This window comes from Enterococcus faecalis (assembly GCF_029024925.1).
In the GTDB taxonomy this organism is placed as follows: domain Bacteria; phylum Bacillota; class Bacilli; order Lactobacillales; family Enterococcaceae; genus Enterococcus; species Enterococcus faecalis.
Genome location: NZ_CP118962.1, coordinates 57,672 through 115,342 on the forward strand (window position 1 = coordinate 57,672; position 57,671 = coordinate 115,342).

General features: G+C 38.1%; 49 protein-coding genes and 1 pseudogene (2 of these 50 cut by a window edge). 41 read left to right on the plus strand and 9 right to left on the minus strand.

The genetic code is table 11. The features are described 5' to 3' along the window. The 12 genes from rlmB to PYW42_RS00290 all read left to right on the plus strand — a co-directional run. Positions 1 to 286: the final stretch of a 23S rRNA (guanosine(2251)-2'-O)-methyltransferase RlmB gene (rlmB, locus tag PYW42_RS00235; RefSeq protein WP_002356057.1), read on the plus strand. The gene continues 572 nt to the left of window position 1, outside the view; the window shows 286 of its 858 coding nt (coding positions 573–858); its start codon lies off the left edge, out of view; the stop codon is at positions 284 to 286. Between the two features lie 14 nt (positions 287 to 300). Further along, complete coding sequence (locus tag PYW42_RS00240) at positions 301 to 831, plus strand: NYN domain-containing protein (protein ID WP_002356058.1); 531 nt, start codon at positions 301 to 303, stop codon at positions 829 to 831. 85 nt (positions 832 to 916) lie between these two features. Then, a complete protein-coding gene (locus tag PYW42_RS00245) occupies positions 917 to 1,483 on the plus strand; it encodes a sigma-70 family RNA polymerase sigma factor (RefSeq protein ID WP_002356059.1) in 567 nt (188 codons plus the stop codon). Between the two features lie 57 nt (positions 1,484 to 1,540). Further along, positions 1,541 to 1,843 carry a Veg family protein gene (locus PYW42_RS00250; protein WP_002383497.1) on the plus strand — a complete coding sequence of 101 codons (303 nt, stop codon included), beginning with the start codon at positions 1,541 to 1,543 and terminating at the stop codon, positions 1,841 to 1,843. Positions 1,844 to 2,023: 180 nt separating this feature from the next. Further along, complete coding sequence (gene ispE / locus PYW42_RS00255; RefSeq protein WP_002356061.1) at positions 2,024 to 2,875, plus strand: 4-(cytidine 5'-diphospho)-2-C-methyl-D-erythritol kinase; 852 nt, start codon at positions 2,024 to 2,026, stop codon at positions 2,873 to 2,875. Between the two features lie 165 nt (positions 2,876 to 3,040). Further along, positions 3,041 to 3,994, plus strand: coding sequence for a metal ABC transporter substrate-binding protein (locus PYW42_RS00260; RefSeq protein ID WP_002367576.1), 954 nt, complete (start codon positions 3,041 to 3,043; stop codon positions 3,992 to 3,994). A gap of 25 nt (positions 3,995 to 4,019) precedes the next feature. Then, positions 4,020 to 4,712 carry a metal ABC transporter ATP-binding protein gene (locus PYW42_RS00265; protein ID WP_002356064.1) on the plus strand — a complete coding sequence of 231 codons (693 nt, stop codon included), beginning with the start codon at positions 4,020 to 4,022 and terminating at the stop codon, positions 4,710 to 4,712. Between the two features lie 161 nt (positions 4,713 to 4,873). Beyond that, positions 4,874 to 5,713 (plus strand): metal ABC transporter permease, encoded by an 840-nt coding sequence (locus tag PYW42_RS00270; protein ID WP_002383493.1) that lies wholly within the window; start codon positions 4,874 to 4,876, stop codon positions 5,711 to 5,713. A gap of 143 nt (positions 5,714 to 5,856) precedes the next feature. After that, positions 5,857 to 6,678, plus strand: a complete 822-nt coding sequence (gene purR, locus PYW42_RS00275) for a pur operon repressor (protein ID WP_002381336.1) — start codon at positions 5,857 to 5,859, stop codon at positions 6,676 to 6,678. A 210-nt stretch (positions 6,679 to 6,888) separates the two neighbouring features. After that, a complete protein-coding gene (glmU, locus tag PYW42_RS00280; protein ID WP_002381338.1) occupies positions 6,889 to 8,265 on the plus strand; it encodes a bifunctional UDP-N-acetylglucosamine diphosphorylase/glucosamine-1-phosphate N-acetyltransferase GlmU in 1,377 nt (458 codons plus the stop codon). Positions 8,266 to 8,707: 442 nt separating this feature from the next. After that, positions 8,708 to 12,658, plus strand: a complete 3,951-nt coding sequence (locus tag PYW42_RS00285; protein WP_010816076.1) for a 5'-nucleotidase C-terminal domain-containing protein — start codon at positions 8,708 to 8,710, stop codon at positions 12,656 to 12,658. A 135-nt stretch (positions 12,659 to 12,793) separates the two neighbouring features. Next, positions 12,794 to 14,473 (plus strand): peptide ABC transporter substrate-binding protein, encoded by a 1,680-nt coding sequence (locus tag PYW42_RS00290; RefSeq protein WP_002361487.1) that lies wholly within the window; start codon positions 12,794 to 12,796, stop codon positions 14,471 to 14,473. A gap of 46 nt (positions 14,474 to 14,519) precedes the next feature. Here PYW42_RS00290 and PYW42_RS00295 read toward each other — a convergent pair whose 3' ends face one another. Both PYW42_RS00295 and PYW42_RS00300 read right to left on the minus strand, forming a co-directional pair. After that, complete coding sequence (locus PYW42_RS00295; protein ID WP_002356070.1) at positions 14,520 to 14,744, minus strand: DUF896 domain-containing protein; 225 nt, start codon at positions 14,742 to 14,744, stop codon at positions 14,520 to 14,522. A 14-nt stretch (positions 14,745 to 14,758) separates the two neighbouring features. Beyond that, a complete protein-coding gene (locus PYW42_RS00300) occupies positions 14,759 to 15,745 on the minus strand; it encodes an LLM class flavin-dependent oxidoreductase (RefSeq protein ID WP_002389571.1) in 987 nt (328 codons plus the stop codon). Positions 15,746 to 16,144: 399 nt separating this feature from the next. Between PYW42_RS00300 and PYW42_RS00305 the strand changes: the two genes are divergently transcribed. From PYW42_RS00305 to ruvB, 3 genes are all read left to right on the plus strand, one after another. Continuing rightward, entirely contained in the window at positions 16,145 to 17,119 is a 975-nt protein-coding gene (locus PYW42_RS00305) for an Abi family protein (RefSeq protein ID WP_002363514.1), read from the plus strand. A gap of 244 nt (positions 17,120 to 17,363) precedes the next feature. Further along, the gene (ruvA, locus tag PYW42_RS00310) at positions 17,364 to 17,978 is read left to right on the plus strand and encodes a Holliday junction branch migration protein RuvA (RefSeq protein WP_002359241.1); all 615 of its coding nucleotides are present in this window, start codon (positions 17,364 to 17,366) and stop codon (positions 17,976 to 17,978) included. A 12-nt stretch (positions 17,979 to 17,990) separates the two neighbouring features. Further along, positions 17,991 to 19,007, plus strand: a complete 1,017-nt coding sequence (gene ruvB / locus PYW42_RS00315; protein WP_002381340.1) for a Holliday junction branch migration DNA helicase RuvB — start codon at positions 17,991 to 17,993, stop codon at positions 19,005 to 19,007. A 123-nt stretch (positions 19,008 to 19,130) separates the two neighbouring features. Here the strand turns inward: ruvB and PYW42_RS00320 are convergent, their stop codons facing one another. Continuing rightward, complete coding sequence (locus PYW42_RS00320) at positions 19,131 to 19,568, minus strand: hypothetical protein (RefSeq protein WP_002388691.1); 438 nt, start codon at positions 19,566 to 19,568, stop codon at positions 19,131 to 19,133. A 212-nt stretch (positions 19,569 to 19,780) separates the two neighbouring features. Between PYW42_RS00320 and PYW42_RS00325 the strand changes: the two genes are divergently transcribed. The 4 genes from PYW42_RS00325 to PYW42_RS00335 all read left to right on the plus strand — a co-directional run bounded on the left by PYW42_RS00325 (position 19,781) and on the right by PYW42_RS00335 (position 24,462). Next, on the plus strand, positions 19,781 to 20,479 hold the full coding sequence (locus PYW42_RS00325) for an N-acetylmannosamine-6-phosphate 2-epimerase (protein ID WP_002389655.1): 699 nt from the start codon (positions 19,781 to 19,783) through the stop codon (positions 20,477 to 20,479). A gap of 177 nt (positions 20,480 to 20,656) precedes the next feature. After that, a complete protein-coding gene (gene ygjK / locus PYW42_RS00330; RefSeq protein WP_002389667.1) occupies positions 20,657 to 22,996 on the plus strand; it encodes an alpha-glucosidase in 2,340 nt (779 codons plus the stop codon). A gap of 547 nt (positions 22,997 to 23,543) precedes the next feature. Next, on the plus strand, positions 23,544 to 23,738 hold the full coding sequence (locus PYW42_RS14160; protein ID WP_002389725.1) for a helix-turn-helix domain-containing protein: 195 nt from the start codon (positions 23,544 to 23,546) through the stop codon (positions 23,736 to 23,738). Further along, the gene (locus PYW42_RS00335; protein ID WP_002411450.1) at positions 23,713 to 24,462 is read left to right on the plus strand and encodes a hypothetical protein; all 750 of its coding nucleotides are present in this window, start codon (positions 23,713 to 23,715) and stop codon (positions 24,460 to 24,462) included. The genes PYW42_RS14160 and PYW42_RS00335 overlap by 26 nt, the downstream gene beginning before the upstream one ends. 42 nt (positions 24,463 to 24,504) lie before the next feature. On the opposite strand, the gene PYW42_RS00340 is transcribed toward PYW42_RS00335, so the two are convergent. Then, the gene (locus tag PYW42_RS00340) at positions 24,505 to 25,158 is read right to left on the minus strand and encodes a Crp/Fnr family transcriptional regulator (protein ID WP_002356081.1); all 654 of its coding nucleotides are present in this window, start codon (positions 25,156 to 25,158) and stop codon (positions 24,505 to 24,507) included. Between the two features lie 274 nt (positions 25,159 to 25,432). Here PYW42_RS00340 and PYW42_RS00345 point away from each other — a divergent pair, with 274 nt between their 5' ends. The 8 genes from PYW42_RS00345 to PYW42_RS00380 all read left to right on the plus strand — a co-directional run bounded on the left by PYW42_RS00345 (position 25,433) and on the right by PYW42_RS00380 (position 30,327). After that, positions 25,433 to 26,326: an SDR family oxidoreductase gene (locus tag PYW42_RS00345; protein WP_002359245.1), complete on the plus strand. Its 894-nt coding sequence runs from the start codon at positions 25,433 to 25,435 to the stop codon at positions 26,324 to 26,326. 12 nt (positions 26,327 to 26,338) lie between these two features. After that, positions 26,339 to 26,911: an alkaline shock response membrane anchor protein AmaP gene (gene amaP, locus PYW42_RS00350; RefSeq protein ID WP_002381343.1), complete on the plus strand. Its 573-nt coding sequence runs from the start codon at positions 26,339 to 26,341 to the stop codon at positions 26,909 to 26,911. Positions 26,912 to 26,923: 12 nt separating this feature from the next. After that, positions 26,924 to 27,115 (plus strand): DUF2273 domain-containing protein, encoded by a 192-nt coding sequence (locus PYW42_RS00355; protein ID WP_002356087.1) that lies wholly within the window; start codon positions 26,924 to 26,926, stop codon positions 27,113 to 27,115. Between the two features lie 12 nt (positions 27,116 to 27,127). Continuing rightward, positions 27,128 to 27,640 (plus strand): Asp23/Gls24 family envelope stress response protein, encoded by a 513-nt coding sequence (locus PYW42_RS00360; protein WP_002383483.1) that lies wholly within the window; start codon positions 27,128 to 27,130, stop codon positions 27,638 to 27,640. Positions 27,641 to 27,698: 58 nt separating this feature from the next. Next, positions 27,699 to 28,259: an Asp23/Gls24 family envelope stress response protein gene (locus PYW42_RS00365; protein ID WP_002356090.1), complete on the plus strand. Its 561-nt coding sequence runs from the start codon at positions 27,699 to 27,701 to the stop codon at positions 28,257 to 28,259. A 23-nt stretch (positions 28,260 to 28,282) separates the two neighbouring features. After that, complete coding sequence (locus PYW42_RS00370) at positions 28,283 to 28,525, plus strand: GlsB/YeaQ/YmgE family stress response membrane protein (RefSeq protein ID WP_002356092.1); 243 nt, start codon at positions 28,283 to 28,285, stop codon at positions 28,523 to 28,525. A gap of 366 nt (positions 28,526 to 28,891) precedes the next feature. Next, positions 28,892 to 30,127, plus strand: coding sequence for an MFS transporter (locus PYW42_RS00375; RefSeq protein WP_002356101.1), 1,236 nt, complete (start codon positions 28,892 to 28,894; stop codon positions 30,125 to 30,127). A 20-nt stretch (positions 30,128 to 30,147) separates the two neighbouring features. Then, positions 30,148 to 30,327, plus strand: a complete 180-nt coding sequence (locus tag PYW42_RS00380; protein ID WP_002381345.1) for a hypothetical protein — start codon at positions 30,148 to 30,150, stop codon at positions 30,325 to 30,327. Positions 30,328 to 30,482: 155 nt separating this feature from the next. On the opposite strand, the gene PYW42_RS00385 is transcribed toward PYW42_RS00380, so the two are convergent. Together PYW42_RS00385 and PYW42_RS00390 are read right to left on the minus strand one after the other, a co-directional pair. After that, a complete protein-coding gene (locus PYW42_RS00385; protein ID WP_002411449.1) occupies positions 30,483 to 31,967 on the minus strand; it encodes a helix-turn-helix domain-containing protein in 1,485 nt (494 codons plus the stop codon). Continuing rightward, positions 31,961 to 33,448: a helix-turn-helix domain-containing protein gene (locus PYW42_RS00390; protein WP_002381348.1), complete on the minus strand. Its 1,488-nt coding sequence runs from the start codon at positions 33,446 to 33,448 to the stop codon at positions 31,961 to 31,963. Before PYW42_RS00390 ends, PYW42_RS00385 begins: the two co-directional genes overlap by 7 nt. Before the next feature lie 710 nt (positions 33,449 to 34,158). Here PYW42_RS00390 and fss1 point away from each other — a divergent pair. The 7 genes and pseudogenes from fss1 (at position 34,159) to PYW42_RS00425 (ending at position 48,588) form a co-directional block, all read left to right on the plus strand. Continuing rightward, positions 34,159 to 40,256: pseudogene (gene fss1 / locus PYW42_RS00395) on the plus strand (fibrinogen-binding MSCRAMM adhesin Fss1). A 275-nt stretch (positions 40,257 to 40,531) separates the two neighbouring features. Continuing rightward, entirely contained in the window at positions 40,532 to 41,446 is a 915-nt protein-coding gene (locus PYW42_RS00400) for a diacylglycerol/lipid kinase family protein (protein WP_002389614.1), read from the plus strand. Positions 41,447 to 41,527: 81 nt separating this feature from the next. Next, positions 41,528 to 43,033 carry a helix-turn-helix domain-containing protein gene (locus PYW42_RS00405; protein WP_002379861.1) on the plus strand — a complete coding sequence of 502 codons (1,506 nt, stop codon included), beginning with the start codon at positions 41,528 to 41,530 and terminating at the stop codon, positions 43,031 to 43,033. 344 nt (positions 43,034 to 43,377) lie between these two features. After that, positions 43,378 to 43,617: a hypothetical protein gene (locus PYW42_RS00410; RefSeq protein WP_002356115.1), complete on the plus strand. Its 240-nt coding sequence runs from the start codon at positions 43,378 to 43,380 to the stop codon at positions 43,615 to 43,617. After that, entirely contained in the window at positions 43,614 to 46,709 is a 3,096-nt protein-coding gene (locus tag PYW42_RS00415; protein WP_060798778.1) for a glycosyl hydrolase family 28-related protein, read from the plus strand. Before PYW42_RS00410 ends, PYW42_RS00415 begins: the two co-directional genes overlap by 4 nt. A 176-nt stretch (positions 46,710 to 46,885) precedes the next feature. Next, positions 46,886 to 47,647: a formate/nitrite transporter family protein gene (locus PYW42_RS00420; protein ID WP_002389593.1), complete on the plus strand. Its 762-nt coding sequence runs from the start codon at positions 46,886 to 46,888 to the stop codon at positions 47,645 to 47,647. 155 nt (positions 47,648 to 47,802) lie between these two features. Beyond that, positions 47,803 to 48,588 (plus strand): hypothetical protein, encoded by a 786-nt coding sequence (locus PYW42_RS00425; protein ID WP_002389711.1) that lies wholly within the window; start codon positions 47,803 to 47,805, stop codon positions 48,586 to 48,588. Between the two features lie 58 nt (positions 48,589 to 48,646). Here PYW42_RS00425 and PYW42_RS00430 read toward each other — a convergent pair whose 3' ends face one another. After that, entirely contained in the window at positions 48,647 to 49,267 is a 621-nt protein-coding gene (locus PYW42_RS00430) for a helix-turn-helix transcriptional regulator (protein ID WP_002383467.1), read from the minus strand. Between the two features lie 316 nt (positions 49,268 to 49,583). Between PYW42_RS00430 and PYW42_RS00435 the strand changes: the two genes are divergently transcribed. From PYW42_RS00435 to serS, 4 genes are read left to right on the plus strand one after another with little or no spacing between them, the layout of a single operon-like run. Beyond that, entirely contained in the window at positions 49,584 to 50,690 is a 1,107-nt protein-coding gene (locus tag PYW42_RS00435) for a PTS sugar transporter subunit IIC (protein ID WP_002383466.1), read from the plus strand. After that, positions 50,677 to 51,372 carry an L-serine ammonia-lyase, iron-sulfur-dependent subunit beta gene (sdaAB, locus tag PYW42_RS00440; RefSeq protein ID WP_002387470.1) on the plus strand — a complete coding sequence of 232 codons (696 nt, stop codon included), beginning with the start codon at positions 50,677 to 50,679 and terminating at the stop codon, positions 51,370 to 51,372. Before PYW42_RS00435 ends, sdaAB begins: the two co-directional genes overlap by 14 nt. 14 nt (positions 51,373 to 51,386) lie before the next feature. Continuing rightward, positions 51,387 to 52,280 carry an L-serine ammonia-lyase, iron-sulfur-dependent, subunit alpha gene (gene sdaAA, locus PYW42_RS00445; RefSeq protein ID WP_002356122.1) on the plus strand — a complete coding sequence of 298 codons (894 nt, stop codon included), beginning with the start codon at positions 51,387 to 51,389 and terminating at the stop codon, positions 52,278 to 52,280. A 26-nt stretch (positions 52,281 to 52,306) separates the two neighbouring features. Further along, positions 52,307 to 53,578 carry a serine--tRNA ligase gene (gene serS / locus PYW42_RS00450; protein WP_002361511.1) on the plus strand — a complete coding sequence of 424 codons (1,272 nt, stop codon included), beginning with the start codon at positions 52,307 to 52,309 and terminating at the stop codon, positions 53,576 to 53,578. A gap of 36 nt (positions 53,579 to 53,614) precedes the next feature. Here the strand turns inward: serS and PYW42_RS00455 are convergent, their stop codons facing one another. Together PYW42_RS00455 and PYW42_RS00460 are read right to left on the minus strand one after the other, a co-directional pair. Further along, the gene (locus PYW42_RS00455) at positions 53,615 to 54,565 is read right to left on the minus strand and encodes an alpha/beta hydrolase (protein ID WP_002411444.1); all 951 of its coding nucleotides are present in this window, start codon (positions 54,563 to 54,565) and stop codon (positions 53,615 to 53,617) included. Between the two features lie 130 nt (positions 54,566 to 54,695). After that, positions 54,696 to 55,175 (minus strand): arginine repressor, encoded by a 480-nt coding sequence (locus tag PYW42_RS00460; RefSeq protein WP_002356125.1) that lies wholly within the window; start codon positions 55,173 to 55,175, stop codon positions 54,696 to 54,698. 218 nt (positions 55,176 to 55,393) lie between these two features. Between PYW42_RS00460 and PYW42_RS00465 the strand changes: the two genes are divergently transcribed. The 3 genes from PYW42_RS00465 to argF form a co-directional block, all read left to right on the plus strand. Further along, positions 55,394 to 55,906, plus strand: a complete 513-nt coding sequence (locus PYW42_RS00465; protein ID WP_002387472.1) for an arginine repressor — start codon at positions 55,394 to 55,396, stop codon at positions 55,904 to 55,906. Between the two features lie 296 nt (positions 55,907 to 56,202). Then, a complete protein-coding gene (gene arcA, locus PYW42_RS00470; protein WP_002356129.1) occupies positions 56,203 to 57,429 on the plus strand; it encodes an arginine deiminase in 1,227 nt (408 codons plus the stop codon). A gap of 25 nt (positions 57,430 to 57,454) precedes the next feature. Then, positions 57,455 to 57,671 carry the 5' portion of an ornithine carbamoyltransferase gene (argF, locus tag PYW42_RS00475; protein WP_160816531.1) on the plus strand. The gene runs 806 nt beyond the window's last position, so only the first 217 of its 1,023 coding nucleotides appear in the window; the start codon lies at positions 57,455 to 57,457; the stop codon falls past the right edge of the window.

Consider the following 57,671-nt stretch of genomic DNA (forward strand, 5'->3'; position numbering starts at 1 on the left):
AGTGGCTCGTGTAACGAATCTAGCGCAAAGTATTGCAACGCTAAAAGAGAATCAATTTTGGATTTTTGGTACAGATATGTCTGGGACGGATTATCGTCGCTGGAATACACAAGGCGCAATTGCCTTAATCATCGGAAATGAAGGTCGTGGCATGAGTCAAGGTCTTCATAAAGAAGTGGATGAATTATTAACGATTCCAATGACTGGACACGTTCAAAGCTTAAACGCTGGTGTGGCTGCAGGCTTGCTAATGTATGAAGTCTATCGTGGCCGCAACCCATTATAGAAGAAGGCGATTGTATGAAAAAACAATTGTTAATCGTTGATGGCTATAATATGATTGGTGCTTGGCCAGAATTGGTCCAGTTGAAAAAGCAAGAGCGTTTAGAGGATGCGCGTGAACTGCTTCTTAGTCGTCTGTCCAATTATGCCAAATATGAAGGGTTGGAAATCATTGTGGTCTTTGATGCCCAATTAGTCCCAGGTATTCAGCAAACGTACAAAAAGTACCTTTTGACCGTGGTTTTCACCAAAGAAGATGAAACAGCAGATAGTTATATTGAACGTCTAGCTGGTGAAAAAAATGATCGTTTAACGCAAGTAACAGTCGCAACGAGTGATTTGGCTGAACAATGGGTGGTCTTTTCACAAGGTGCATTGCGGACTTCGGCCAATGAACTTTACAAAGCTGTCCAGAAAACAGAAAAGACGATTGCCATTCATGCAACAGATATCCATTTCCAGCAATTTCGTCGAAATTCTCCATGGAACGTGGAGCAGTTATCAAAACTTTCTGAGAAGCTAGAAGAATTGTCTCAAAAAAAAGATTAAACAAATGTTCGCTTAAGTCATAAATTTCTAACATGCTATGCTCTCCTAAATCATTCGATACGTTTATCGAAAAGGAGGGCTTTTTATGTTAGAACAGATTCAACAAGCATTAGCAGGAGACCAAGAACAATTTCAAGCCTTATATGGGCAATATCAGCCAGTGATTTATAAGTGCATGAAAAAATACTATTTAAAAGATTATGATACTGAAGACTGGCTTCAAGAAGGACGAATTGTCTTCTTTCGGACGTTAGAACGATTTGATTCAGAAAAACAAGCATCATTAGGAAAGTTTTTTAAACGAAATTTTGAAAATCACGTACATAGCTTAATTCGCCATCAATGCGCCTATAAGCGGCGAACAGATACCTTGTCTATTTCTCTGGAACAACGATTAGAAAGCGCTGGTGAAGAGTTAGTGGACTATTTAGGGACAGCGGCTACCGACCCATTAGGTCAATTAATGATTCAAGAAAAATTGGCAGCTTTTCCGACACGTCTTTCCTCGTTGGAACAACAAATTTTAAACGCATACTTAAAAGGCTACACGTTAGAAGAAATCGCTAAAGTGCGTGGGGGAACTTTTTCAGCTGTCCGAAGTGCCTATGATCGTGCCAAAGCAAAAATGAAATATACATTAGAAAATGAATAAAAATTCGACAAAACAGCCGGTTTGTCGAGCAAAAGTAGTTGCAAACAGACTTCTAGTATGATAAACTTGAAATTTTTTAAAAAAAGTGATATAATGTTTCTCGAGGTGAATGCAATGCCAACAACGTTATCGTCAATTAAGAAAGATTTGGAAGGCCGTATCGGCAGTGAAATTATGTTAGTTGCTCAGACTGGAAGAAAGCGCCAAACAGAACGTAAAGGAATCTTAACGGAGACTTATCCATCTGTTTTTGTTGTTGACTTGGATCCAGACGAGAACTCATTTGAACGTGTATCTTATAGCTATTCAGATGTTTTAACACGCACCGTTGAAATCGAATTCATCGGTCAAGCCGTATAATTTAGAAAGTCCGCTTAGGAGTGAAGGAAGAGCCCTTCGTTCCTAAGCTCTTTTTAATTTCAGCCATCTGTCGTCAGAGAAAGAGCAATCTTCGGTGTACTTCTTCATGGACATATGATAGAATCTAAAAGATTAAAATGTTGGTAGACAAAAGATTAAGGAAGGTGAATCAGGGAACCGATGGAAATAATCGAACGAGCTCCTGCGAAAATTAATCTTGGGTTAGATGTTCTGCATAAACGTGTGGATGGCTATCATGAAGTTGAATCTATTTTTGCAAGTGTAGATTTAGCCGATCATTTAACTTTTGAAAATCTAGAAGAAGACATCATTCGTATTGAAACGGACAGCTCTTTTTTACCCGTGGATCGACGGAATCATGTCTATCAAGCAGTTGACTTATTAAAGCGTACCTATAATATTCATAAAGGAATTAAAATATATATTGAAAAACGTATCCCCGTGGCAGCTGGTTTAGCAGGGGGTAGCAGTGACTGTGCCGCAGCATTACGAGGCTTGAACAAGCTGTGGAATCTGGGGTTGACGATGGACGAACTCTGTGAAATTGGCAGCCAAATTGGTATGGATGTTCCTTATTGTTTAAGGGGCGGAACAGCCTTTGCAAACGGACGTGGGGAGAAAATTGAAGCATTACCGACCATGCCTCAATGTTGGATTGTGTTAGTTAAACCAAGAATTAGTGTATCCACTAGTACCGTTTTTAATGATTTAGCGGTAGATGAATTGCACCATCCAGATATTGCTGGACTAAGAATAGCTATTGAAAATGGTGATTATACTGGGATGACCCAAACGGTCGGCAATGCGTTGGAAAGTGTCACGATTGCCAGACATCCGATCGTGCAACAAATCAAGGATCGCATGCTGAAGTACGGCGCTGATGCAGCGTTGATGAGCGGCAGTGGACCGACAGTCTTTGCTTTATGTGAAAAGAAAACACGAGCACAACGGATTTATAATGGACTTAAAGGCTTTTGCGAAGAAGTTTATTTGGTTCGGACATTGAAATAAATAAAAACAACAGAGCGTGGAGCAAAAACCCAAAGTGATTTTTGTCCCACGCTCTGTTGTTTTTTAAATTTATTCCTTGACGTCCCGTGATCCATTTGGTACATTATTCCTGGCAAATCGTAAATATTACGGTTTATAATAGGTAAATCGAAAAGAGGACAGAACATGACGAAAATCTACCGCCGTTTGATAATCGGCGTTACTTTAGCAATCAGTGCTTTTCTTTTAGCTAGCTGTGGGCAAACCACACAATCGCCAAAAGAGAAGAAAGAGCTCACGGTAATGACTACTTTTTATCCGATGTACGACTTCGCAAAACAAGTCGTTGGTGATGAGGGAGAGGTTGAGCTGTTGATTCCAGCTGGAACGGAACCACACGATTATGAACCAAGCGCAAAAGACTTAGCGAAAATTACTGATGCGGATGTCTTTGTTTATAATAGTAAAGAGCTAGAAACTTGGGTTCCGAATGTTATTGAAAACTTGGACACGAAAAAAGTTTCAATCGTGGAAGCCAGTCAATCCATTCAATTGATGCAAGGAACAGAAGAGGAAGAATCTGGCGAAGAAGGTCATGAAGGCCATAACCATTCCCACGAACTGGATCCGCATGTCTGGTTAGATCCCGTGTTAGCGCAAAAAGAAGTAACAGCGATTCGGGATGCGCTTATCAAAAAATATCCTGAGAAAAAAGCCGTATTTGAAAAAAATACCGCTGCTTATTTGGAAAAATTGACTGCGCTAGATAAGGAATACCAAGCTGCATTTGCAGGCGCTAAAAATCGGACCTTTGTGACGCAACATGCTGCATTTGGCTATTTGGCGAAACAATATGGTTTGACCCAAGAACCGATTGCTGGGATTTCTCCAGACCAAGAACCTTCGCCAAGTCGTTTAGCCGAATTAAAAAAATATATTAAAACAAACAATGTTTCTGTGATCTATTTTGAAGCATCGGCTTCTACAAAAGTAGCCAAAACATTGGCAGATGAGACAGGCGTCGAATTAGCCGTATTGAATCCTTTAGAGAGTTTAACTCAAAAAGAACAAGAAGCAGGCGAGAACTATGTGTCTGTCATGAAAGAAAACCTCGCCGCTTTACAAAAAAGCATTCATTAATCTGGCAACAGAAAGGAGCCAACTTATGCATTATATTGAAGTCGAAAATTTAACCTTCTATTATGATGATGAACCTGTTTTAGAAGATGTTTCTTATTATGTTGATCCAGGGGAATTCGTTATTTTAACAGGAGAAAATGGCGCTGCCAAGTCAACGCTGATCAAAAGTACCTTAGGGTTATTAAAACCAACAAGTGGCAAAATTACGGTCGCTAAAAAAAATAGTGCTGGTGAAAAAATCAGCATTGGCTACATTCCACAACAAGTCGCTTCTTTCAATGCGGGCTTTCCTAGCACCGTCATTGAATTAGTACGTTCAGGTCGTTTTCCCAGAAATCGTTGGTTCAAACCGTTGACGAAAAAAGATCATCTTCATGTGGAAAAAGCTTTGAAATCAGTGGACATGTGGGAAATGCGCCACAAACGAATTGGCGAGCTTTCTGGCGGGCAAAAGCAACGAATTAGTTTAGCACGAGTGTTTGCGACTGATCCAGATTTGTTTATTTTAGATGAGCCAACAACAGGTATGGATGAACAATCGCGAAACGAATTTTATCAATTGTTGCAACACAGTGCGCATGAACATGGAAAAGCTATTTTGATGATTACGCATGATCATGAAGATATCAAAACCTATGTGGATCGTCAAATTCGTCTTGTCCGCAAAGAAGATTCGAAATGGCGTTGCTTCCATATGAGTGAAGAATCGTATACGTAAATTTTCCAATAAAACGTTATCTGGCTCGATAATAACGAAAGCCAAGGAACGGCTTAAAGAAATGTTGGAAAAATTTAAAAAATAAGCAGGAATTAAAAAATTAATTCGCTTAAACGTCGCTACAATGGTAGTGTTCATTTTAGCGGTAAGGAGTGAATCGTATGGCAGAAATGCTTTCTTATGCATTTATGCAAAAGGCCTTTTTAGCAGCACTGTTTATCTCAGTGATTGCCCCAATGCTCGGCGTCTTTCTAGTTATTCGCCGACAATCTTTAATGGCAGATACCCTTTCACATGTGTCATTAGCCGGTGTGGCTCTAGGCTTCTTTTTTAATTGGAATCCTAATTTAATGACCTTAATTGTCGTGATTGTGGCTGCAATCATTCTAGAATATTTACGAATGATTTATAGCACCTATTCAGAAATTTCGATTGCTATTTTAATGTCAGGCGGTTTGGCTTTGGCGTTAGTTTTGATGAATTTAACAGGAGGCAATTCAGCTGCTAGTATTCAATCGTATTTATTTGGTTCCATCGTCACGATTACGTGGGATCAAGTGGTTATGTTGGCAATTTTATTCGTAGTTTTAGTTCTATTGTTTATGTTATTTAAACGTCCAATGTATGTTTTAACATTTGATGAAGATACTGCTCATGTTGATGGGCTACCTATTCATTGGATGTCGATGCTTTTTAATGTAATTACTGGTGTGGCGATTGCTGTGATGATTCCGATCGCGGGAGCCTTGTTAATTTCAGCAATTATGGTGTTACCAGCTGCGATAGGTATGCGAATTGGTAAAGGCTTCAACACGGTGATCATCATCAGTGTGTTTATGGGCTTGATTGGCATGCTAACAGGGTTGACTAGCTCGTATTATTTGGAAACACCACCGAGTGCAAGCATTACCCTAATTTTTATTGGTTTATTCTTATTAGTCAATATTTATCGCCGAGTGGTTGTTATGGTCCAACGAAAACAAAAAATGCAAAGAAACTAAGGAGAAAAACGAAAGTTTTTCTCCTTTATTTCTTTTTTTTAAAAGAAATGGCGAACTATTTTCAGTTATTTGAAAAAAATCCTCGAATTTTTCGGTTAAACCCCTTATAATAAGGAACGATAGAATGAAAAGGAGTGACGAATTTGAAAATTCGGAGAAGTGAACGATTAATCGATATGACCCAATATCTTTTAGATCATCCCCATACATTGGTTTCTTTGACATATTTTGCTGACCGATACCAATCTGCCAAGTCTTCCATTAGTGAAGATTTAGCAATTGTTAAAAAAACATTTAAAGAACGTGGAACAGGTATTTTAGAAACGATTCCAGGCGCTGCAGGCGGTGTCCGCTTTATCCCTGAAATTCCTTATGAGGAAGCGGAGCAGTTGATTATGGATTTGTGTGATCGTTTGTCAGAACAAGATCGCTTATTACCTGGGGGTTATGTTTATCTTTCAGATTTACTTGGGGAACCGAATTTATTAAGACAAGTGGGCCGGATTATTGCTTCTAAATATTTAGGCAAACAAATTGATGCGGTAATGACCGTTGCGACTAAAGGAGTGCCAATTGCGCAAGCTGTGTCTTATTACTTAAATGTTCCGTTTGTGATTGTTCGTCGCGATTCTAAGATTACTGAAGGTTCAACGGTGAGCGTGAACTATGTATCAGGGTCTTCAGAACGTATCGAAAAAATGGAACTTTCAAAACGCAGCTTAAAACGCGGATCAAAAGTTTTAGTCGTGGATGACTTCATGAAAGGCGGCGGCACCGTCAATGGTATGAAGAGTATGATTGAAGAATTTGAAGCAGAACTTGTGGGCATTACCGTTTTTGCTGAGTCAAAATTCAATGGCCGTCGTGCAATCGATGACTACACTTCGCTATTATATGTGGAAGATGTGGATACACAAACAAAAACGATTAGCGTAGTCCCAGGAAACTATTTCACAGAGAAATAATTTGAAAAAGAACCTGAAAATGGTCCATTCCATTTTCAGGTTCTTTTTTTCTGTTTTATTCCTTTAAAAAAAGATGAGAAAATAAATTGGTCTACCTTTTAAATGCCTTATTTTGTTGAAAAAGACAAAAGAGTAAGATAAACTAGAAAAGGTATAATGAGGACGATTTAGAAGAAAATCAAACAATTTAGTTAATTTGAGGTGGCAAACGTGGAAAATAGATACGCAATTATTTTAGCAGCTGGTAAAGGAACACGCATGAAATCTAAACTTTATAAAGTATTGCATCCAGTTGCTGGTAAACCAATGGTCGAACATATTTTAGATCAAGTAGAACAAACAGAACCAACAGAAATCGTGACGATCGTTGGACACGGGGCGGAAATGATTAAAAGCCATTTAGGCGAACGTAGTCAATATGCCTTACAAGCTGAACAATTGGGAACTGGGCATGCAGTCATGCAAGCACAAGAGTTATTAGGTGGTAAACAAGGAACAACATTAGTTATTACAGGGGATACGCCGTTATTAACTGCGGAAACCTTGAAAAACTTATTCGATTACCATCAAGGTAAGAATGCAAGTGCGACTATTTTAACAGCGCATGCGGAAGACCCAACAGGCTATGGTCGAATTATTCGTGACCATGTGGGCATTGTTGAACGAATCGTGGAACAAAAAGATGCCAGTGAAGAAGAAGCACGTGTTCAAGAAATTAATACAGGAACCTTCTGTTTTGATAATGAATCATTGTTTGAAGCGTTAGCGAAAACAGATACAAACAACACACAAGGGGAATACTATTTAACAGATATCATTGAAATTTTGAAAAAAGAAGGCAAAGCTGTCGCTGCTTACCAAATGGCAGACTTTGACGAAGCAATGGGTGTAAATGATCGTGTTGCTTTATCCACTGCTAATAAAATTATGCATCGTCGTTTAAATGAGATGCATATGCGAAATGGTGTTACATTTATTGATCCAGATACAACATATATTGATGAAGGCGTGGTAATTGGGTCAGACACAGTCATTGAAGCGGGAGTCACTATCAAAGGAAAAACAGTGATTGGCGAAGATTGCTTGATTGGCGCACATTCAGAAATCGTTGATAGTCATATCGGCAATCAAGTGGTTGTTAAACAGTCTGTGATTGAAGAAAGTGTGGTTCGCGAGGGGGCCGATGTGGGTCCGTATGCACATTTACGTCCTAAAGCAGATGTGGGGGCAAACGTACACATTGGTAACTTCGTGGAAGTAAAAAATGCAACAATCGATGAAGGAACAAAAGTGGGCCATTTAACATACGTTGGTGATGCAACATTAGGCAAAGATATTAATGTCGGTTGCGGCGTTGTTTTTGTTAATTATGATGGCAAAAATAAACACCAAACAGTCGTGGGTGATCACGCGTTTATTGGCTCTGCAACGAACATTGTTGCGCCAGTCACGATTGGTGATCATGCGGTGACTGCTGCTGGTTCAACCATCACAGAAGATGTCCCTTCAGAAGATTTGGCGATTGCCCGGGCACGTCAAGTGAATAAAGAAGGCTATGCTAAAAAGTTACCTTATATGAAGGATTAACCTCAAATAAAAAAGAACGCTCTTTTGCTTAAGCAAAAGAGCGTTCTTTTTCCTCCTTCTTAAAGACTAGACCAATTGCTGCTAATATTTGTTTAGAGGTATTCAAGGACTAGACCAATGCTGTTTATTCGGTATTTTTAGTTATTTTTTTCAAAAAAATAGTTTTTGTTCCGCTTTTCCAATATAAAAAGACTTTCTTTTTTATAAAGTTCGTGTTTTGGTCAAAATTACTATTTTTTCACAAACAAACCCGCTATATTGTCCAAAAATAAAAACAATTTACAGGAAAAACATCTTATTTTAACGGAATTTACTGTTTTTTATTTAACGGATATATTATGATAGGAAAAGAAGAGCAGCGTGATGGGGGAAGGCTCTTTTTGTTGTTTGTTACTTTGACAATTGTTTGTTGCAAATGGGTTGAAACACAAGGAGGAAATTTGTGAAAAAGTTGAGCTTTAAAAAAGTGAAGTGGGGCATGCATTTTTTAATGGCTGTTGCGTTGATAGCGCCAAGCGTTACTAGTACGGCATATGCAGTAGAAACAACGAGTCAACAAAGTTCAGAAGCAGTAACAAGTACCACCGATTCAAGTAGAAAACAAGAACCAATCATCACACAGGAAACAACAGACATCAAGCAAGAAGCACCAAATCAGGCTACGAGTGACAGTGTCAAGCAGTCACAAGAAACCACAGCACCAACAGAGACGACGAATTTAGAAACGTCAACCGCTGAAAAAGAAGAAACGAGCACGCCGCAAAAAATAACAATTTTAGGTACGTCAGATGTTCATGGTCAATTATGGAATTGGTCTTATGAAGATGATAAAGAACTACCAGTTGGTTTGTCCCAAGTAAGTACAGTCGTCAACCAAGTCCGGGCACAAAACCCAGCAGGCACCGTTTTAATTGATAATGGCGACAATATTCAAGGCACTATTTTAACAGATGACTTGTATAATAAAGCGCCTTTAGTGAATGAAAAGACCCATCCAATGATTACCGCCATGAATGTGATGAAGTATGATGCAATGGTTTTGGGAAATCATGAGTTTAATTTTGGTTTACCGTTAATCCAAAAAATTCAAAAAGAAGCCACTTTTCCAATCTTGTCTGCGAATACCTACAATAAGGATGGTAGTCGTTTTGTTGAAGGGACTACCACGAAGGAACTTGATCTTAATCAAGATGGGCAGCCAGATTTAAAAGTTGGGATTATCGGCTTAACAATCCCGCACATTCCTTTGTGGGATGGCCCTCGTGTTACTTCGCTTAATTTTTTACCTTTGAAAGAAGAAGCAGAAAAAGCAGTTACTGAGTTGAAAACTAACGATCAGGCTGATATTATTGTTGCTTCGATTCATGCGGGACAACAAAATAGTGATCTGGCTGCCAGTGCCGACCAAGTAATTGAAAATGTCGCGGGGATTGATGCGTATATTCTAGGTCATGACCACCTTTCTTTTACCAAGCAAGGAGCAGCGCCGAATGGAAAAACTGTACCGGTAGGGGGACCGAAAGATACGGGGACAGAAGTTGTCAAAATTGATCTTTCAGTTGCTAAAAATGCCGATAAGTGGGAAGTGCAAGAAGGTACAGCAACGATTGTACCAACAACGAATGTTCCAGCAGATGAAGCAGTTAAGGCAGCGACAAAAGAATACCATGAAAAAACGCGAGCGTTTATTCAGGAGGAGATCGGCACAGCAACAGCTGATTTTTTACCAAAACAAGAAATTAAAGGAATTCCCGAAGCACAATTACAACCAACAGCGATGATTTCTTTAATTAATAACGTTCAAAAAGAAGTAACAGGTGCACAATTAAGTGCGGCAGCGTTGTTTAAATACGACAGTAAATTACCTGCGGGGAAGATTTCCTATGCCACGATTTTTGATATCTACAAATACCCGAATACCTTAGTGAGTGTTCCCATTAACGGTGAAAACTTACTGAAGTATTTAGAAAAACAAGGGGCGTACTATAACCAAACGCAGCCAGATGATTTGACCGTTAGTTTTAATCCAAACATTCGTGTATATAACTATGACATGATTTCTGGAGTGGACTACAAGATTGACATTTCAAAACCAGTGGGTGAACGAATTGTAGATGCGAAAATTGACGGCCAACCGTTGGATCCTGCCAAAGAATATACGATTGCTATGAATAATTATCGTTACGGCGGTTTAGCTAGCCAAGGGATTCAAGTAGGGGAACCTATTAAAAATTCTGATCCAGAAACCTTACGAGGAATGATTGTTGATTATATTAAGAAAAAAGGAACGCTTGATCCAGAACAAGAAATCGAACGAAATTGGTCAATTATTGGGACAAATTTTGATGAAAAATGGCGTGCCAAAGCAATCGAATTAGTGAATGACGGCACTCTTCAAATTCCGACTTCTCCTGATGGACGTACACCAAACGCCGCCGCTATTACGAAACAAGATGTCCGTAATGCGGGCTTTGATTTAGATAATGCATATACCATTATGCACACAAATGACGTTCATGGCCGACTAGAAGCAGGGAAAGGCGAATTAGGTATGGCGCGTCTAAAAACCTTTAAAGACCAAGAAAACCCAACCTTGATGGTGGATGCAGGGGATGTTTTCCAAGGATTACCAATCTCCAATTTCTCCAAAGGCGCGGATATGGCCAAAGCAATGAATGAAGTTGGTTATGATGCCATGGCGGTGGGAAATCACGAGTTTGATTTTGGTTTAGAGATTGCACTAGGTTATAAAGACCAACTGAATTTTCCGATTTTATCTAGTAATACGTATTACAAAGATGGCAGTGGACGGGTTTTTGATCCGTATACAATCGTAGAAAAAGCCGGGAAAAAGTTTGCCATTGTAGGTGTGACGACCCCAGAAACAGCAACGAAAACACACCCGAAAAACGTGGAGAAGGTGACATTTAAAGACCCGATTCCAGAAGTAGAAGCAGTGATTAATGAAATTAAAGAGAAGTACGCGGATATTCAAGCTTTCGTAGTTACTGGGCATTTAGGCGTAGATGAAACGACGCCGCATATCTGGCGTGGTGATACGCTAGCAGAAACCCTTAGTCAAACATATCCTGAGTTAGATATTAATGTGATTGATGGACATTCGCATACAGCCGTCGAAAGCGGCAAACGTTATGACAAAGTGATCTATGCTCAAACAGGTAATTATTTAAATAATGTTGGGATCGTCACAGCACCAGAGAGTGAACCAACTAAGAAAACAGCAAAATTGATTTCAGCAGCAGAGTTGCTAGAATTGCCAGAAAACCCGGCAGTTAAAGCCATCGTTGATGAAGCACGAACGAATTTTAACGCTGAAAATGAAAAAGTAATTGTCGATTATATTCCATTCACATTGGATGGACAACGGGAAAATGTGCGCACACGAGAGACCAACTTAGGGAATTTGATTGGTGATGCGATTATGTCATATGGCCAAGACGCGTTTAGTCAACCTGCTGATTTTGCAGTAACTAATGGTGGCGGCATTCGCGCTGATATTAAACAAGGGCCAATTAAAGTTGGGGATGTCATTGCTGTGTTACCTTTTGGCAATAGCATTGCGCAAATTCAAGTAACCGGCGCTCAAGTTAAAGAAATGTTTGAAATGTCTGTTCGTTCGATTCCACAAAAAGATGAGAATGGCACAATTTTACTAGATGATGCTGGCCAACCAAAACTTGGCGCAAATGGTGGTTTCCTACATGTTTCAAGCTCCATTCGTATCCACTATGATTCCACAAAACCAGGTACTCGCTTGGCTAGTGACGAAGGCAATGAAACAGGACAAACGATTGTCGGTAGTCGCGTATTAGGAATAGAAATTAAAAATCGGCAAACACAAAAGTTTGAACCATTGGATGAGAAGAAACAATACCGGATGGCTACCAATGATTTCTTAGCTGCTGGTGGTGATGGTTACGATATGCTAGGTGGTGAACGAGAAGAAGGGATTTCACTAGATGCTGTCTTAATTGAATACTTGAAAAGTGCAACCAGCTTGCGGTTGTATCGTGCAGCAACGACGATTGATTTAGCACAATATAAAGAACCATTCCCAGGCGAACGAATTGTTTCTATTTCGGAAGAAGCTTACAAAGAGTTAATCGGTGGAGGAGAGACGCCAAAACCAGATCCAAAACCAGATCCAAAACCAGACCCGAAACCAACACCAGAAACACCAGTAGCAACCAATAAACAAAACCAAGCGGGAGCAAGACAGAGCAATCCATCCGTAACAGAGAAGAAAAAGTATGGCGGCTTTTTACCTAAAACGGGTACAGAAACAGAAACGCTTGCATTATATGGTTTACTGTTCGTTGGACTTTCTTCTTCTGGCTGGTATATTTATAAACGACGTAACAAAGCTAGTTAGTCATTTTTTAAGAACCGTCCTTCGGGATTGGTTCTTTTTTTATTTTAATGCTTGCCATTTTTTTTTAATTTTAGTATTATAAGAATATTCTAAAAATTAAAAAATGAAGAGTTTTTTCTGTGAAGGGAGAAAGGCATGAAAAGTAAACGTATAAAAGGACTTATCGGGTTAAGTTTAACAACGCTGTTAGTTTTAGCTGCTTGTGGTGGTGATGGGGGAGCTGGCGCCGAAAAAGCAAAGGGCGGATCAGAGAAAACTGCCGCTAAACAAGAATTTAAAGTAGTAGTTCAACAAGAAATGCCTTCTGCAGATTTATCTTTAGGAACAGATACAATTAGTTTTACGGCACTGAATAATGCGTATGAAGGAATTTATCGTTTAGATGATAAAAGCAAGCCGCAACCAGCAGGGGCTAAAGAAAAAGTGCAAGTCAGTGATGATGGTCTGACGTACACAGTGAAACTAAGAGAAGAAGCAAAATGGTCCAATGGTGATCCTGTCACAGCTGCCGATTATGTTTTTAGTTGGCAACGTACAGCAGATCCTCAGACTGGCGCTGAGTATGCTTATTTTCTAGAAATGATTGAAAACGGCGCAGATATTGTAGCTGGTAAGAAACCAGTTTCTGAATTAGGCATTAAAGCAAACGGGGATTATGAGCTAGAAATTAAACTGGCAAAACCAACACCATATTTTGATTATTTACTGGCCTTTCCACTATTTTTCCCGCAACATCAAGCAACCGTAGAGAAATATGGCAAAGATTACGCTGCTTCCAGTGAAAAAGCAGTCTATAATGGTCCGTTTGTCTTAGCTAACTTTGAAGGGGCTGGCTCAGATACCAATTGGACTTTGGAAAAAAATGAAAACTATTGGGATAAAGACAATGTCAAATTAGATAAAATCAATTTTGATGTCGTCAAGGAGGCACCAACTGCCTTGAACTTATTCCAAGATGGTCAAGCAGACGATGTTATTTTAAGTGGCGAATTGGCCCAGCAAATGGCGAAGGATCCAGAATTGGTTATCGAAAAAGAAGCACGAACCAGCTATTTGGAATTTAATCAGCGAGATAAAAATTCACCGTATAATAATGTGAATTTACGCAAAGCAATTTCAGCAGCGATTGATCGCAACGCATTAGTAGATAAAATTTTAGGCGACGGCTCAGTAGTCGCTACCGGCTTAATTCCAGAAGGGATGTCGTATTCGCCGACAGATGACAAAGATTTTGCTGATGAAAATAAAAAAATTGTTGAATATAGCCCAGAAAAAGCAAAAGAATATTGGGCAAAAGCGAAGAAAGAATTGGGCATAACAACACTCAAAATGGATATTGTTGCCGATGATGTCGATTCTACGAAAAAGTTAGCGGAATATATTCAAGGTACGTTAAAGGATACTTTAGAGGGCATTGATGTAACAGTGAGCCCAGTGCCGTTTTCAGTTCGAATTGATCGAGGTAGTCGCGGCGATTTTGAGACAATCTTAGGTGGTTGGGCTGCGGATTACGCAGATCCTAGTAGTTTCTTAGATCTTTTTGTTACTGGTAATAACTATAATCGCGGGCGTTTTTCAAGTAAAGCCTACGATGAGTTGATTGAGGCTTCAGCTACAAGAGATGCTTCAGATCCTGAAAAACGTTGGGAAGACATGGTTAAGGCTGAGAAGTTATTGATTGGTGAAGAGACCGCTTTAGCACCACTTTATCAAAAGGCTACTGCCCATCTACGCAGTAAAGAAGTGAAAGGCGTCGTTGCCCATGGTGCTGGCGCACAATATGATTATAAGTGGACATATGTGACAGAAGAGTAGTTAAAAAGAGACACAGAATAGTCAAATCGACTGTTCTGTGTCTCTTTTAATCAAAATATTTCTGCTGTTCTTCTTTTAATTTTTCTGGGGTCACATCTTCACCAGTAGGATCATAAATAGTGACGCCCATTAATGTTTTATTGAATTGTTCACGAATGGTCCGCAAATATTCCTGTCGCAAATCGACACGAAGAGCTTGTTCTTCAGATGTTAAACCTTGTTCACGCTCTTTTTGTGCAAGCGTATTAATTCTTTTTAAAACCTCTAACATTTCTCATTTCCTTTCTATAATAATTCTTTTGCTAGGCGTTCAAACGATTGAAAGCGCGTTTGTTTGTCATAACCTGGGGTGATTAGCATTGCTTCTGTCAACCCTAGTTCTTCTTGTTGGTGGAAAAACTCCGCAACTTCTTGGCTACTGCCAATGACAAAGCGTTGTTTATTTTGTTCTAAAACCAGTTTGTCCATTTCACTGTAAGGGAAAGCTAGGGCTTCTTCTGGCGATAAAAATTTATTTGGAAGCCCATGTTCGGTGGCAAAGATATAATGCTCGAAACTAGTCGCATGGTATTCTGCTTCTTCTTTCGTGTCGGCGGCAAAAGTGAAATACGCAGCGCTCACTTGCGGCTCTTGTTGTTCAGTTACTGGTCGGAAATGCTTGTAATATGCGGACAATACTTCTTTGGGCAAATGTCCATGAATAAACTGAGCAAAGGAAAAATTAATGCCATATTCACCAGCTGAACGTGCGCTTTCTTTGCTAGCACCTAGTAACCAAGGTTGTGGTAATAGAACTTCCCGCGGAACAGCTGAAATTTTAGAATATAAATGATCTTCAGGAAATTCCTCTCTTAAAAAGAGTAAAATTTCAGGTAATTTATCAAATTGGTCTAGCTGTGGTGGCTGACCATTATTTAACGCCAACGTAGTTAAAGGGCTGCCGCCAGGCGAGCGGCCCATGCCTAAATCGATTCGATCAGGATATAAAGCTGCTAACGTTTTAAACGTTTCTGCGACTTTAAATGGCGCATAATGCATGGTCATGATGCCACCCGCGCCAACACGAATTTTTTCGGTGGCACTAGCAATATGTGCAACTAAAATTTCTGGCGTTGCACTGGCAAAGGCGTCTGAGCCGTGATGTTCGGCATACCAAATTCTTGTGTAACCAAGTTTTTCCGCTAATTGAGCGAGCTCTTTGGCTTCTTGTAATGTGTCGCTTGCTGATTGATTTTTAGGAACCGTTAATTGATCTAAGATACTTAATTTCATGTATGTAGTCTCCTTTTTGGTTATTTTTTTGAAGCTACCGCTATTATCACGCAAGCATGTCAAAAAAAACAGTACGCACTTTTTAATTCCCTAGTGAGCGAAAAGTAACAAATAGATGTAGCCAAGGTCGATGATAAAAAATTCTCCGCTATGGCTGTGTGCATTTTGATTTTTTGGCCAATGTATAGAAATATACTTAATATTTTTTCTGTTTTTATACAACGTATTGTATTTTTTAGTATAAAAAGCTTTTTCTTTAGAAAATTGGGCTATTGACTAGCTACAAAACAAATGATAGCATAGAGATAACCTTAAAGAAGAGCTGCTGTGCGGCTAACCAAGAACGTCTATTAGTTTTTCTAATAGACGTTCTTGTGCTAATTAATAGGAGAACAGTATATGAAGCCTTTTAAAACATTAGATGAACAATTAGCTATTTTGGAAGCTCGAGGATTGGTTTTCTCGGATAAAGAAAATGCAAAAAAGAAATTATCTTTTTATGGCTATTATGAGATTATCAATGGCTATAAAGACTTCCTTTTGGAAAAAAAGCAAAAAATAACTGACCATCAAGAAGAATGTTTTATAGAAAACAGTACATTTGATCATATTTTTTCTTTATTTATGATGGACAAAACAATAACTTCATCTGTAATTGATGCGACATGTGATGTTGAGATGTATGTAAGAGCAGCTATTTCTTACGTTGTCAGTAAAAATATAGGTGAACAACAAATAGACTATTTGAATAGACGTCATTATCAAAGTGGAAAGAAAAACAAAAACGGACAAGGATATAAAGTTGATCAGCTAATTACAAAGTTTAAAAAGATTATCTACGATGATATAGAACCCATGAAACACTATCGTGGTTATCATGGAAACGTTCCACCTTGGATTATGTTAAAAGGAACAACATTTGGAAACCTGGCTAATTTTTATAAATTACAAAAAAGTGAAAATAAAAAAGAAGTTATAGCAATGATTCTAGGAATACCTAAAGAAATCGTGGATGAAGGGATTACCAATATGTTTACTGACATTATCTTTTTATGTCATAGTTATAGGAATAGAGCTGCACATGGTGGACGAATGTATAACTATCGGTCTGCTAAAGCAGTTATTAGATATAGTGAAAATTTTCATCACCGAGCAAATATTACTCAGGCAGAGTATAGAAAAGGCAAAGGAATATCCTGTTTAGGTACCCTATTTCATGCATTGACATGGATGGATAATAAAGTAGCTTTAGCAAGGTTACAAGCAGGGGTATCTGTTGCGTTAGATCAGCACTTAAAAGTTTACCCAAAAGATTATGATTTAGTTTTGTCTGAAAGTAATATCAATCCTAAATTTTTACAGCTTTCTAGATAGAATTATTAGACTGAGTTGTACATAAAATTATTGTCTACTAGGGAGAGCGTGTTAATCTGTCTTCTGTTAGTTATTAATTATTGTTTGCTTCATCAATAGAAAGCTGTTTTATAAAGAGTGTTTTCAGACTATTAGTATAGATTGCTCATAGGAATATTTGCAAACGATGAAGATATCGCTTAAAATAAATGAATCAAGTAAAATGGAACATATGTACGCAATCAGCAATTGGAAAGGTGACAACATGTACGAATATATTATTGGAAAAGTAACGTTTGTTAGCCCATACTATATTGTCGTTGAAACAAATGGCATTGGCTATCAGATTTCAGTCGATAACCCGTATCGCTATTCAGGAAAAATGGATACGGATATTAAACTATATCTTCACCAAGTCGTGCGGGAAGATGCACAACTTTTATTTGGTTTTGGCAGTTTAGAAGAAAAACAATTGTTCTTAAAATTAATCAGTGTCTCTGGAATTGGACCTAAAAGTGGCTTAGCTATCATGGCTTCTGTGGCTGATCATGGTGGTTTAATCAATGCAATTGAAGGGGAAGATGTTACATATTTAACGAAGTTCCCAGGTGTTGGCAAGAAAACAGCCCAACAAATGATTTTAGATTTAAAAGGAAAATTAGGCGAATTAGAGTCTTCCGAAGCAGCGGTTGCGGCCATGACCGCAACCGAAGCGGTGACAACAAGCAATCAAGCATTGGCAGAAGCGTTAGAAGCATTAAGTGCCCTAGGCTACAGTGACCGAGAGATTAAGCGTATCACTAAGCAATTGGAAGCGTTAGGTGAGACAACGACAGATGTTTATTTGAGCAATGCGTTAAAATTCATGATGAAACGCTAAGGAGGAATAACGATGACAGAAGAAGAACGGTTGCTTTCAGCTGCAAGTCAAGAAGCAGAAGCTTCAATTGAAAAATCGTTACGTCCACAATTTTTAGCACAATATATTGGTCAAGATAAAGTAAAACAAGAACTAACGATTTATATTGAAGCGGCGAAAAATCGGAATGAAGCGTTGGATCATACCCTTCTTTATGGTCCGCCAGGTTTAGGGAAAACGACAATGGCGATGGTCATCGCCAATGAAATGAATGTGAACATTCGTACCACAAGTGGACCAGCCATCGAACGGGCGGGAGATTTAGTCGCTATTTTGAACGAATTAGAGCCTGGTGATGTGTTATTTATCGATGAAATTCATCGTTTGCCGCGAGTTGTGGAAGAAATGCTGTATTCCGCAATGGAAGATTTTTACATTGATATCATGGTCGGTCAAGGAACCACGGCACATCCCGTTCATTTTCCGTTACCGCCTTTTACTTTAGTGGGCGCTACCACACGGGCAGGGATGCTTTCAGCGCCATTACGAGATCGTTTTGGGATTATTTCTCACATGGAGTATTATCAAGAGCAGGATTTAAAAGAAATCGTTCTCCGTTCCGCGGATATTTTTCAAACGGAGATTTTTGAGGAAGGTGCCTTTGAAATTGCGCGCCGCTCAAGAGGAACCCCCCGAATTGCTAATCGTTTGTTAAAACGTGTCCGTGATTTTGCCCAAGTCCAATCAGATGGCAAAATCGACCGAGCGATTGCAGACAAAGCGTTAACCTTACTGCAAGTGGACCATCAAGGCTTGGACTATGTCGATCAAAAATTGTTGAAAACAATGATTGATTTATACGGCGGCGGTCCAGTTGGTTTAAGTACCTTGTCTGTAAATATCGGTGAAGAAACCGAAACGGTGGAAGATATGTATGAACCCTATCTTATTCAAAAAGGTTTCATTAAACGAACACCGCGAGGACGAATTGCAACGCCATTTGCGTATGCACATTTTGGGTATGATTATTTAGAGGGTCGTAAAAATTAAAGGGTTAAATAAGAGAGAAGGGCCTTCAACAGGATAGAGTATGTTGAAGGTCTTATTTTTCATTTTTTCAAAGTTTATGTAACGGAATAAATATTCTTTTTTTGATAGACCACTATAAGTATATTAACGAATAATTTTTAAAAGTTTCATCTCTTGATAATATAAATCTTTGTAAGATAAATCAGACAGTTTGCGAGTAACTGTTTTTGATATCGGTTTGTTTTCAAAACCATTTAAAGCGGACAAAATATATAACTTAGTTGTGCAGGTATTTTTAAAATGATTTCGGATGTAGCCAAGAAGAGCGACTGCTGAGGGTGTTTCAATATTTTGATTATCTGACGGTAGAGAACACATAGAGCAAACCTGATAATTCAATGTTTTTAAATAGTTGCTGTATGAAAATTTACCTGGTGGATCACCTTCAAAATCATTTATAAAAAAGAAGAACTCTTTATTTAATAGATTGCCAGTGGGCTTGCTCAGTCCGTTTAAAGTTATACTGCCTGTAGATAAAGGTTGTTCGCTAGCTAAGTAGATGTATTCTGTCAATTTTATCACCTCTTTCTTATCGATATGAATTATCGTATCATGATATAATCAAATCCGCTATATTTTAAGGTGAAATGCTAAATGGAAACAAAAGAAAGCAAGCCTTAACCGCTTGCTTTCTTTTGTTTCACGTGAAACGTTTGTTCTTATTTAGAAGAGTGGCATATTTCAGCTGTTGTAGGTATACTGTGTTTGTAATCGCTTTTAAATTGGAGGGATCAATGTTGAATAAAGAAATCAAAGGGGCATTAATTGTTTCTTGCCAAGCGTTGGCAGACGAACCGTTGCATAGTTCCTTTATCATGTCCAAGATGGCTTTGGCCGCTAAACAAGGAGGGGCTAAAGGTATTCGAGCAAATTCTGTGGTAGACATTCGAGCAATCCGGAAAGAGGTTGATTTACCAATCATTGGGATTATTAAACGAGATTATCCTGACGCAGAAGTATATATTACCGCAACTATGCGTGAGGTAGATGAATTAATGGCTGTTCAGCCAGAAATTATCGCTCTCGATGCAACCCATTCGAAACGACCAAATGGCGAAACGTTAGCCACATTTTTCAAAAGAATAAAAGAAAAGTATCCTAACCAAGAATGGATGGCGGATTGTTCCACACTGGAAGAGATGATTGAAGCGGCGGAGTTAGGTTTTGATTATATTGGCACAACGTTAGTCGGCTATACGCCGCAAAGTGAAAATCAGCGGATTGAACAAAATGATTTTGAACTGTTAAGAGAAGCAAAGAAGCATTTTACTACACCAATCATTGTAGAAGGAATGATTGATACGCCAGCAAAAGTCCAACGTGTTCTGGAGCTAGGTGCCTATAGCGTGGTGGTGGGATCTGTTATTACACGACCGCAAAAAATTACTGAAAAATTTGTGGAAGCTACGAAAATAAAACAGAATCAAGCATAAACTAAATACACTATCGATACACTCGTTATTTTTTGATCAATACACTTCGATACGGTCGCTTTTTTTCTAGAGAAAGTTGAATCTTTCAATAATAAAAAGGGATACACTCCATTTGGCATAGTCCTTGCTGATAATAAATCAGTGTATAAAGCGCTATCATTTTATAGGAGGGGTTTTATGAAGGGTTTATCAAAAAAGAAACGGGTGTCTACTTGGTTAGCGTTAGGAATCACCGTAGTCAGCTGTTTTGCGTTAAGCGGGGAAGTGCAAGCAAGTGTTGAAAGAACAAAAGTTGATGAATTTGCAAATGTTTTAGATGTGAGTGCATCACCAACCGAACGGACGAATGGCGTATACGATACCAATTATTTTAATAATTTTTCTGATTTAGGTGCATGGCATGGCTACTATTTACCTGAAAAAAGCAATAAAGAGCTACTGGGTGGTTTTGCGGGGCCATTGATTATTGCGGAAGAATATCCAGTAAACTTGGCGGCAAGTTTAAACAAATTAACGGTCAAAAATAAAAAAACGGGAGAAACCTATGATTTAAGCCAAAGCAACCGCATGGACCTGTCTTATTATCCTGGGCGCCTAGAGCAAACCTATGAATTAGACGATCTAACGATTCATTTAGCTTTAATTTTTGTCAGCAATCGAACGGCGCTTATCCAAACGACACTTGAAAACACTGGTGAAGAGCCCTTGTCACTTGAAGCAAGCTGGACAGGTGCGGTCTTTGACAAAATTCAAGAGGGAACGGAAACCTTAGATATTGGCACTCGCTTAACTGCTAAAGACAATGACATTCAAGTGAATTTTGGTGAAGTCAGAGAAACGTGGAATTATTTTGCTACGAAAGACACAAAATATACGATTCATCATGCGGATAAAGTTTCAACAAAAATTGATAATCGGAATTATACAGCAACCGCTGAACCAATTGAATTGAAGCCTAAACAAACGTACAACACCTATACGACAGAAAGCTATACTTTTACAAAAGAAGAAGAGGCAAAGGAACAACAACAAGCACCCGAATACACCAAAAATGCGGCGCGCTATTTCAAAGAGAACAAGCAAAGATGGCAAGGATATCTAGATAAAACGTTTGATCAAAAGAAAACAGCAGAATTTCCTGAATATCAAAATGCGCTAGTCAAATCGATTGAAACGATTAATACCAATTGGCGAAGTGCGGCAGGTGCCTTTAAGCATGACGGGATTGTTCCGTCCATGTCTTATAAATGGTTTATTGGTATGTGGGCTTGGGATTCGTGGAAAGCGGATGTAGCAACGGCTGATTTTAATCCCGAGTTAGCTAAAAATAATATGCGGGCCTTGTTTGATTATCAAATTCAAAAAGATGATACCGTACGTCCACAAGATGCAGGAGCGATCATTGATGCTGTCTTTTACAATCAAGACAGTGCGCGTGGTGGTGAAGGTGGCAACTGGAATGAACGAAATTCTAAACCACCATTGGCTGCATGGGCAGTTTGGCATATTTATCAAGAAACCAAAGATAAGGAATTTTTAAAAGAAATGTATCCCAAACTTGTGGCTTATCATAATTGGTGGTATACCAACAGAGACCACAATAAAAATGGGATAGCAGAATATGGGAGCATGGTCAGTGATGCTCACTGGCAAAAAGACGACAAGGATCAAATCATTAAAGATAAAAATGGACAACCTAAAGTGGATGATGATGCTGTTATTGAAGCAGCCGCGTGGGAAAGTGGCATGGATAACGCTACACGGTTTGACAAAGAAGGTGTGGGCAAAGGCGATGATGGAGTTAAAGTTTTTGAAAACAAAAATAAAGGAAAAGTAGTGGGGTATTCGATTAATCAAGAATCAGTGGATTTGAATGCGTATCTCTACGCTGAAAAGGGCTATTTAGCTTCGATAGCAGAAGAACTAGGCAAAAAAGAGGACTATAAGAACTATCAAAAAGAAGCGAAGAAACTAAAAAAATATATTCAAGAAAATATGTTTGATGAAAAAACGGGCTTCTTCTATGACTTACAAATAAATGAAGACGGCTCGAAAACAAAATTGTTAGTCAATCGTGGCAAAGGAACAGAAGGCTGGTTGCCGCTCTGGGCAAAAGTAGCGACCAAAGAACAGGCGGCGGAAGTTAAGAAAAACATGATGAATCAAGAAATGTTCAATACCTTTATGCCATTCCCAACGGCATCCAAAGACAATGAAAAATTTGCTGCAACGAAATATTGGCGGGGACCAGTTTGGCTTGATCAAGCCTTGTTTGGTGTAGAAGCTCTTCAAAACTATGACTATACAAAAGAAGCAAAAGAAATGACACAAAAACTCTTCTTACATGCCGAAGGATTGATGGGAGAAGGACCTATTCATGAAAATTATGATCCACTAACAGGGAAGGGCCTAAGTACGAAAAACTTTAGTTGGTCAGCGGCAGCGTACTATTTACTGTATAAAAACACCTTATTAAGTAATAACCCCACAACGCAAACCGCTTTTGAAATAAAATAGAAAAACAGCTCTTGAGAAAATATCTCTCAAGAGCTGTTTTTTTTCTTCACTTGCTACAATCTGTTTCCCTCTGATTTAATTAAATGTAATTTATTTGTTTAAATAAATATATTTCATATAATTAAATAAAATATCTAAAAATAAACGATATGTACTTTTATTAAAAATGTTATTTAATAAAAATGAAATGGATATTCAGTGAAATTGATTGTACAATGGTTAGTGAAGAGTGGGTTTAACGGAATAGTGTAATAAGGAATAAGCTGATATCAAAACCAAACATATGCAAAACCTCCTTCTCTGTTAGCTATATTGACTTCTATTATAGAACATTTCTTTTGGTTTTTTCAAGGGAAGTTAAGTATATAAGTTTTTATGATTATCAAAATATTACAATATTATAATTACGGAAATAATAAAAATGAATATTTTGAAATATTTATTAATGTTTTCGCTGATTTTGTTTAATTTGTACAGGTATTGTTGGATCTTTAAGTTAATAAAAAAATAATATTTAATATTATTTTTATTATAAAAGGGGGATATTATGGATGTTCTAGGTGCTCTAAAATATTTTAGAAAAAAGAAAAAAATTGCTCAGAAAGATGTTTTGCCAAAAAAGGGGAAACAAACCTATCGAAGAATCGAAATTGGTGAAGCCAAGCTAAGTTACGAGGATTTAATGACGGCATTACAGTCATTGGGGATTACTTTTAATGAATTTTTTTTTTATGGTATCTGATACGAGAATCATGGCTTCTTCAGAAGTCAAACATCAAATTGAATGTTGTCAAATGGGGTTGAACAATACAAGTGAAAAAAAGAATCTGATTCATTATTTTTATCAATTAGAGCGCAATCCTCATAAAAATGCGTTGGAAATGTCTATTTACACAGATATTAAATTAACGTTTAGTAATGATTGGGAGGAAATTCCAGAATTTGATGAAACCGATCGAATGGTAATTCTCGCGCTTATCTCTAGCAAAAGCTACTATACATACTACGATTATCAAATGGTGACTAATCCTGCCGCCTTGTTTTCTGAAAATGAAGTCCTTCAGATTCTTGAGCAGATGTTTCCTGTCAAAGATGCTGAATTACGTGATACCCAAACACTAAATGTTGCCTATGGTTTTTACCTAAATATCATTACTGGGGAACTTTATAAGAAAAATTATGCGAAAGCTCGGGAATATTTAGCGCTAGTGAGTGTTACCACGATTCCTGCTGAAATCTACTATATTCATTTTAACTTACGTTACTTAAAAAACCTTACGTATTATCTGTACACTGGCAAAATGAGATATTATAAAGAAGTAATCGCCGTTATTGATATGATTGAAAGCTTTGGCGATGTACGTTTGGCGGAAGGCATGAAAAAAGAAATGCTTCAGCTGACGGCTGGTCGGACATTTAATTTAGAAAAAGGTCAGTTTCCATTGAATATTGTCACTGAAAAATAAAAAGCACCCCCCGCAAGGTCAAACTTGCGGGGGGTGCTGATGTTAAACAATAATGTTATCTCTAATCATATCTAAATCTTTAATCAAAATTTTGCGGTTACGTAGTTCAATTGCCCCTAACTCTTTTAGTTGCTGCATCATCCGGTTAACGCTACTAGCAGAAGTTATCCCACAAAAATGTGCAATTTCTTCATTGGTCACCACGAAATCAATTAAAATACCTTCCTCTGTTTCTACGCCAAATGAATCGTACATTTCATAGATTTGTGTACAAACGGCCCCAAATTTGCCATTCATCAACATTTGCTGCATCTTTTTCATGGAATGCATTAAACGGTCCCGATAGTATTCTTTGACATACATTTGCAAGTCTTTACTATTATTGATATCCCGCCAAAATTGAACACGGTCGATTTGGTAAAGTTCTGCTTGTGGAGATTCGATGCGAATATTAAAAGGTGCATCAATAAATTCTGAATATTCATCACGTAGCAATGAAACAATTTCCAAATTGTTGATATAACGTAAATTAAATTCACGACCGTCTTTGGAAATAACGCTAGTTTTGATGATGCCACTTTTTAAAATATAGGCATAACGATCTTGCAGTCCTTCATAAGTTAAATAATTTTTCTTCTTTTTTACAACGACTCGAAAGGAATGTTCATCTAAGTAGTCTTGTAAAACATTTCTCATTGGCGGTAACTCCTCAATTATCTCTAAATATTTTTGTTTTTGCCTGTTGGGCTTCTTTCTTATTTAAGCGAATTGGACATCATATGTCAATAACAAATGTTGATAAAAAAGGTCAATTAAACGCTATTTTGAAAAATAAAATCAGCTTTTAGATAATTTTGCCAAAAATTTCGCTTAATGAGTATTAAAAATATTTTTTTTTATTTTATGTGCTCAAATATTTTTCAAAAAGAAAAAATTGTATTAAGGTAATAGTAGAAAGGGAGGAGATTTAATGACAGAACCAAACTTAAAAGACCCAAGAAAGTTATTTTATAGTGATGGATTTCCGCAACAAGATCAAGAAACTCCCGCATTACAGGACAAAATGGTCCCTAAACCAGATTGTGGGGAAGACAGCTATGTCGGAAATCACAAATTAGAAAATCGTCGGGTATTAATTACAGGCGGTGATTCTGGGATTGGACGAGCTGCGGCGATTGCTTTTGCTCGCGAAGGCGCAGATATCGCCTTACATTTTTTCCCAGGTGAAGAAAAAGACGCCGAAGAAGTGGCGCACTATATACGAGAAGCTGGCCGAAAAGTCGTTCTTTTGCCAGCAGATTTAAGAGATAAACAGGCACCTGAAGAATTGGTTGCACAAGCTCGTGAATCTTTAGGCGGCTTGGATACCCTCGTTTTAAATGCAGCCCAACAAATTTCCTGTGCTGCTATTGAAGAATTGCCAATGGAACAAGTGATAGACACTTTCCATGTCAATATTATTGCGATGTTTGGCATTGTCAAAGCAGCAGTGCCTCACTTACCTGCCGGAAGTAGCATCGTGACAACGACTTCCGTCCAAGCCTTTAATCCCAGTGAGCATTTGTTGGATTATGCAGCAACGAAGGCATCAATTGCCAACTTTACCGTTGGTTTAGCAAAACAACTGGCACCAAAAGGTATTCGGGTAAATGGCGTGGCTCCAGGACCAATCTGGACACCGTTACAGTTAGATCATGGACAACCAATTGAAGAGTTGCCAGAATTTGGGCAACATTCTTTACTGGAACGTGCGGGTCAGCCTGCTGAATTAGCCCCTGTTTATGTTTTCTTGGCGTCCAATGATGCAAGTTATGTTACGGCTCAAGTTTATGGCGTAACTGGTGGAGAAGCAATTAATCTTTAGGAGGGATGTTCCGTGAATAAAGTTGTTAAAATACTTTTGCTTCTAGGTTCACTGATTTTAATGGCATTATTTGGCGCGGTGGCCATCACCACTTGGTCAGCCGATACAGCTTGGCAACCACCAGATAATGTTCAATGGTTCTTGCAAGACAACGAGTACGCACGTCAAGCAATCTTTTGGGTAGCGCTAGTTTTACTAGGAATTATGCTCTTTCTCTTTTTATTCATTCTTTTATTCCCAAGAAGAAAAGGCACGTTTGAATTAAAAGAAGAGCAAGGAAAGTTAGTGTTACACCGTAAAGCCATCGAAGGATTTGTACGCTCTAGCTTGCAAGACAGTGACTTTCTGGAAGCACCAACCATTCGTGTAAAGGCGACAAAACGGCGCATTAAGGTCAATGTTAAAGGCACACTGAAACGAACGGCAGATTTAATTGGACAAACAGAAGCTTGGTCAAAAACAATGGAAGAACGGCTTGCTCGTTTGGTGGGAACTGGTCACAAGATTACGATTGATGTTCATTTTGAAGATATTCAATCAATGAAACGACCACAACAACAGCAAACACAAGCACGTGTGGAGTAGGAGGGATGTACAATGGTTGAATGGATAAAACAATATGCCGTTCCGTTAATTGGTGGCCTAGTCGGCTTAGTTTTTGCAATCTTGTTTCTGTCAATCGGCTTCTTTAAAACATTGTTAGTAGTACTCCTGACAGGACTAGGTATTTGGCTAGGTTTGTATTTGGAACAGACAGGCATTGTCAAAAATTATTTTCATCATAAATAGGAGGTTTTGGCTATGGAAAATGCAAATGTATCGATTGTTAAAGGTGAGTTGACGTTTGAGGATAAAGTAATCCAAAAAATTATTGGCATTGCTTTGGAAGAAGTCGACGGTTTGTTAACTGTGGACGGCGGTTTTTTCTCGAATTTACGAGATAAAATGATTAACAGTGAAGATGTTACAACAGGCATTCACACCGAGGTCGGCAAAAAACAAGTCGCAGTGGATATGGACATTGTAGCCGAATATGGGAAAGATATCGAGACCATTTATGATCAAATGAAAGAGGTTATTACTCGTGAAGTCCAACAAATGACTCACTTGGAAGTAATCGAAGTCAATGTCAATGTAGTAGATATCAAAACACAAGCAGAGTACCAAGAAGAAAGTGAAACGGTCCAAGATAAACTTGGCAACGCCGCTGAAGCGACAGGTAGTTTTATGTCAAAACAAACCAACAAAGCCAAACATGCGGTAACTAAAGGCAAGACAAAAGTCAAAGAAAACACGGCACCTCGTGTTCAATAATGGGTTATTATTTTATTAAAAATAAAGCAATAATAGAAGAAACTAGGAGGAATGAACCATGAGTAACGAAAAATTCAATAATGTACCAAAACCAGCAGGAAACGGACCACACACACCAGAAGATCATGCAATCAAAGGTGAATTAACATTTGAAGATAAAGTCGTTCAAAAAATTATCGGTTTAGCCTTAGAAAATGTCGATGGTCTATTAACAGTCGATGGCGGCTTTTTCTCAAATATTGCTGAAAAATTAGTAAACACAGATAACGTCACAGCGGGTATTGATACCGAAGTTGGTAAAAAACAAGTCGCTGTTGATATGGATATCGTAGTAGAATACGGCAAAGATATTCAAGACATTTACGAAAAAATGAAAGAATTAATCAGCCGTGAAGTGAAAAAAATGACCCACTTAGATGTGATTGAAGTGAATGTTAACGTAGTTGATATCAAATCAAAAGAAGAATACGAAGAAGATAGCGAAACGGTTCAAGATAAAGTCACAGGCGCTGCCAAAAGTACCGGTGAATTTGCTTCTGAACAAACAGAAAAAGCAAAAAAAGCTGTGAATAAAGGAACAGAACAAGTCAAAGAAAATATGGAACCACGTGTAGAATAAACAGTTAAAGGGAGGAAACAATCATGGGCTTTATTTGGGCATTAATTGTCGGTGGTGTCATTGGGGCAATCGCTGGAGCAATTACTAAAAAAGGATCATCGATGGGCATTATTGCCAATATCATTGCAGGGTTAGTTGGTTCAACGATTGGTCAAGCCATTTTAGGCACATGGGGACCAAGCTTAGCTGGGATGGCTATAGTGCCATCGATTATCGGGGCAGTGATTTTAGTTGCCATCGTTTCATGGATTTTAGGACGAAAATAGAGAAAGTTTAAAAAAATAGGGCATAAGTCGTTTCGACTTATGCCCTATTTTTCTTTTTCTATGTATGAGGAAGTTTCGTATGAAAAGTAAATTTTGAGCAATTAGCCAAGAGCTTATTTTAATTAAAATCATTAGTCATTTTGGCTTTTCAACAAAAATCAACAACATTTGTTGAAGTTATTTGTAGATAACGTTTATCATTCACAAATTTACATTTTTTTGTAACGGATATCTCGTATAGTAATAACTGCAAATGAATTTCAGAAAATTTTTTGATAAGTCATCAAAGTGAGGGGATAGCGGTCTTTTATTGAAAAATAGCAACACAAAATAAACAGAACAAAAGAGAGAGGAATTCAAAGAATTATGACAGAACAAACACCAACAAAGCTTTTGAATAAAGGCTTTATCAGTATTACAGTGATTAATTTCATTGTCTATCTTGTTTATTATTTATTAATGGTTATTATTGCGGTGATTGCGCAAGATAGCTTACACGCTACTTTAGGTCAAGCGGGTTTGGCCTCAGGAATTTACATCATCGGGACATTGCTTGCACGACTTTTCATGGGGAAACTCCTTGAACTGATTGGGCGTAAACAAGTCTTACGTTATGGGGCTTTGTTTTATCTTTTAACGACTGTTGCGTATATGTATATGCCAAGTATGGGCATTCTTTATCTGGTCCGTTTTTTAAATGGGTTTGGTTACGGAACCGTTTCGACAGCGACCAACGCAATTGTTACCGCCTATATCCCTAAAAACAAAAAAGGGGAAGGGATCAATTATTATGGGTTGAGTACTAGTTTAGCAGCCGGCATTGGACCATTTATTGGGATGTTATTGTTAAATGTTTCCAACTTCCATGTCATTATTAACTTTTCAATTATTTTAATTTTGTTAACAACCATTGCTTGCTTCATTTTCCCAGTGAAAAATATTGAGTTAACACCTGAACATCGTGAAGCTTTATCTAAATGGAATTTTGATAGTTTTGTTGAAAAGAAAGTTTTATTTATTACATTTATCGCCTTTTTAATGGGTCTTGCTTATTCAAGTGTCTTATCTTTCTTATCTTCTTATGTCAAAGTAATCGATTTAGTTGACGTCAGCACCTTCTTCTTTATCGTCTATGCGGTCGTGATTACCTTAACACGTCCATCGACAGGTCGGATTTTCGATGTCAAGGGTGAACGCTACGTCATGTATCCGAGCTACATTTTCTTAACACTAGGCTTATTCTTATTAAGTATGACTACGTCTGGTTGGATGTTATTAGTTTCAGGTGGGTTAATTGGCTTAGGTTATGGTACTTTCATGTCAAATGGCCAAGCGGTTTGTCTTCAAGAAAGCCCAAGTCCTCACCGTATCGGGATTGCTTTATCGACTTATTTCATCGGTTTAGACCTTGGATTAGGGGTTGGTCCGTACGTTTTAGGTGAATTACGTAACTTTATGTCATTCCAACAAATGTACTTCTTAGCAGGCTGTATCCCAATCGTTTGTACTATTTTATATATGGTCTTCCACAAAGCTAAAAATGATGCCAAAGATTTGTCTCTTGAAACGATTGAAGAGATTGAACACGGCTCAGAACTATAAATGGACAAGGAGTGATTTCAATGCCTAACGATGAACGGATTTTAAACGTTTTACAACAAACACTAACGGAAATTCAACGCATGAACACGCGTTTAGCTAAAATTGAAACAGAGTTAGCCGATGTCGATCAACATCACGCGACTTTGGATCATTACTTGCAAGAGCTAGAATTGGTGACAGAAAATAACAACGTCATGTAAAATGAGTAGTTAGTAAATGAATGTTCTACGTTTCGGTATCACTAGAGTGGAACATTGAAAATTTTCGTAAAAAACGCCAAAAGGTAGCAGTTTTTCTGCTACCTTTTGGCGTTTTTTGTAATTTTTATCACTTAAAATGTTTCACGTGAAAACTTTTAAAAGTGGCGTGGACTTTGTTTGGTGACAATTTGTGTATTTAAATTTTCTAAGCTTTGCGCTAGTTCACCAATGCTAGCGGAAAAATCAACATAATAAGTGGGAACCGTTGATTTGACACTAACTTCTGAAAAGATATCTGTAATAATTACATCGAAAGGCTTTTCTGGTGAAGCGACAAAAATTAATTTTTTATCCACGGCTTTACTTAGCTTTTCATAAAGGGTATCTAAAATTAAATTACTTTGATTGGTCCTTACTAAGACACGAATCGGTGGTAAAGATTTCGTTTTCAATGTACAAAAAAGAATAAACAAGCAGTCAACTAACAATTTTTCATTGCCAATCAATGTCGGAAGCATTTCAATTGTAAGGCGCTTCACATCTTTGTAGAGACTTGGATTTTTTTGAAGTGCTTCTTTTAAAAAGCTTTCTTGCACAAATGGATTGGCAATCGTGACAAAGGTCTTAAAAAAGACACTTAAATTTTGGATAGAAGTATATAGATAAAGATACTCGTGAAATGTCAATTTAATTTGATAAAAAGACGTTAGTTGATAAATGATCTCTTTAATGGGTGAGCCTAATAGCTGGACCATATGCATCCGTGCTGCAGGAATTTCCAAGACATCTTGTGTGGCGTAGCTGACACTAATCGTCAATAAGAAAAAGGCAAAAAGGCCTTCTTTTTGTATAAATTTTGTTGGAACTTGGTGTAAGGCTTCTTCTTTAAAAAACAATTCAAATTCACTCAGATTAACAAAGGGATTAACAATCGCTTCTTCCTCCACGAAAGTTTCTTTGATAAAAAAGCCCTCTTTCCAATGCGCTAAAATCACAGCAGAAAAAATTAAGTCTTTTGTAAAATCTTGTGTTGTATTGAAAGAAACAGAGTGTTTTAAACGTCGAAAGAGACTATGGACTTCTTTTTTAGTAATCGTGTACAACGGCCAATCCCCTTCAGAGTAATTGTTCCAAAAAAGCATCATAAAGAAAATCCGGATATCTTTTTCTTTGCCCACCAACACATTGGTACGTTTTAAATTGATTTCAATCTGATATTTTTGGAGCCATTGGTTTAATTGTCCAATTTTTCGCGTAAAGGTTGATGAAGAAATTTCTAGGACTTTTTCAAAATGTTTGCTATCAATTGCATTATGATTAAAGGCGTAGGTCAGTACTTGATACGCGAAACTTTTTTTGACAAAGTAGGGCATCAAAAATGACAGTTGGAAATAGGGTGCAAACCAAAATGTAATTTCTTTGGCATTTGCTGATAAAGAAAATAAGTTCTCCCAGCCGTTCTTTTCAATTTCTGTTTGGAGCAAAGCCACGGATTGTAGAATGGTATTTTGTTGCATTTTTAATTGAGTGGCTAAAGTAGAAATCGCCAATGTTTGCTCTTCTGCTTCACGACGTTCGAGTAATTCTTCTAAAAGAGCAAAACTTTTACGATAAGGTACATCAAGTAACCCTGTTAACATCCGATTCCCTCCAAACTGTTTTCCCCACGTAATTTGGCAAAATAAATTTTGCGAACTACTTGTTTTAGGTTATAGTATTCGTCTAAATAAGGAACGGGATGCCAATAAAAGGTTTTGCTGGCGTGAAAAAGCGGATTATTTTTGTCAGTAATGACTAAGTCAGGCACTTCTTGAATATGATTGACGAATTTCAAAGGAACATCACAATAATTATTGATTTCCTTTGCTAACCAGTTTTCTTGTATCTGATTAATAGATGAATGAAGTAAAATTTTAACAGGAATTTGTTTATTTAATAAAACACTCCGAATAATTAAAAAAATGGTTTCTTTAAATAACGCATCTAGTGGATGTTGTTTGTCAAAAGGCAAACGCTTTAAGAAATAGTTGGTTGTTCGTGAAACATTTGGGTATTGTTTTTCATACAGAGAGACATTAGCAACCTCATAGCTCAATTCCTCTTCCACAGGGAAATGAATCAGTCGTTCACTGGCATTGGATAAATTAACCAATAAAAAGACCACTTCTATTGCGCTTAAATCCAACTGTAATTGCGTACATTTTTCAAAAATCCAAGTAGCGTGTGGACTGTTATCCATTCCCATGATCGCTAAGTTGGCAAAGTTGATGGTTTCCATTTGGACCAGAGAGTACATCGTTAATGTGCTGAAGAAATCATAATAAAAATGAATCTCAGCTTGCCAAGTGTCAGGCTCTTTTTGTTCATCAATAAAACAATCATTCACTAATAGTTGGAATTCTGAATAAGGAAAGGCCAAATTAATAGCAGCAACTTCTGGATAATTGGTGATTGTAAAACCGGATTGATAACGGAGTAAACCTATGGACATAATTAATTTTAATTTGCGTAAATCAGTATATGTAAAGTAAGGGTAACGGTTTTTGATGATTTCAATGAAGTTCTGCAATTGTGCTTGATTAGTCTTAGATAGAAATGGTACTAGAGAAGTTCCTGAAATGAAGAATAAGGAATAAAAGAAACTGCGAAAATCTTTCTCGTTGCCACAAATTTTTTCTCGTCTTTTTAAGTTTAAATAACAATTAAATCTAGCTAGATGATTATTTAAACGGTCACTGACTTGTTTAAAAATAGAAAAGTTAATAAAGTGCTCTTCACAAAAATCTTTGGCTGAAGTGTAGCGTTTTAAAAGTAAATCCAGGGCTAACATATAGGTTAGTGACCCGCGGACAACAGCTTCTTTCATTAACTCAATCGGGATATTTTCATCGGCAACTAATTCTATGGACTGTTGATTATTAATGATGCGAATATGTACATTTTCATGTGTATTGACTCGAGAAATTAACAAAGTTAATTGATTCAATAAATTGTTGATATTGTAATGGGAAAATTCATATTTTCGTCGGAGTACTTGCATGGGGACTTTTTCTTTACTGTCATACAAGTATTCAATTAGGGAAAGTAACTGAATTTCCTGTTTGGTTAATAAGTTATACATAATAACCACCTTTCTAATTGGTTATGATTGTTTGATTTTTCAGATAATACAGATAGGGCATTCTTTTCTAAATGACATTTGACAATTGCCAGTGAAAGAACTAGTTGTTCTTATGCTACTGTATCTATTCTTAAAAATCAAGAAGAACTGAATGTGTCAAATGGAAGAAAACATGGACAAAAAATGGTAGAGCAAAAAATTATTAAGAAAAACAACCAGTTTATATAAAACATTTAAATAACAAGAATGATAATTTGAGTCTATTGATTTTTTAGCTTAAATAGCTTATACAAATAGGCTTTTTTGTCTGGTTAGTTCTTATGAAAAAAATTAAAAAAAACGGTATAGTGGAAGAAGGAATAGTAAAAATAAGAAAGGATAAGGACGTGTTTTCATAAAGATGAAAAGGGTTTCTGGGATTTCATCAACTTTTTCTATTTGGAGGAGAAGTTGTTGATAATTTTTGCTGAAAAATCTCGTTATACTCTTCTTATTCTTATAGAAGAGTCTATAGGAAAAAGCAGAAAATGAATCCGCATTCGAAGCAAGAGTGCGTTTTGAGGAGATAAAAAGAAAAGGTGTGTTGGCTGTCTGTTTTAGCAAGGAAGAAAGACAACAGAAGAGCACTCACTTATTTGGTTTAAAATAAAAAATTGGTACGAAGTGAACGTTCTCTTCTATGTGTCGTTAGTAGAGGAAGGATGAAAGAAATGAGAAAGAATGGACCAATGGTAAACCGTTGGCTCTACGGGTTGATGTGTTTGTTACTTGTTCTAAATTATGGCACACCACTCATGGCTTTGGCGGAAGATGTTAACAGCGATGGCCAGTTAACGTTAGGAGAAGTGAAGCAAACCAGCCAACAAGAAATGACCTTAGCGCTTCAAGGAAAAGCACAACCAGTAACACAAGAGGTTGTAGTGCATTATAGTGCCAATGTGTCAATCAAAGCTGCACATTGGGCAGCGCCCAATAATACGCGCAAGATTCAAGTGGATGACCAGAAGAAACAGATTCAAATTGAATTGAATCAGCAAGCGTTAGCAGATACGTTAGTCTTAACGTTGAACCCTACAGCTACAGAAGATGTGACGTTTTCTTATGGACAACAGCAACGAGCGTTGACGTTAAATACTGGTACTGATCCGACAGAATCAACGGCAATCACGAGTTCGCCAGCCGCATCAGCGAATGAAGGTTCAACAGAAGAAGCATCTACAAACTCCTCTGTTCCTCGTTCGTCCGAAGAAACTGTCGCCAGCACGACAAAAGCGATAGAAAGTAAAACAACCGAGTCTACGACTGTCAAACCGCGCGTAGCAGGACCAACAGATATCAGTGACTATTTTACAGGTGATGAAACAACGATTATCGATAATTTTGAAGATCCGATTTATTTAAATCCTGATGGCACACCAGCAACACCGCCGTATAAAGAAGATGTGACCATTCATTGGAACTTTAACTGGTCGATTCCAGAAGATGTGCGAGAACAAATGAAAGCAGGCGATTACTTCGAGTTTCAATTACCTGGCAATTTGAAACCTAATAAACCCGGTTCAGGTGATTTAGTTGATGCAGAAGGCAATGTCTATGGAACCTACACAATTAGTGAAGATGGTACGGTTCGTTTTACCTTTAATGAGCGAATCACGTCTGAAAGTGACATTCACGGGGACTTTTCTTTAGATACTCATTTGAATGATTCAGATGGGCGGGGTCCAGGAGATTGGGTGATTGATATTCCTACACAAGAAGATTTGCCGCCTGTAGTGATTCCAATTGTCCCAGATACCGAACAACAAATTGATAAACAAGGCCATTTTGATCGAACGCCCAATCCTAGTGCGATTACTTGGACGGTAGATATCAATCAAGCGATGAAAGATCAAACAAATCCAACTGTGACGGAAACATGGCCAACAGGGAATACCTTTAAGTCAGTGAAAGTCTATGAGTTAGTGATGAATCTTGATGGAACAATTAAAGAAGTGGGTCGCGAACTTAGTCCAGATGAATATACCGTTGATAAAAATGGCAATGTGACGATTAAAGGTGACACCAATAAAGCGTATCGTCTTGAGTACCAAACGACGATTGACGAGTCGGTTATTCCAGATGGCGGCGGCGATGTGCCTTTTAAAAATCACGCGACGTTAACAAGTGATAATAATCCAAATGGGTTAGATGCTGAAGCAACTGTTACCGCCACATATGGCAAAATGTTAGACAAGCGCAATATAGATTACGACGAAGCCAATCAAGAATTCACTTGGGAAATTAACTACAACTATGGTGAACAAACCATTCCAAAAGACCAAGCAGTCATTACAGACACAATGGGGGATAATTTAACGTTTGAACCAGATTCTTTACATTTATATTCAGTGACGTTTGATGACAAAGGAAATGAAGTCGTTGGAGCAGAACTTGTGGAAGGAAAAGATTACAAAGTGGTAATCAAAGGAGACGGTTCCTTTGCAATTGACTTTTTACATGATGTGAATGGCGCAGTCAAGATTGATTATAAAACCAAAGTTGATGGAATTGTCGAAGGCGATGTTGCCGTGAATAATCGTGTGGATGTTGGTACTGGTCAGCATTCAGAAGGTGATGGCACAGCCAGTCAACAAAATATTATTAAAAACACTGGTGCAGTTGATTATCAAAATTCGACGATTGGTTGGACGTTAGCTGTGAATCAAAATAATTATTTGATGGAAAATGCCGTGATTACGGATACGTACGAACCAGTTCCTGGCTTAACTATGGTACCCAATTCGTTGGTTGTCAAAGATACAACCACTGGTGCTCAGTTGACGTTAGGCAAGGATTTCATGGTAGAAATAACTCGTAATGCAGAAGGTGAAACAGGCTTTAAGGTAAGTTTTATAGGGGCGTATGCCAAAACAAGTGATGCCTTCCACATAACTTATACTACCTTTTTCGATGTTACCGAGTTAGACGCTAACAATCCTGCGTTGGACCATTATCGAAATACCGCTGCCATTGATTGGACGGATGAAGCAGGAAACAATCATCATTCAGAAGATAGTAAACCGTTTAAACCTTTACCTGCTTTTGATTTAAATGCGCAAAAAAGCGGTGTTTACAATGCCGTTACCAAAGAAATCACTTGGACGCTTGCGGTTAATTTAAGTAATAATCGTTTAGTCGACGCCTTTTTGACGGATCCAATTTTAGCCAATCAAACCTATTTGGCTGGGAGCTTGAAAGTCTATGAAGGCAATACAAAGCCAGATGGTTCGGTTGAAAAAGTGAAACCAGCGCAACCGTTGACGGATATCACAATGGAAGAACCAAGCGAGAAAAACCAAAATACTTGGCGTGTTGATTTTCCTAATGATAGTCGTACGTATGTGATTGAATTTAAGACGTCTGTTGATGAAAAAGTTATCGAAGGTTCGGCTAGTTATGACAATACCGCATCTTATACAAACCAAGGTTCTTCACGTGATGTGACAGGAAAAGTTTCTATTCAACATGGTGGCGAATCAGTGAAAAAAGGTGGCGAATACCACAAAGATGATCCAGATCATGTGTACTGGCATGTAATGATCAATGGCGCCCAATCGGTTTTAGACGATGTGGTTATTACTGATACACCCTCACCAAACCAAGTGCTAGATCCCGAGTCATTGGTGATTTACGGTACCAACGTAACAGAAGACGGAACTATTACGCCAGATAAATCTGTTATTTTAGAAGAAGGAAAAGATTACACACTGGAAGTTACCACCGATAATGAAACAGGACAACAAAAAATTGTCGTTAAAATGGCCCATATTGAAGCACCTTATTATATGGAATATCGTAGTTTAGTGACTTCTTCAGCAGCGGGGAGTACAGACACGGTATCCAACCAAGTGTCAATTACTGGAAATGGTTCAGAAGTCGTTCATGGGGATGACAATGGCGATGTGGTCGTTGACATTGATCACAGTGGCGGGCATGCCACAGGGACTAAAGGCAAAATTCAGCTGAAGAAAACAGCCATGGATGGGACGACTATTTTAGCAGGCGCCCATTTCCAAATTTGGGACCAAGCCAAAACACAAGTCCTACGTGAAGGTACAGTAGATGCCACCGGGGTTATCACATTTGGTGGGTTGCCACAAGGGCAATACATTTTGGTGGAGACGAAAGCACCAGAAGGTTATACAGTTTCGGATGAATTAGCTAAAGGTCAAGTCATCACTATTGATGAAGAAACTTCAGCAGATGGTGCACAACCAACTATTATTAAAAACAATGTCAATAAAGTAATTTTAGAAAAAACAGATGAGAAGGGCAAAAAGTTAGTCAATGCACGCTTTAAATTAGAGCATGCCGTAACCACGCCGTTTACTCATTGGGAAGAAGTTCCCCTTGCGCCGGATCGAACCAACGCAAATGGCCAGTTAGAGGTGGATAGTTTAAAACCAGGGCTTTATCAGTTCACAGAAATCGAAGCACCGACAGGCTATCTTTTAGACACGACACCCAAACGGTTCATTGTGACACAAAACACGAGCGGACAAATTCGTGATGTTCATGTTAAAATGCTTAATTACCAAGGTTCTGCTGAACTAATTAAAAAAGACCAAGCAGGCAATCCATTAGCAGGTGCTGAATTTTCAGTCCTTGATACTACAGGACAAGCGGTTCGAGAACACTTAGTTTCGGATGCAAACGGAAAAGTCACAGTGACGGATTTAGCCCCAGGCAAATATCAATTTGTGGAAACAAAGCGCCAGCAGGGTACCTTTTAAACACTGAACCAAGTGCTTTCACGATTGCAGCAAGCGATCGGGGCAAACCAGCAACAGTTATAGCAACGGCTAACTTTGTTAACTATCAAGGCGCAGCTAAATTAATCAAAAAAGATGTGAATGGACACTTATTAAGTGGTGCGACATTTAAAGTGCTTGATGCGAAGGGACAAACGATTCAAACAGGCTTGACGACAAATAGTCAAGGGAAAATTATTGCAGAGCACTTAGCCCCAGGTAAATATCGCTTTGTAGAAACCAAAGCGCCAACAGGCTATTTGTTAAATACCATGCCAGTCCCATTTGAAATTGCTGAGAAAAATGCTGGTAAACCAGCGGTCGTTGTTGCTAGTGACAACTTTGTGAATTACAAAGGGGCTTTCCAAATCGTGAAAACGAATAGCGCAGACCAACCATTAGCAGGTGCTGTTTTTGAACTATATGATCACAATAAACAATCATTAGGGATTACAGCAACGAGTGGCAAAGATGGCAAAATTATCTTTAGAGACTTGGCGCCAGGTACCTATTATTACAAAGAAATCAAAGCACCAAAATTACCAGATGGCGCAGATTATATTATTTATCCTGAATTAGTAAAAGTAGAAATTCGTGGTGATTTCAAAGGCGATCCGGAGATCTTCCAATTAGGGGCCTTCGCCAATTTCAAAGGACGTGCCGTCTTTAAGAAAATTGATGCCAATGCGAACCCACTTCCAGGAACAATTTTTAAATTGTATCGAATCGAAAACGGGGAAAAAATCTTTGAAAGAGAAGTAACTTCTGAAAAAGATGGTTCATTGGCTATGGAGGATTTAGGCGCTGGTAGTTATGAATTAGATGAAATGGATGCAACGGATGGCTATATCGTCAATAAACAACCCATTTATTTTGTAGTGAAGAAGAATTCAAATGATAAACAACCACTAGATGAGTTAGAGTTTGTAAATTATCAAGCGGAAGTAACGGGACGTAAAGTCAATGAGCAAGGTCAAACCTTAGCGGGTGCAGTTTTTGCAATTTACAACGCCGATAATCAGAATCAGCCACAAGGTTCACCAATAACATTCTTGAATCGTGCAGGAGAGAAAGTTTCTGAAATAACAACGGACAAGACTGGCGAAATTTACGCTAAAGGTCTGAATGAAGGGCATTACGTTTTAGTGGAAACGAAAGCACCAACAGGCTATCTGTTAGACACAACGCCACATCCATTTGATGTAACCGCCCAATTAGGAAAAGAGCAGCCAATTGCTTTAGGCGATCTTATCAATTATCAAGGAACTGCTCAATTAACCAAAGAAAACGAAACAGGTGAAGCATTGGCAGGTGCGGTGTTTAAGGTCATTGATGAAACAGGGCAAACCGTAGCTGGACAAACCAATCTGATGTCTGACAAGCAAGGCAAAGTCATTGCGAAAAACTTAGCACCGGGAACGTATCGTTTTGTGGAGACACAAGCGCCAACTGGCTATCTTCTTAATGAAACGCCAAGCGCAAGCTTTACGATTGCCAAAGACAACCAAGGCAAACCAGCCACTGTGGTACTTAAAGCACCTTTTATTAATTACCAAGGTGCTGCCAAGCTGGTGAAAATTGACCAGCAAAAGAATGCCTTAGTAGGTGCTGAATTTAAAGTGACAGATGCAGAGACAGGGCAAACTGTCGCTCGTTCATTACGTTCTGACAACCAAGGGTTAGTTCAAGTGAACCACTTACAACCAGGAAAATATACCTTTGTGGAAACAAAAGCACCGGATGGTTACCAACTGTCTAAGCAAGCAGTCGCATTCACTATTGCGGCAACAGCGAAAGACAAACCTGAACTCGTGGATGCGGGCACGTTTGTTAACGAGAAACAACCTGTATCCAAAAAAACAAAACCAAATCAGCCAACAACGAAACAAGCAGCTAGAGAGACAGGTTGGCTTGGTTTACCGAAAACCAACACACAAGTCAATTACTTCTTTGTCTTTATCGGCCTCCTGTTGGTCGGTTTGGCAAGTTGGCTCTTCTATAAAAAGAGCAAGAAATAAGCAAAAACTATAAAAAAACAGGCCATCCGTCCTTTCGACGGATGGCCTATTTTTTTCCATCTTAAGCTAATCAACTGAACAAAAGCAGCTCCTTCTTATTGACATTCTCAGGTAAGCCTTCATCTCAGTTTAGCCTTTGAACAGAACTTACGGGGTTCTTGGAGATAACCGCTTGTGCCTCAGCCTTTGTTTTTCGATGCTATCTTTAGGTATTTTGGCTAAAATATTGTACACTTTACATGTGCAAGAAATTTAGTTAGAGATATGAGGATAGAATGATGAAAAAGATGATGGTTTTATACAACGAAACTTCAGGAAGTAGTGAAAGTAAAGAGATTGCAGAACGCTTTAAAAAAGCTGCAGAAGCGAGAGGGGAAGCGGTTATTTTGCAACCTTCCAATCCAGACATCGATCCTGAAGAAATGCGGAAAAATGCCAAAGAAAATCAAGTGGGTGTCTTGGTCGTCATTGGTGGTGACGGGACCATTCATCATGCCGTTCAAAATTTTAAAGACACCATTCGTGACTATCAAATAGGGATTATTCCAGGTGGAACAGTCAATAATTTTGCACGTGTGTTAAGTATTCCTTTGAAAGAAGAAGACGCCTTTGAGACCAATTTGGCAGGACAGACCACACCAGTTGACTTTGGAATGGTAAATCAAGATGTGATGATTTCGACCTTAACGATTGGACTATTAGCAGATACAGCAGCAAATGTGACCCAACAGGAGAAACAAAAATATGGTCCTTTAGCCTTTACAAAGCAATTTTTCCGCTTATTAATGAAAAAGAAAAAATACAAACTAAAAATTGATGGCGATGAAAGACGTTGGCATGGCAAAGCCCAATTATTAACGATGACCATGACGAATTCTGCTGGCGGCTTTACCAATTTCGATGCCAATGCTACGCCAGATGACGGCGAAGTCCACATTATCATTTTGCCTAAGTTAGTTTTTTACAAGTTTGTCTATTATTTACCTAAAATTATCAGAGGACAATTAAATGAAATTCCTGGTGTCGTGTATTTCTCTGGGAGTCAATTTAAAATTAGTGGCGAAAAAGACAAGAAAGTCCAAACACGAACAGATGGCGACCCTACCGATGATTTACCGATTAAAGTAACGGTGGAAGCTGGGGGACTCAACGTGTTTGTTCCTGAAACGTCCACATCTAAGAAAGAATAAAAGAAACAACTGTTATTTTTTCGTGGAATAGATTTCTCATTTTGTGTACAATAGAACAGAAGAGAGGCAGTTGAGTGAACAGTGAAATGGGATGAATATGTTGATATATTCGATACAGATGTCGTTTCTAAAATTATTATTTTAAGAAACTTGCCAATTAATGAAGGCTGGATTGACATCAATGAGTTAGCAGAAGAATTACAATTAAACAAAAAATCAGTCAAAAAATACGTAGAGCTTCTAAAAGATGACATTACGTATTATGCTGTGGATAATGATGCTTCTTTGGCTTTTGAAAAGGGGCATGGCTATCGCTTGAACTTGGCGTCTAGCCAAGCGTTCCAGAAACTTTATACAGCAATTTTTCGGGATAGTTTAACTTATCAAGTAATGGAAGATTTATTCTGGGGTCGATTTAATGGGATTGTGCCAGCGACAACAAAATATCATACCAGTGATGCCACGATTCGGCGCTTGCTTAAAGGGTTTACAGAAATTTTAGCGCCATTGGGGTTAGTGATTAATAAAAGCACCTGGAAAATTGAAGGCAATGAAGCGTATTTGCGCCATTTTGCTTACACTATTTTTATGGACTTAATCCGTGATACTTGGCCTTTTGACTATATACAAGAAACGGAAGTCGCACAAACTGTCCAAAAAATGATGGCTTTTTTCAACGTAGAAGTTGCGGAAACGGTGATACGCCGAGTTAAATATATGGTCGCTATCTCAAAAGTCCGTAGTGCGCAAGGCGCCGAATATCGACCTTCAGCCGAGCAAGAAACTTATTTAGAAGGTAATAAACATTACCAAGCCTTTATAGAAGAAATGACAGCTACAACCCTTTTCCTTAACAAAAACGATTTAACTTTTGTGTACTTTTTCTTGTTAGCCAATGACCAATTTTATCAAGACGAAGCCACTGCACAAGCAATTTTAGCGCATTTTGATGAGTCTGAAGCGCCTGTTTATATGTTGACTCATTTAGTCCAACATTTCTTATTAGAAGAAATACACATGACGCCGCAATTAGAGAAAATTCGTCCGCAAATTTTTTATTATTTGTTTGCTACACATTTATTTGCCGAACTTTACTATGTCCAAAATGTGAAAATGTACAATGTCTTTTGGAATAAAGTTAAAGAAAAATATCCAGTTCTTTTAGAAGAATTAAGCCAAGGCTTAAATCAACTTTACGAACAAACAGGCAATGAATTATTTACAAATAAAGAATTTTTGGCTTTGCGTTATTCTAGTGTTTTGGCGCTTTCTAATGATTTAATTCATCGTGAACAAAAAATTGTTTTAGGGTTAAAATCAGGCTTGCCAGTACTGGAAGAAGAACGGGTGAAACTTTCGATTGAAAATAATTTTCGTCGGTTTTATGCATTGGAAGTCTTACGATACAGTGAAGCAAGCAAAGAAGAATGGCAAAATATTGATTTACTATTAGTGACTTCTTTGGCAGATGTAGAAACGGGCCATCCAGAGATCTTTTTACTTTCAAGTGAGTTAACGTTTGAGCAATATAATCGTTTGAACCAAAAAATAGTAAAAATTAACGAGAAAAGAACCACGTCACTTTAATAAAAAATCAAAAAAATGGGCTTTTTTGAGGTATATGTCCGATAAATTGTAAAAAAATTTTTCTAAAAAGTAAAAAAAGACAAGAAGAAAACGTCAATAAGTAGGTAATCAACACCTACTTATTGACGTTTTCTCGTTGTTTTTTAATAAATACTGCGTCAATTCTTCTGAAAATTATGTCAAAAAGGTACTTTTTTTGCTTTTTTTATCGTAAATAATAGATGATTAGCTATTGATAGTAAAGGAACTACTACTTTTTTTAACAGTCAGTTAAAAAATATTGAGGGTTCTCACAAGAATTTTTCTATATAATAGAAAGAGCAAGGGAAGGAAGGCGGGATAGAATGAAAAAACGGATGGAACAAATTGAAGAAATCTTAAGTTGTGAAGAAAATAGTGCCGGTGTTCGATTAAAGGAATTGGTTGAGGCCTTAGAATTAGAAGTCACAAATCAAAACTTGTTAAAGGTAACAAGTATCTTACATATGAATCCAAAATTTAAAAAAATTTATGCATACGAAGACAGTCGTGTTATTACGCTGTATCAACTTTTACAAAATAAGCCGTTGGAAGTAACGGAATGAAAAGAGGAAAACACATGAAGAAAACAATACTTATTCTTCTATTTGGTTTATTGACGGTGGTTGGTCTACCAATGGTGACTGAAGCGGCTGAACCAGTTGATGCAACAGATGCAACAATTTTTGGTGCGCAAGCGATGGTACCTAATAGCACAGAGGATCAAACAGAGAAGTTACAGACATTACTGAGTCAGACAGCAAAGGAAGGACGGGCATTATTTTTACCACAGGGAAGTTATGCTTTGTCAAAAGATATTACGATTTCTTCAAATTATCAATTAATTGGCGATACAACAGGAGCCACTATTTTACATAATGCTACAGGTACACCGATTCAACTGAAAGACACTACGTACGGAACGAAAACCAATGTACGACTTCAAAATATTGCTTTTGATGGCATCAATGTGACCTTGAAATTGACGAATCAATTAACGCTAGCAAACAATATCTTCTATAATCCATTAAAAGGATTTGTGGTCAATTTAAATGCAGACATTGGCGTTAAGATTTCAGGCAATATTTTCATGCGAGACACAGCACACATGCAACCCAAGATTGATTTTAACCGAGCGATTTACATTGGTGGTTATTCAACACCAAGTCGCTTCCAGTATATGTCAGATGTAGACATCGTGGACAATCTATTTGGGTTAAAAGTGACAGAATTAGATGCAATTAAAAGTACCAGTCGTTCAGATTTAGCAGCGACTATTACACGTTTGCAAACAGCCATTGAAGCTGGTGCTATTTCAGTACCTAATGAACAAAATTATCTATCCACCGGGGTTAATTCTTTTAATATGCTGAAGGATGTAACTGTTCAACATAATTTTTTCTATTCACCTTATGATAATGAAGACTTGAATGGTCTGGTGGGAGATCATGCAATTTATTTCCGTGGTGCTCAAAACATCACGGTGGTGGGGAATCATTTACGTGGACTACAAAATGGTCCAGCTGGCGGATTTAAATTTAAATCAGGCCGTAATATTACGATTATGAATAATTATTTGCGAAATACAGGTCTCATTATGTATGGAACACCAGAGATTGGTTTGGCAGAAACACAAGCAGAGGGAGCTATTTCAGAATTATCCAACTGGCTAGTGGCTAATAACATTTTTGATTGGAAGTATTGGGACAATCAATATGCAATTGGAATGGAATACAATCGACATACAGGAAATAACAATGTGTTCAATGGCGTATTTATCAACAATCAGTTTGTTAACTACCACAATATTCCGCAAAACCGACGTCGGGAATTGTTAATCGCTAGTGGCGGTGGTTTCCGACCAGAAACGAGTTTTGTGAAAGACAATACTCGAGATGATGGCCTTAAAAACGGCCAATTATTGGTAGAAAATTGGACAGAGGCCGACTATCGCTTAATGCCAGCAACATGGGAATCATTAATTTCACCAACGCTTTATGAGCAATATAAAAATACGCCAATTCCGGTTAGAAATACTTTAGCAACCCCTGTGGCTACAACGATTGTGCAAGGACAATCAATCGATCCGCAGCAACTGGTTGCAAATACAAATGACGCGGATGAAGCAGTCCCAGCCGCTAAAATCGTCAATCCAGAGGTCTTAAATGAAATCGGCCAACAAAAAGTGACTGTTCAATTAACTTATGAAACAGGGTCATTGGTAACAGTGAACGTACCGGTGACGGTAGAGGCCCCTGCAAAAAAGCTTGATTTGTCCCAGCTACAAACCGTTTATGCTTCGATTGGTGAAGCAAACCAATATACAGTTTACTCTTGGCAGCTATTCACTGCCATTGGGCCTAAAACGATTGTTCCTTCCTATTATCAGCAGGCGACACAATTGTTAGCAGAAGGTCAGGTGAGTGGGGACAAAACTCAAGAACAAGTGGATCAGTTAACAAGTAATTTGCAATCTGCAATGAAAGTATTAGTCAAAAAAGCCGATATCACGCTAGAGCGTGCAGAAGCAGAAAATGAACTGGCAAGCGTCCATAAATTAGACGAATCTGTATATACCACAGACTCTTGGCAAGCCATGCAAGAAGCCTTAATAGATACAACAACTGGCGAAGGAAGCTCTAAGCAGTTACAACAACTGCTTGCTTGGTCAGATGAAGAATTATTAGAGCCAATACTTGGTGGCTTTAAAACGCCTGCAGATGCACAAAAGCGTATTAACCAATTAACACAAACCATAAAAACGGCGTTACTTCTGTTAGTTGAAAAATCAACAGAGACAACTAGTAACACAAGCGAAAGCAGCACCTCAAGCACGACAAGTGAAAGCAGTAGTACCAGCGAAAGCAGCACCTCAAGCACGACAAATGAAAGCAGTAGTACCAGCGAAAGCAGCACCTCAAGCACGACAAATGAAAGCAGTAGTACCAGCGAAAGCAGCACGCCAAGCACAACAAGTGAAAGCAGTAGTACCAGCGAAAGCAGCACGCCAAGCACAACAAGTGAAAGCAGTAGTACCAGCGAAAGCAGCACCTCAAGCACGACAAATGAAAGCAGTAGTACCAGCGAAAGCAGCACGCCAAGCACAACAAGTGAAAGCAGTAGTACCAGCGAAAGCAGCACGCCAAGCACGACAAGTGAGAGCAGTAGTACCAGCGAAAGTAGTACCTCAAGTACGACAAGTGAAACAAGCAATACAAATGAAAGCAACACACCAAGTACAACCAGTAAAACCAGTAGTACCAGCGAAAGTAGTGCTTCAAGTACGACCAGCGCAACCAACAGTACAAGTGAGAGTAGCACCCCAAGCACTTTAAACGAAAACAGTCAAAGCAAAGGCCAGAATTCTGTCATTTACGCGGTAGAGTCTAATCAAGATCCTAATGACGCTCAAAGTAATTCAAAGCCCTCTGCCAAGGCTAGTCAAACAAAGGAATCAGTAGCAGAAAACCAAGCAACTAAACAGATACAGACAAATAAAGAATCGTCAGGAACAGTCAAAAAAGCGGATAATACGACTAAAATTGCCAAGAAAAAATTCCCCAAAACAGGGGAACAATCTTCAGCAGTTGGGAGCTTCCTAGGCCTGAGCTTTTTATCGTTAGCCATAGCAACCTATTGTTTTAAAGTGAAAAGATAACTCTTTAAAAACGGATAAGTAAACATCCTGAAACAAGAAATAGGACTTGTTTCAGGATGTTTTCATATAAAATTAAAAGAACTACAGTTTTTAGTGAAAAAATACACAAAAGTACTTGAAATTCTGTGATATAAGGGTAAAGTAAAGGAGGACAAAAAACAAAGGAAGTGAAATGTTTGTATACACCAGATGAAATTTTAAGTATTAGTATTGAAAATGGTCAGAAAAAAATTCAAAAGCCTTTGGTAGCAAAACTCATTTTAGGATTTATCGGCGGTGCCATGATTTCCCTCGGCTATTTGGCTTATGTGCGTGTTTCCGCCTCTATTCCAGCAGATTTAGCCAGTGTTCAAGCTTTAGTGGGAGCTGCGGTTTTCCCAATTGGTCTAATTGTTATTTTAATGGCTGGTGGTGAGTTAATCACAGGAAATATGATGGCAGTGAGTACGGCTTGGTTTGCTAAAAAGGTCTCTTTCAGAGAATTACTCGTGAACTGGGTCACAATTACATTGGCAAATATGGTTGGCGCCTTATTTGTTGCCTATTTTTTTGGTCATTATTTAGGTTTAACCAGTAGCGGCGCCTATTTAAATCAGGTTCTTTCTCTTGCAGAACATAAAGTTGCAGCAACTTGGCTTCAAGCAATTATTTCAGGTATTGGCTGTAACTGGTTCGTAGGTCTGGCCTTATGGCTTTGTTATGGTGCGAAAGATGCGGCGGGGAAACTATTAGGCATCTGGTTTCCAGTAATGATTTTTGTTGCAATTGGCTTTCAGCATAGTGTGGCGAATGCATTCATCATTCCAGCCGCAATTTTTGAAGGCGGCGTTCAGTGGGGAGACTTTTTCCGTAATTTTATTTTTGTTTATTTAGGTAATATCATTGGTGGCGCCATTTTTGTTTCTGGCTTTTACTATTTAAGCTATCGCAAACATTAAATCCATTTAGCAGATAAAAACCTACACAAAGGCTAAATGCCTTTGTGCAGGTTTTTTCTTTTTAAACAAAAAGGAAAACGGTTGAAAAATTATTGCTAGATTTTTAAAACAATGTTACATTAATGTTACAAAAAGATTTCTGGAGGTAACGAAAAATGAAAAAAATTGCTTTGTTCAGTATATTAACGTTCAGTGTATTGTCTTTAAGTCTAGCAGGATGTGGAAACAAAAAAACAGCAAGCACAAATGATTCTAAGCAAAAGCAAGAAACAAAGAAAGCCACGCAGAAATCCTCTAGCCAACAAGAAATGAAAAGTAGTCATTCGTCTGTCGCGGGTCAAAATTCTAATGTGACAGGGGAAAATCCGTCAGAAAATGCCACGCAGACTTCTGCAGGAACTGATGAAACGAATGAAGTCCCTCAAAACCAAGCACCTGATACAAACATTACAATTACCAATGTTGTTTTCAATCCTGAAAGAAATGAAATTAATGGTACTACATTACCTAATGCAACCATTACAGCAACGGTAGTCGGTGATGCTTCTGCACAAGCAGGTGTTTTTTATGCGGATGCCAATGGCAATTTTACAGTAATTAGTCCCAGAGCGGGAGCGACTACTCAATTAATCGCAACCGTTGATCAACGGAATAGTGTACCTGTCCAAATTGATATTCCAAGTTCAGGACAAGAAGCAGCGCTTTCTTTTAGCAATATTACGATTGATCCGAAACAAGGGACAATTTCTGGTAAAACAGCACCGAATGCAACTATTTTAGTGTCACGTGCAGATGATGCGCGGGTGATTTTAGCAAGTTTTACTGCGGATGCCCAAGGGAATTTCACAGCCAGTAATTTAGTTCCCGGCACAAAAAATCGCTTAGACGTTACGTTAAATGGAGAAATAGGGACACCTTACTTGTTTGATTTACCAAATTAAAATAGAAGAGAAGTGATCAAAGCCACCAACGCTAGTTAGCGTTGGTGGCTTTGATGTTTTAAGCTTCTTCTTTTTTATGATTGCGGATATGTAAATAGATGGTATTTTTTGAAATACCTAATCGATCGGCAATCTTTATGACAGAATCTTTGAGATTAAAAATTCCTTGATCATATAAACGAATAACAATTTCTTTATTTTGATTCAAATGTGATACATTTGGATCGCTTTCTACTGCTTGTTTTACTTTTGTCAGTGAAGTAGTGATTAATTCGTCAATATTGTCAGAAAAATGTTCAGAATTTTTAAGCTCTTGGGACATATCATTTTGTTGTCCTGAAGGTAATAAGTCTTGCAAGTAATCAATTAATGGCATTTCTAAATGCATATTGATACAGATCAATCCAATAATACGATCATTTTCACCGATAACTGGAATGGTGGAAGATTTTAAAATAACCCCTTTTTGATTTTTATTGTAGTAGGGTTTCACAGCGTAATCATGTTCCGACTCTACTTGACTTAACATTTTTAACGCCATATCAGTAATGGGGGCACCTTCCTTGCGGTTACTGAAATGGCCATTGATGACTTTGATAGCTGAACTTTCCAAATTTTCTAAACTATGAAGAATGACTTCATGGGTACTACCAAAGAAGTTCCCTAATCCATCAAGCATTAAGGCATGTGAATGTAAGATTTGTTTATCTACTTCACTTAAACGTAAATATGACTCCAAGTGATATCCTCCCCTACACTGAAATTAATTTTAGTGTAATACTTTTTTAATGGAAAAGCAATAAGATTCTTTACGTTAAAAAAATACATTGACTAAACTTTTGTTTAGTCGTATACTCTGAATGTGGAATGAAATTTTTGTTACTCATTGTACTTTAGTTCATCGGAATGCTCGCTCATTCTTTCACTTGTTGAGCAATAAAAATTTTATTCAGGAGTACCATCCGTTATAAAAAAATATAGTTGGAGGCAAAGAAATGAAAACGTTATCAGGAATCTTGATGTTAGTCTTAGTTTTATGTGGCATGTCCCTATTCTCTTTTAAAGCACCGCGAGGGAAAAAATCTTTAAGTGCTTTGTCTGGTGCAGCTTGTGCCACCTTTCTACCAGAGGCATTTTTGCGGTATGCAGTAGGCGGCGTTTTTCATTTAGATTATGTGTCGCAAATTGGTGAAACTATGGGTAGTCTAGGTGGTTTAGCAGCTGGAGCTCTTGTGCCGCTCGCTTTCGGGATTAGTCCAGTTTTTTCAATTATTTTAGGTCTGTCATTGATTAAAGTCAGCTTGTTACCAGCCTTTATTACCGCATATCTTTTATCTTTTGTTGTTGAGCAGATGCAAAAACGTATTCCAGAAGGGATTGACTTATTAGTCGTTATTTTAGTCATTCCAGTCGCTGCTTCGTTAGTTGCTGGTTTTATTCAACCCGTTGTATTAGGTGTCCTAGAAGTTATTGGGGGCACGATTTTAAGTGCAGTAGATGGCAATCCATATGTGATGGGCGCAATTTTAGGTGCTATTATCCCGATTGTTGGTATGACACCGTTAAGTTCAATGGTTTTAACTGCCTTGATTGGTTTGACTGGTGTACCAATGGCTGTCGGTGCGTTGACTTGTTACGGCAGTTCCATTGTCAATGCGGCGCTATTTAAAAAGTTAAAACTAGGCACAGCTTCAACCCCGTTAGCTGTGGCAATTGAGCCATTAACACAAGTCGATATCATCAGCTCCAATCCAATACCTATTTACGCAACGAATTTATTTTCAGGAATGGTTAGTGGTATTGTAGTGACTTTCTTTGGCTTAAAAGTACCTGTGACAGGAATGGCAACACCGTGGGCTGGTTTACTTGTGACATTAGGTAACAATGCCATTCAAACGACTTTACTAGCAGTAGCGATTATCACAGTGGTCAGTCTGATGTTTGGATTTTTAGGTGCGCTGGTCTTTAAACGTTACAGAATTGAAGCGGTGGATAATACACCAGAATTTGAAGGAACGACGGAAGTAACCAGTGAAAAAGAAAAAGAAGCAGTAAAAACCAAAGGAGGAGTTACGTATGAACACAGCTATGGCCATCAATAAACCTAAAAAAGTGAACAAAGTAATGAACTACAAAAGTTGTTTTGACATTATCGGTCCTATTATGATTGGTCCTTCTAGTTCGCATACAGCTGGGGCCTTAGCAATTGGCTTAGCGGCAAGAAAGTTATTCGGCGGAACGCCAGAAAAAATTGTGATTAAATACTATGAATCTTTTGCAGACACGCATAAAGGACATGGAACTGATTTTGCAATTATTGGCGGAATTCTTGGACTAGCAGCAGATGATGCCAACGTAACACAATCCATTGAACTTGCGGAAGAACAAGGAATCGAGATTCAATTTTTAGAAATGAGTGAAGAAAGTCCAGTGAAGCATGCTAATACAGCATGTGTGACACTCAGTGATGCAACGCACGAAATCCATTTAACAGGAATTTCTGTAGGTGGCGGTACTATCGAGGTGAAATACATTGAATTAGACGGTTTCAATGTACAACTACATGGTCCTTTACCTATTTTGTTAGTCATTAATCAAGAAGAGCAGGCGATGCAAGCTTTTAAAGATACGTTACAAAAAAATAATATTCAAGTGAATGCGGTGTCTCGTTATGTGGAAGGGAATCAAATTTTATTCATCTTTGACTTAGATTCGGCACCAATTTCCTCGGTGAAAGAACAACTGTTTTCACTAGATGACACATCGAAAATAATCTTATTATGATAGGAGTTTGACATATGTACCTTTCGATTGAAGAATTTATCGATAAAGCTGAAAAAACAGGAAAAAAAATCTCTGATTTGATGATTGAGCAAGAAATGGAGCGTAGCCAAAAAAGCTATGAAGAAATTTGGACACAGATGGGTCAAAATTTGGATGTTATGGATGCTGCTGTCAAACGCTCGCAAGAAGGAGCAGGCGTTTTTTCTCCTACTGGGTTAACGGGCGGTGATGCGGCTCGTTTAAAAAAATACCGCGCAGCTGGCAAAACGTTATCAGGTGATTTAATGATGTCTGCAGTTCAAGCCGCACTAGGTACGAATGAAGTCAATGCAGCAATGGGCGTTGTTTGCGCAACGCCAACTGCTGGTGCAAGTGGCACCTTACCAGGGGTTTTAACAGCGATTAAAAATACCTTGAATTTAACGCGTGATCAACAAATTCGTTTCTTGTTTACCAGTTCTTTATTTGGGATGGTCACAGCCAACAATGCGATGATTGCTGGTGCTGTTGGTGGATGTCAAGCCGAAGTAGGCAGTGCTTCAGCGATGGCCGCCGCTGCAGCTGTTGAAGCGGCTGGCGGAACACCACGCCAATCTTCTGAAGCTTTTGCTATGGCTTTAGGGAATTTATTAGGTTTAGTTTGTGACCCAGTGGCTGGGTTAGTCGAAATTCCTTGTGTCAAACGAAATACAGTAGGTGCAGGCAATGCGTTAATCGCTGCAGATATGGCTTTAGCTGGAATTGTAAATAAAATACCAGCAGATGAAGTGGTGGAAGCCATGAATAAAGTCGGCCGTCAATTACCACGAGAATTGAGAGAAACGGGTTTAGGTGGCTTAGCTGGCACAGCGACTGGCCAACGAATGAAGAATGAGATTTTTGAAAAAGTAAAATTCACCATTGTTTAAAATTTAATCATGAAGAGGGAAATAAGATGCTGGATATGAAAAAAATTCGCCAAAATGTAGAAGTGGTACAGAAAAAGTTAAAAACACGTGGTGTGGACGAGGAAGTTTTATTACGCTTTTTGGCTTTAGATGAAGAACGGAGAGCGTTACTTGTTAAAGTTGAAGAACTGAAAAAACACCGTAATCAGGTATCAGGAGAAATTGCACAATTAAAGCGTGCACAAAAAGATGCTTCACAACAATTACTAAATATGCAAGAAGTTAGCGAGCAAATTAAAGTTTTAGACCAAGAAGTTGTTCATTTGCAAGAACAATGCACAGCAATTGCAGAACGTCTGCCTAACTTACCTCATGAGAGCGTGCCTGTTGGCGCAGACGAAGCCGCCAACGTAGAAGTTCGGCGGTGGAGTACGCCGAAAACTTTTTCATTTGAACCGAAACCACATTGGGAAATCGGTGAAGCCTTAGGAATTTTAGATTTTGAAAGAGGCGCGAAAGTATCTGGTAGCCGTTTTCTTTATTACAAAGGCTTAGGGGCTCGTTTAGAACGAGCGGTCTATAATTTTATGTTAGATCAACATGTTAATGAACATGGTTATACCGAGGTGATTCCTCCTTATTTGGTCAATAGCAAAGCAATGTTTGGCACTGGTCAGTTTCCTAAGTTCAAAGAAGATGTCTTCCAAGTTGCAGAAAGTGATTTGACGCTGATCCCCACAGCGGAAGTCCCGTTAACTAACTACTATAATAATGAAATTTTAGAGGCGCAAGAGTTACCGATTTATTTCACTGCTTTAAGTCCTTCTTTTCGTTCGGAAGCGGGTAGCGCAGGCCGTGATACCCGAGGATTAATTCGTTTACACCAGTTCCATAAAGTAGAAATGGTTAAATTTAGTGATGCAGAACACTCCTATGAAGAATTAGAAAAAATGACCAACAATGCTGGAGACATTTTAGAAAAATTGGGCCTCCCTTATCGAGTGATTACTCTTTCGACAGGTGACATGGGCTTCTCGGCAGCGAAAACCTATGATTTAGAAGTTTGGATTCCGGCACAGAAAACGTATCGAGAAATTAGTTCTTGTTCAAACTGTGAAGACTTCCAAGCACGTCGGGCGTTGATTCGTTATCGTGATAAAACGGGTCATGTTCAGTATGCCCATACACTTAATGGGTCAGGACTTGCTGTTGGTCGAACAGTGGCTGCTATTTTGGAAAATTATCAAAATGAAGATGGCACCGTAACGATTCCAGAAGTTCTACGTCCTTATATGGGTGGTTTAACGAAAATAGATTAAAAAAGAAGGTTGATGTCACAACATCAACCTTCTTTTTTAATTCGTTAAATCCGTTAACCAATGCCCAATTTCTTGAAAAACTGTAGCTTTTTCCGTTTCTAATAAAATTTCATGACGCAATGTGGGAAATAGTCGTAACGTCACGTGCTGAAAACCTGCATGCTTTAATTGCTTTTGAATTTTCGCTGGCCCCTTGCTGAAATCACCAACTGGGTCTTCAGCGCCACTAATGATTAAAATAGGCAATTCTTTTGGGATCGCTTGGTACCAATTCCTTTGATTGGCTCGTTTAACAAGCGAAAAAAGGGTAGCAAAACCATTATTGGTAAATACGAAGCCCATTAATGGGTCATTTTCATAGTCAGCGACATTGGCTTGATTTTTAGAAAGCCAATTAAAGGAACTTGCTTCAGGAAATTTTTTGCTAAAAGAACCAAATGCCAGCTTATCAATGAACGGAGCTGGTTTTTTCGGCTGTTTCTCGGCCATTTTTTTAATAAAAGGCAATGCTGCGGTTAAAGGTAACGGACTTGTTCCAGTACCCATGAAAATGACTCCTTGCATAGTCACAGGATAGTCTTGCAGATAGTTGCGCAAGGCGAAAGACCCCATGCTGTGACCCATCATAAAATAGGGCAATTGTGGATAGCGATTCACAGCCCATTGTTTCACTTGACGAATATCTGTAACGACATTTTCAGGCCCTTGTTCTCCAAAAAAACCATAGATCGGTGCGCTTGGTTGTACAGATTCGCCATGACCTAGATGATCATGACCAATTACGGCAAACCCTAATTGATTTAAAAAACGAGCAAATTCATCATAACGTTGGATATGCTCTGCCATGCCGTGAATCAATTGAACTACGGCTTTGGGTGAAGGGCAGGGCCAATGACGTACATTGAGCTGAGTTTGTTGATCGTTTGAAGTGAGTATGAATTGTTCAGTCATAAGAAACCCTTTCTTTGCTTTTTGATTATTATACAAAAAAAAGACGGTGTTCAAAAGAAAAACTCATGAGAAAACGCCTCAGCTTTCACTGAGACGCCTTTTTTTATTTATCTTTAATAAAAATAGCAATGATGTCAAAAAATAGTCGATTTTACTAAGTGATGAATTATGGGTGGTACAAATACTGCTGGAAATAGTTGTTAACTTCAAGGGCATCTTCTTTATTTTTTGAAAGAATTAAGATGGTATCATCCCCAGCGATGCAGCCCAAGATATGAGGGTTGTGGATACGTATGCGATCAATTAAAACCCCAATGGCTTGCCCGTTGCCAGGTAAGACGGTTAAAAGATTTGTGAACTCTATTTGTGTTAAAGAAACACCAGTTTCAATAATAATGTCAACAAGACGTTCTTCATCTGTTTTATATTTTGGACGAAGGGCAGAATTATTCAAGATACGATAATAGGCTTCTCCTTGACCATTGTCTACTTTGTTTAAATTCAGCTCACGAATGTCACGAGAAATAGTTGCTTGTGTGGTGTGAATATTTTCTTTTTCCAATAATGCTAGTAATTCACTTTGTGTATGGATTTCATTTTCTGTGACCAATCGCTTAATCATCGTTTGGCGTTTTAATCGGTTCATTACTTTCCTCCAGTTCAGTTAATCATGCAAAAAAACATCATTGCTGTTATTTAAAACGGTGCCAGTAATTCCCTAAAATCACTGTACAACGTTTTACTAAATTGTGCAAGTCTCACTTTTTTAAATGCGAAATATCCGACAAAATCAATGAGAACCTTTTAGCTAAACGACCCTTTTTCTATTCTAATTAGAGAGATTCTGCTAGTATTGCTTTGTAAATGTCTGGAGGAAGGGTGTTATTTGTGAATAAGCAAACACGCCAAAGTTTGATTAAAGAAATCATTCAAACAACTGTAATTCATAGTCAAAATGAGTTGTTAAGAGAATTAAAAAAGCGCGAGATAAATGTCGCACAAGCAACGATTTCACGGGATTTATGGGAATTAAAAGTCGTCAAAGCATTAGATGAGTCTGGCGAGATGCGGTTAACGATTTTTGAACAATTCACTTCTTTAGAAGAACGAAAAAAAGAACAGTTGATACAAGCAATTCGTGAGGTAGTGACCAAAGTTGAACGTGTCGCCTTTTTACTAGTGGTTCATACATTACCAGACAACGCAACATTGTTTTCAGCTGTACTTGATGAAGTGTCTTTGTGTGAAAAGAAATGTTCTGTCGCTGGCTTCGACACTGTTATTATTGTTTCATCATCCGAGGAAAAAGCACAAGAACTAGAGCAGTATTTTCAACAATTTATTCAGCCAACACCTTTGTCAAAAAGTAACGCATAAAAGTAAGGGAGCCAGAAGTCGTTTTGACTTCTGGCTCCCTTACTTTTACCTCTATAAGATTATAACTTTATGAAATGCATGGAGAAATAATTTTTTTTGAATAAATGCATTTTTTTTTATTTAATTATGCATTATTTTTTTAGAATATCTATGAAAGCGCATTCTTTTGGGTTGAAAATATGCATAAGAAAGAATACCGTTGTATATTTGTTATTTTGTTTGGCAAATGGCTCACGTCCTAGGTTAATCAGGTCTGTTATTCTGTGTTTGTAATTAAGTTGAGGAGGTTATTTCACATGAGTCATCCAATTAATGTATTTTCTGAAATCGGGAAATTGAAAACAGTGATGTTACATCGTCCAGGTAAGGAATTAGAAAATTTAATGCCAGATTATCTGGAGAGACTGTTGTTTGATGATATTCCGTTTTTAGAAAAAGCACAAGCAGAACATGATGCATTTGCAGAGTTGTTACGATCAAAAGATATCGAAGTGGTCTATTTAGAGGACTTAGCTGCTGAAGCGTTGATTAATGAAGAGGTCCGCCGACAATTTATTGACCAATTCTTAGAAGAAGCCAATATTCGCAGCGAATCAGCAAAAGAAAAAGTTAGAGAGTTAATGTTAGAAATTGACGACAACGAAGAACTGATTCAAAAAGCGATTGCTGGCATTCAAAAACAAGAATTACCTAAATATGAGCAAGAATTTTTAACAGATATGGTTGAAGCGGATTATCCATTCATTATTGATCCAATGCCTAACTTATACTTCACGCGTGATAACTTTGCGACAATGGGGCACGGGATTTCTTTAAATCATATGTATTCAGTAACTCGACAACGGGAAACCATTTTTGGGCAATACATTTTTGATTATCATCCTCGTTTTGCTGGAAAAGAGGTTCCTAGAGTCTATGATCGTTCAGAATCAACCAGAATTGAAGGTGGCGATGAATTAATTCTTTCAAAAGAAGTAGTGGCCATTGGGATTTCTCAAAGAACGGATGCCGCGTCAATTGAAAAAATTGCGAGAAATATTTTTGAACAAAAATTAGGGTTTAAAAATATCTTGGCTTTTGATATCGGTGAACACCGTAAATTCATGCATTTAGATACCGTTTTTACCATGATTGACTATGATAAATTTACGATTCATCCAGAAATCGAAGGCGGCTTGGTTGTTTACTCGATCACTGAAAAAGCAGATGGAGACATCCAAATTACAAAAGAAAAAGATACATTAGATAACATTTTATGCAAATACTTGCATTTAGACAATGTTCAATTAATCCGTTGCGGCGCTGGAAATTTAACAGCAGCAGCCCGTGAACAATGGAACGACGGTTCAAATACATTAGCAATTGCCCCTGGGGAAGTTGTTGTTTACGATCGGAATACGATTACGAATAAAGCGCTAGAAGAAGCAGGCGTGAAATTGAATTACATTCCAGGAAGTGAACTAGTACGTGGCCGTGGTGGCCCTCGTTGTATGAGTATGCCACTTTACCGTGAAGATCTTTAAAAAACACCCAAAAATAGGAGGAATCATCATGAATTCAGTATTTCAAGGACGTAGTTTATTAGCAGAAAAAGATTTTACAAGAGCAGAATTAGAGTATTTGGTAGACTTCAGTATTCACTTAAAAGAATTGAAGAAAAAAGGGATTCCACATCACTATTTAGAAGGAAAAAATATCGCTCTTTTATTTGAAAAAACTTCGACACGGACACGCTCTGCATTCACGTCAGCAGCGATTGATTTAG

Coding starts and splice junctions, on each gene's coding strand:
- sdaAA (WP_002356122.1), top strand. CDS start 51,387: ATGTACCTTTCGATTGAAGAATTTATCGATAAAGCTGAAAAAACAGGA.
- PYW42_RS00270 (WP_002383493.1), top strand. CDS start 4,874: ATGGCAGAAATGCTTTCTTATGCATTTATGCAAAAGGCCTTTTTAGCA.
- PYW42_RS00265 (WP_002356064.1), top strand. CDS start 4,020: ATGCATTATATTGAAGTCGAAAATTTAACCTTCTATTATGATGATGAA.
- PYW42_RS00415 (WP_060798778.1), top strand. CDS start 43,614: ATGAAAAGAGGAAAACACATGAAGAAAACAATACTTATTCTTCTATTT.
- PYW42_RS00365 (WP_002356090.1), top strand. CDS start 27,699: ATGAGTAACGAAAAATTCAATAATGTACCAAAACCAGCAGGAAACGGA.
- PYW42_RS00385 (WP_002411449.1), bottom strand. CDS start 31,967: ATGTTAACAGGGTTACTTGATGTACCTTATCGTAAAAGTTTTGCTCTT.
- PYW42_RS00290 (WP_002361487.1), top strand. CDS start 12,794: ATGAAAAGTAAACGTATAAAAGGACTTATCGGGTTAAGTTTAACAACG.
- ispE (WP_002356061.1), top strand. CDS start 2,024: ATGGAAATAATCGAACGAGCTCCTGCGAAAATTAATCTTGGGTTAGAT.
- PYW42_RS00355 (WP_002356087.1), top strand. CDS start 26,924: ATGGTTGAATGGATAAAACAATATGCCGTTCCGTTAATTGGTGGCCTA.
- PYW42_RS00360 (WP_002383483.1), top strand. CDS start 27,128: ATGGAAAATGCAAATGTATCGATTGTTAAAGGTGAGTTGACGTTTGAG.
- arcA (WP_002356129.1), top strand. CDS start 56,203: ATGAGTCATCCAATTAATGTATTTTCTGAAATCGGGAAATTGAAAACA.
- PYW42_RS00370 (WP_002356092.1), top strand. CDS start 28,283: ATGGGCTTTATTTGGGCATTAATTGTCGGTGGTGTCATTGGGGCAATC.
- PYW42_RS00400 (WP_002389614.1), top strand. CDS start 40,532: ATGATGAAAAAGATGATGGTTTTATACAACGAAACTTCAGGAAGTAGT.
- PYW42_RS14160 (WP_002389725.1), top strand. CDS start 23,544: ATGGATGTTCTAGGTGCTCTAAAATATTTTAGAAAAAAGAAAAAAATT.
- sdaAB (WP_002387470.1), top strand. CDS start 50,677: ATGGCCATCAATAAACCTAAAAAAGTGAACAAAGTAATGAACTACAAA.
- PYW42_RS00245 (WP_002356059.1), top strand. CDS start 917: ATGTTAGAACAGATTCAACAAGCATTAGCAGGAGACCAAGAACAATTT.
- PYW42_RS00435 (WP_002383466.1), top strand. CDS start 49,584: ATGAAAACGTTATCAGGAATCTTGATGTTAGTCTTAGTTTTATGTGGC.
- ruvB (WP_002381340.1), top strand. CDS start 17,991: ATGACAGAAGAAGAACGGTTGCTTTCAGCTGCAAGTCAAGAAGCAGAA.
- PYW42_RS00300 (WP_002389571.1), bottom strand. CDS start 15,745: ATGAAATTAAGTATCTTAGATCAATTAACGGTTCCTAAAAATCAATCA.
- PYW42_RS00250 (WP_002383497.1), top strand. CDS start 1,541: ATGATAAACTTGAAATTTTTTAAAAAAAGTGATATAATGTTTCTCGAG.
- PYW42_RS00305 (WP_002363514.1), top strand. CDS start 16,145: ATGAAGCCTTTTAAAACATTAGATGAACAATTAGCTATTTTGGAAGCT.
- PYW42_RS00465 (WP_002387472.1), top strand. CDS start 55,394: ATGTCTGGAGGAAGGGTGTTATTTGTGAATAAGCAAACACGCCAAAGT.
- PYW42_RS00295 (WP_002356070.1), bottom strand. CDS start 14,744: ATGTTAGAGGTTTTAAAAAGAATTAATACGCTTGCACAAAAAGAGCGT.
- ygjK (WP_002389667.1), top strand. CDS start 20,657: ATGAAGGGTTTATCAAAAAAGAAACGGGTGTCTACTTGGTTAGCGTTA.
- PYW42_RS00390 (WP_002381348.1), bottom strand. CDS start 33,448: ATGTATAACTTATTAACCAAACAGGAAATTCAGTTACTTTCCCTAATT.
- PYW42_RS00260 (WP_002367576.1), top strand. CDS start 3,041: ATGACGAAAATCTACCGCCGTTTGATAATCGGCGTTACTTTAGCAATC.
- ruvA (WP_002359241.1), top strand. CDS start 17,364: ATGTACGAATATATTATTGGAAAAGTAACGTTTGTTAGCCCATACTAT.
- PYW42_RS00460 (WP_002356125.1), bottom strand. CDS start 55,175: ATGAACCGATTAAAACGCCAAACGATGATTAAGCGATTGGTCACAGAA.
- serS (WP_002361511.1), top strand. CDS start 52,307: ATGCTGGATATGAAAAAAATTCGCCAAAATGTAGAAGTGGTACAGAAA.
- PYW42_RS00410 (WP_002356115.1), top strand. CDS start 43,378: ATGAAAAAACGGATGGAACAAATTGAAGAAATCTTAAGTTGTGAAGAA.
- PYW42_RS00430 (WP_002383467.1), bottom strand. CDS start 49,267: ATGCTTGATGGATTAGGGAACTTCTTTGGTAGTACCCATGAAGTCATT.
- PYW42_RS00335 (WP_002411450.1), top strand. CDS start 23,713: ATGAATTTTTTTTTTATGGTATCTGATACGAGAATCATGGCTTCTTCA.
- PYW42_RS00425 (WP_002389711.1), top strand. CDS start 47,803: ATGAAAAAAATTGCTTTGTTCAGTATATTAACGTTCAGTGTATTGTCT.
- PYW42_RS00375 (WP_002356101.1), top strand. CDS start 28,892: ATGACAGAACAAACACCAACAAAGCTTTTGAATAAAGGCTTTATCAGT.
- PYW42_RS00240 (WP_002356058.1), top strand. CDS start 301: ATGAAAAAACAATTGTTAATCGTTGATGGCTATAATATGATTGGTGCT.
- PYW42_RS00345 (WP_002359245.1), top strand. CDS start 25,433: ATGACAGAACCAAACTTAAAAGACCCAAGAAAGTTATTTTATAGTGAT.
- PYW42_RS00325 (WP_002389655.1), top strand. CDS start 19,781: ATGTTGAATAAAGAAATCAAAGGGGCATTAATTGTTTCTTGCCAAGCG.
- PYW42_RS00340 (WP_002356081.1), bottom strand. CDS start 25,158: ATGAGAAATGTTTTACAAGACTACTTAGATGAACATTCCTTTCGAGTC.
- PYW42_RS00380 (WP_002381345.1), top strand. CDS start 30,148: ATGCCTAACGATGAACGGATTTTAAACGTTTTACAACAAACACTAACG.